This window comes from Corynebacterium sp. KPL1824, assembly GCF_000478095.1.
Taxonomy (GTDB): domain Bacteria; phylum Actinomycetota; class Actinomycetes; order Mycobacteriales; family Mycobacteriaceae; genus Corynebacterium; species Corynebacterium accolens.
Genome location: NZ_KI515750.1, coordinates 1,019,299 through 1,076,969 on the forward strand (window position 1 = coordinate 1,019,299; position 57,671 = coordinate 1,076,969).

The following is a 57,671-nucleotide window of genomic DNA, read 5'->3' on the forward strand; positions in this document are numbered from 1 at the left end:
GAAATCAGCTCAGCAGACAGGGTGTACTGCTTACCTGGAACCAAGCCCTCGTAAGTAACGGTATCGACCACAGTGGAGTTAGCAACAACCTCATGGGACCCCTCAGCGAAATCAGCATTCGTCGAGAGCTCCGGAGTCTTCTCAGACGGTTCAGAGCTCGGCGGAACTGGAGTCGGTGTAGCAGGTTCGTCAGGAACAGGGGTTTCCTCGTCCGTAGGCTTTTCTCTATTACCAGGCAGACCTGGTTGATCTACTGGCATGATAGTTTGCGCTTTGTTCCCTGAACCACCTGCAGCACGAACCACTGTGATGTAAGCATCTTCGGGCTGTTCAGAAATCTGCACCGATGAATCTTTCTTCAGGATGACTGGACCATCGTCTTTTACAATCTTGTACCCAGTAAGTTCCCTGAACTCTTCATGGCTCCCTGTAAATTTGGAGACCACTTGACTGGTGTCGTTAACCCCAAGAGAGTGCGCCCTTGAGCCAGTAATAGTGGAAGCAAATACCTTTTGCGACAAACCAAGTGATTGCTTCAAATCCTTGTCACCCAGCAGAGTCGCAAGATAAACGTAATAGTTTACAGCTTCCTTGGAGTTGTTCTGCATGGCAGCGTTTTGTAGCTTGCCAGCAACATTGATCGCTGCGTCGCGATATTCTGGCGAAACACTAAGTTGCTCTGCATTTGCATGATCGTACAACCGCTCTGTGTTGTAAGGGTTTAGCGCTTCTGGTTCGAGGCACCACGCCCATCCAACGTTATTTTCAGAGTTTGGTTTCGTTTTCCCTTGCGCAGGTTCTCCAGCCCAAACCAGGAACCCATAATTGGGGTCCGTTCCTGATTTTCCATTTTTCGTCTCGTTGTTACCCAACGTTAGATTTGGCTCAAAACTAGGAGCCGCCTCTCTAGCATTTGCTTTCATCCATGGAACGTTGATCATCGCTGCAATTACCGCAACTACAACAAACACCGTGGTTAAGATATGCCGTCTTTTTCGAGATAGACCTCTCGTTCCACTCATTTCATCCCCTTAAAAGGATCCATTCCTACAATGTCTTCCTCCACAGTCCTAGAAGTAGCTACATAGAACTTAAATGTGAAAGTTAAATACACAGTGAGCATTCGCTGTCTTTAAAACATATTGATTGCCCTCAATTGTGCGCTTGGAAGAGTACCAGTCGACCCCATTCCACAGAATAAACTCGCCATCACAATTATGATATATCAATATATTTCTTGCACTAGCTAATAAAAATTCTAGAAATATAGAAAAGGACTTATCTACATACATAAACACCTATGTTCGATAAATGATATTCACCTAACTTGCTGCGAACTGGCATATTTATACAGACTTAGTAAATATTTAACCCTCCTATTTGTGCTGCTCTTTACGAACTGATTCACTTTTCCACTCACCCTTGTCGGTACAGTTTAAAAACCGCGAACCATATTGACCAGCACTTTCGCAGCAACCTACACTCAAACAGCGCATTCAATCGCTAATTGAGCACACCTCCCCACATGCGACCATACATTCGATATGTCTTCACTTCGATTGGTTCGCAATTATGCCCACACTTCTCCCAGTCGCCTGTGCACCAGAGCAAACACATCTAAACCATCTTTACAAATGTTGCATAGATCACATTTTGGAACGGATTGCAAACCTCAAAAATTGCACTGGCTAAAAAATGCGTGCAGGCATTTTAAAAACTTTCTCCACCTAACTAGAAAGTCCTCAAGTACTCCGTGCCACCACTTCCGCTCGTTAGTGTCCACGAACAGGGTCAGAAGGAACCTTTCCGCTTGCGTCCCCACCCTTTAACTGGACCTGAGACAAAAGCAATCCTTGCAATCCATAGATCTATCTTTAAATAGCCAATGCCACATCTATCTACAGAAAACGCCAAGATACCCCTCTCTGAATAAGCTTTGCATTAATTTTACGTATCCCAAATAGCTATGAAAATTAATGGAACGAATAACAAGTTTAAAGTCGCACCGTTAACACACTGTTTAAGTGCTACTATTTCCTTCGGTTCAAGAGAATAGACTTTTAGAAAGGACCAAACATGTCAATTTCGTCATTTATTGCAACCGCCGTTGCTGCTCTTCTGCCGCTAGCAGGTAGCCTCGGCCCCGTCGATGCCCAGGATCAGCTTGCTGAACCCGAGGTAACCCAGACGGCCGAAACCGAGCAGTCCGCGCAGATCCTGGAGAGTGGAAAGCTGGCAGTGCAACGCGAACTTGCACTTGCCACGCAGGAAGTTGGACACGAGTTTGTGAACATCGACTTCAAAGATAGCCACAGCGCGCACCTGACTTTCCCGGAAACCTATAACCCGGGCACCGACCAGGCAGCGATGGATCGCGTGCTGAACGCCCTGAAGAGCAACGGCTACGACAACCTGACTGCCGCTTATTAAAGCTAAGCATACGGCTTCCGGTAGTATCCGAGGATCCAACAAAGGGGAGCGAGGCGCCTGACCACGGCACCTCGCTCCCCTTTTGCTTTTATCCGCTCACAGCTAGAGCCCACGAACCCGCGCGCTATGAGCTGCTACTTATGTAAAGCTTCCTCACCCGGTGCTTGTGTAAGCACAGGATTATGAGGATTAGCGTTACTGGTCCTCCATGACATCGTGGCGCACGATGGTCTGGTCGCGGCCTGGGCCGACGCCAATATAAGAGATGCGGCAGCCGGACAGTTCCTCAAGACGCAGCACGTAATCCTGTGCCTTCTGCGGCAACTCCTCAAAGGTGGTGCACTCGGAGATGTCTTCATCCCACGCGGGCATGGTCTCAAAGATGGGCTCGGCATGATGGAATTCGGACTGGGTAACCGGCATCTCGTCATAACGCTTGCCGTCGACGTCATAAGCCACGCAAATAGGGATTTCCCCAATGCCGGTCAGCACATCGAGCTTGGTCAAGAAGTAATCCGTAAACCCGTTTACGCGCGTGGCGTAGCGAGCAATCACGGAATCGTACCAACCACAGCGGCGCGTGCGGCCGGTGTTCACGCCGACCTCGCCGCCGGTGGTCTGCAGGTACTCGCCCCACTTATCAAAAAGCTCCGTGGGGAACGGGCCGGCACCCACGCGGGTGGTATAGGCCTTGATAATACCCAACGAGGTCTTAATCCGCGTCGGCCCAATGCCAGAGCCAACCGAAGCCCCACCCGCAGTCGGGTTCGAGGAAGTCACAAACGGATAAGTACCGTGGTCGACGTCCAACATGGTGGCCTGGCCGCCCTCCATGAGTACGTTCTGGCCATCGGCAAGCGCTTGGTTGAGCTCGAGCTCCGCGTCAATAACCATGGGGCGCAGGCGCTCACGGTAGCTCAGGAAGTACTCCACAATCTGCTCTGTCTCGATGGCCTTGCGGTTGTACATCTTCACCAGCATCTGGTTCTTAATCTCTAGCGCGGACTCGACCTTCTGGCGCAGGATGGACTCGTCGAAAACATCCTGCACGCGGATGCCAATGCGCGCGACCTTATCGGCGTAGGTCGGCCCAATGCCGCGGCCGGTGGTACCGATGGCGCGCTTGCCCAGGAAGCGCTCCTGCACGCGGTCGAGGGTCTGGTGGTACGGCGCCACGAGGTGCGCGTTCGCGGAAATCTTCAGCCGGGAGGCATTCGCCCCGCGCGCTTCCAGGCCATCAATCTCATCAAAGAGCGCCTCGAGGTTAATCACCACGCCATTGCCCAGCACGGGGGTGGCGTTTTCAGAAAGAATCCCGGCGGGCAGGAGCTTCAGCTCGTATTTTTCACCGCCGACCACGACGGTGTGCCCGGCGTTATTGCCGCCGTTCGGCTTGACTACGTAGTCAACTTTCCCGCCGAGGATATCGGTAGCCTTGCCCTTGCCTTCGTCGCCCCATTGGGCGCCGACAATGACGATCGCTGCCATCTTTTAAGTCACTTCCTCATTATTGAAGCCAAAATACGCATTTACCTTACACTTTTCTGGCCGCAATAGCCCACGTAGCATGTTGTGCATGCGTTTTTTGTTCCTCCGCTGCGGCACCCCCGGCGTTGATTTGCCCGCAGAGGCCTATGATCTTTCGGCCGTTCCTTCCCGCAAGGAGCTCGCGCTTATCGATGCCGCCGCCACCAACCTCCTCCCCCACGACCCCACGCCTTCGCTTGACGAGATCGCCGCGCAGCCCGATGTCCGCCACCTCGGCGCCCCTGCCGCCGCCCCGCAGGAGCCTTACTTAGAGGACCGCCTGCGCGTCGTCGTCGCGGGCTCGGATTCGGCGCTCAACGCCGTCATCACCCGGCTCATGCGCGCCGATAACCTGTGGGCCGAGGTAGCGTTCATCCCCACGGGCGAGTCGGCCGCCGCCGCCAATTGGGGCCTGCCCGCCGCGCCGCAGGAGGCCCTCGAGCTCGCCCGCACCGCCCCAGTTCGCCCGGTGCCGCTCATCCGCAACGATTCCGGCCAGGCCGTCGCCGGCTCAGCAACCATCTCAGATTGGTCCAATGGCCCGCTTACCGGTGAAATCATCATCGATGATGACACCCTCGCTGCCTCCGGCCGCCGCACTTTCGGCGCGCGGCTGGTCCCCATGACCGACGCCCCGGGCATCCTGGCGGCCCGCGCAACCTCTCCAGTCGAGCCCGAAGGTCGCCTGCGCTCCCTGCTGCGCAAGCCCGGCCGCCTCGACCCAGACTCCGTCCACACCGGCCGCGCCGTCCAGGCGGGCGGCCCCCAGCTGCGCGTGCTTGTCGATGCCATCCCCCACAAACGCCCCCTCACCCGCGTCACCTTCTACCGCCACCTGCGCGACCTCCAAGTCGTGCGCCCCTAGCCTCCTTCGCAGCTCACGCCGGTTCAGCCAGCTCACCCCGTCTCCGCTGACTCGGCCCTCGGTTGACTCAGCTCGCGCAACTCGGCAAGCGCCCCGCTCGGCGGATATGCGGGCGAGGTCCTGCTAATTCTGCCCCTTTTGCTTATCTTTACGCTCCCACACCTCTGGCGGGAACGCCGGGTGCGTAGAGGTAGGAACCAAGTGCGCGACGGCGGACTCGCGCGAAAGCCCGCAGACCATGAGCATGTCCACAACGATGGATCTCGTCTGCGCGAGGATCGTATATGCGGAAAGCGTCGCGTCCTCTTCGATAAGATCCATGCCCGCTTGGCCGCCCACGTATCGCAGCCGCTGTACGAGTTCGGGTATCTCTATCGCCTCGTCGTGATCCCGCTTTTGGCGGCCGTAGAGTTCTCCCACCGCGAGGATAATTTCTGATAGTTCTTCTAGGAGCTCTAGCTGCTTATCGGACACGGTATCGCCGTCTTCGGTAAGCACTAGCGCGCGGCGCGAAAGCACCCGCACCCCGCGCACCGCGTTATCTACCGGCAAGAGGATGCGCTCCAGGGACCGAATATTCCTGCGCGAGGTCCACAAAAGCGGCGATACTTCCGATGCCTCCCTGCCCGATTGCGCCGCGCTCAACAGCGTATTCACGTCATTTTGCGTGCCGCGCACCGCATCGCGGGCGTCGCGAATGATCTCGGGATTGGTATCGCGGATGCCATGCGTGACGTCGTTAAGAATGCTCGAGGCAATCCTCAGCACCTTCGACACCTCGCGCCGAGCCTCCTTCAACGGCGAATTAGGGATAAGCGCGATCGTGATAAGCCCAATGCCGGAACCAATCATCGCGTCGATGGCCCGGTGCAGGCCACCCGGCCCCTCGGTGGGCGGAAAAATCGTGGCAATAAGGATGGATCCAAAGACAATCTGGTTGGATACCAGCGGCGATTTCGTAATAAAGGACCCCACCACCAGGCCCGCTCCCACGATGAACAGGATCTGGAACGGGCCCTGCCCCACCACTTGGAAGAGCAGATCACCCAAGGCCACGCCGACAATGCCGCCCAGCGACATCTCCACCGCCCTTTTCATCCTGTCCCCGCCCGAAAGCCCCAGGATGATGACGGCCGAGATGGGCGCGAAGAACGGCTGCGGATGCCCAACGACGGAGCTTGCCACCCAATACGCCAATGCGGCACCCACGGTGGCCTGGATTATATAAACGAAGCGCGAACGGATGCGTTGCAGGCGCGATACTACTGAGCGGTCCACCACCCGCAGCATTTGCCTCGTTGAGACTCTTTGTTTCGCTTCCGACATGACCTCCAGCATAGAAGACCTCCCTCTACCACCGCCCCCGTGCGTCCGCATCCCGGCCCGCGCCAGGTTGTGGATAACGCGCTAATTGCGCGCCCCAGCGACCCCCGCAGCGCGAGAATTCCACAGATTTGCCGTTTCGCCTTGCACATCCATTGCTGTGTACCCGTGCCGCTTTTACGGTCAGGAGTCGTGAACACAGAATTTTTGCAACTTTGCCGTCGCGGTGTGGACCTCGTCGCCGAGTTTCAGGGATGCTCCGAACAAGAGCTCATCAAGGCCGGCGCCAGCCAGCTCCTCGCCGCGCAACTCGCCCGCCTGCAACACACCTATTTCGGCCGCACTTCCAATAGCCGCAAGCAGCGCCTTGCCTGCGAGGCCGCCCGTTCCCGCGGCCACGACCTCGCAGTGCTTGAAAGCATCGAGTCTTTCGCCCACCGCGTTAAAGACACCAACCGCAGTTGGGACCTCCGCCTGGAGCTCTGCCGCGCAGAAGCCCACCTGATTCCGGCGATCGCAAAGAAGCGCCTCAAACAGCTCAACCCCGCCAAGCGTCCCTCCCACGGCGTGCGCTATACCCGACGCCCCGATGGTCCCCACACCATCTCCATCACCGCAGATCCCACCGATATCGCAGATATCAAAGGCGTTCTCGCCTCCGTGGATAAGGAAAACCCGCTCGCCGCAGCCAAGCAGGTAATCCTCGAGGGCAATCCCGGCGCACTCCCCGCGGTGCACACCAACGTGATCATCACCCTTGACCAACTAGATCGCATCACTGCTAGCCAGGGTGATGACATCATGCTTCAGCTTTCCAACGGCGCGCGTATGTCCGGCGCCCAGCTAGTGGCCCGCACCCTCGCCCAGCGCGGTTACGTCAGCTTGGTCCACCCCGAGCACGGAGCGGTAAATCTGTATCGCACCGAGCGCATGGCCAGCTGGAAGCAGCGCATGCTAGCCCGCGCGGAGCATCCCATCTGCGCGTGGCCCGGCTGCTCCACGCCTGCCGATGACGCCCAAGTCCACCACCTCACCGCCTGGGCCGCCGGCGGTCCCACGAACCAAGAAAACCTCGTAACGCTCTGTGCCCATCACAATGCGGTAAATCAAGATGATGATTCCCGACCCACCGCCCGCGGCCGCATGGTCCGCATCGAGGGCCGCATCGCCTGGATCCCGCCGTGGAGCGGTAACCCGCGATTTATCCCCTCGCCTGCCCATTCACCACGCCCAACAAGGAGTTCCCCCTAGCCCTCACCCCACCCAGTCCGGCTGGTCCGCCTAGTCCACCGAGATCGCTGAGTCCGTCGTCTCCACGTGGCCTGGCCAGCCTCCCTTTCTGCCTACTCTTCCCAATCTGGCTTATCTGACTGATCTGGCTTACCTGACTGCCCTGGCTGGCATAGCTTGACTGGCTCATCTCCGGCAAAGGCCCCGCCACATGCTCGCGCCCCACAGTCAGACTAAGAGATAGGTCCAGGGATAGGCCCAGAAATAGGGAAAAGCCGCCTCCCACAGAGGGGAGAAGCGGCTACTTCGTCGTGCCTAGTTTAGGCTCATCCTACTTGGTCGTGGTCTTGCCCACGGAGTGGAGGTCTTGGCATGCTTCGATGACGCGCTCGGACATACCCTGCTCTGCCTTCTTCAGGTAGGAGCGTGGGTCGTAGACCTTCTTGTTGCCCACCTCGCCGTCAATCTTGAACACGCCGTCGTAGTTTTCCATCATGTGGCGGGCCACTGGGTTGGTAAACGCGTACTGGGTATCGGTGTCCACGTTCATCTTGATGACGCCGTAGCGCAGCGCCTCTTCAATCTTCTCCTTCTCGGAGCCGGAGCCGCCGTGGAAGACGAAGTCAAAGGCGTGCTCGCCCTCGCTCAGGCCGAGCTTCTTCTGCGCAACCTTCTGGCCCTCCAGCAGGACCTCGGGGCGCAGCTTCACGTTGCCCGGCTTGTAGACGCCGTGCACGTTACCGAAGGTAGCGGCCAACAAGTAGCGGCCCTTCTCGCCGGTGCCCAGGGCATCGATGGTCTTTTCAAAGTCTTCCGGAGTCGTGTACAGGTTATCGCCGGCCTTAGCCTCGACACCGTCTTCTTCACCGCCGACAACACCAATCTCTGCCTCGAGAATGATGTGTGCCTTCTTCGCCTTCTCCAGAAGCTCCTGGGCGATGACCAGGTTTTCATCGATCGGAATAGCAGAGCCGTCCCACATGTGGGACTGGAAAAGGGGATTCTCGCCGCGGTCAACGCGCTCCTGGGAGATGGCCAGCAGCGGACGAACGTAATCGTCCAGAACTTCCTTCTGGCAGTGGTCGGTGTGCAAGGCGATATTAACGCCGTAGTGCTTCGCAGCCTCGTGTGCGAAAGCGGCTAGCGCCAGAGCACCGTTAACCTTGTTCTTGACCGCGAGGCCAGAGCCGAACTCTGCGCCACCGGTGGAGAATTGGATGATGCCGTCAGACTCTGCCTCGGCAAAGCCCTTCAGTGCTGCGTTGATCGTTTCAGATGAGGTGCAGTTGATGGCCGGGAACGCGAAGCCGTTCTGCTTCGCGGTGTCCAGCATCTGGTTATACGCCTCGGGGGTTGCAATTGGCATGAAATTCCATCCTTAACTGGGATTGCGGTCAAACACGTTCCAACAGCCAATTATGCCCACATTTCCGGAATCCCGCCGTAAAATTTCTGTGACATTTCCTGTGTTTACAGTTTAACTCTCACAATGCCGCGCCCCGCACAACAAACCCCGCAGCGAAATGATCAACGGCGAGGTTAAGCGCGGCCCGACTTTTCGTGCAGGTCACGAGCCACCCGGGCGCACGCCTCCAACAGCATCCAGCCAGACAGCTGCACGGATAGGTCGCGCTCATCCACGCGAATAATGCCCATCTTTTCACTCACGGTCGTGTGCCCGAAGCCGTAGTTGTGGGGAAGCCGGGCATCGGCAGTCCAGTCAGAGCCAAAAATTGGCAGGCCATCAACCTCGAGCCGGTGCTCCCACACGGATTCGGCAGACGCCACGACCATCCGGGTCGCCAGCTTCTTGGTAGCCCGGTTGGCGGGCGAATCCCCGGGCAGGCGCACGGCGACATCGGCAAGATAGCGCATCAGGATACCCTTAAACAGGCCGCCGTCACCATCACCGGTCTCCCAATCCACGACGCCGGAGGGAGTCGCCATCCCGGAGGCAATAGCCTGCACCAGGCCACGAATCTTGATGATGTAGCTCATCATCTCGGAGGCCAGTTCGGCCTCGTAAACGCTGTCGATCTGCTCCAGCTTGCCGATGCTCGACTCCTCCCGCATCGCCAACACAATCTCCAGGCATGCCCCGAGCATCACGCCCTGGCAGTACGGGTGGACTTGTTTGACGATCTCGGGGCCATCCATGCGCATGCGCACGCCGTCCATGATGAAGCCGTCTTCGTTGACCAAATTGTCGTAGACCCAGTCAACGATGCGGCGGGCCGCGGTGATATCTCCCATCCGCGCGAGCATGATGGCTCCGGGCCCGTTAGCCGGCACGTTCATGAAGTTCTCGCCATCGCGCCACGGCAATATCCCCAGCGAATCATCGAGCCCCTCGGTGATATTGCGCTGCAAAGATGCCAATGCCTTGGGCGGTTTCATCTTCTTCACCTCGCCCACACGCCCGAAAGCAAGCGCGAGCCAGGCCTTGTCATCGAAGTACTTATTCTTGGTCAGCTGCGTCAGGTTCCGGACGCGAATCCCGCGCGTGGTGTCAAGGATGCGCTGGCGGAGGACCTTGGTGTTCTTCCGCTCCGCGGCATCGACGAGGCAGTCGAGGTAGTGCGCTTGCCACCAGTAGTGCCAGTGCACGAGGAGCTTTTCTTTCGTGGTGGGCGGCCAGCTGACGATGGCGAGGTTGGTTCGCGGCAGGCCCCATACGGAATGCGCATGGCGCTCATCGATGGCGGTTTCCGCGAGTTCGGCGCGGTGGGCCCACTTTTCTTCCACGTTTTCTTTATCACTCCAGTAGCAAGGTTTATTACAGTTAGTGTAACGATCTCTTACCAGGAATTGTTCAGATCGGCGTGCTGCCGGATCCAGGCATGCATGGCGATGCCCGCGGCCACGCCAGCGTTGATGGACCGCGTGGAGCCAAATTGCGCGATGGAGCAGGTCATCAGGGCGGCGTCTTGCGCGGCGGCGCTGACGCCGGGCCCTTCTTGCCCGAATAGCAGCAAGCTGCGTTCCGGCAGTTCGGCGGTTTCGAGGGGCACGCAACCGGGGGTGTTATCGATGGCCACGACCGTGAGGTCTTCCTCAGACGCCCAGGCAATAAGCTTATCGACGCTCTCATGATGCCGCAGATGCTGATACCTATCTGTCACCATGGCGCCGCGGCGGTTCCACCGGCGCCGCCCCACAATGTGGACGGTATCGACGGCAAAGGCGTTAGCGGTGCGCACGACGGTGCCGATATTGGCGTCATTTTCAAAGTTCTCGATGGCGATATGCAGGCTATGCCGCCGCTTATCGATGTCCCCCTTAATCGCCTCCCTCCGCCAATACCGATACGCGTCGACGACATTGCGCCGGTCGCCCTCGCGCAGCAGCTCCGGATCGTATTTGTCCGCCTCCGGGCCTTCCGGCCAGGGCCCTTCCCAGGGCCCCACGCCGTGCCGGCCCTCATTCCATTCGGTCGGCCCCTTCGCCTCCTCGGGCCGCTCTTGCTGCTCTTGCTGCTCTTGCTGCGCAGCACTCTCGCCCTGCCCAGTCTGCGCGTCCTGGTCCATCTCGTTACGCGAGTCCAAGGTCACCCAAGCCAAGCAGGGAACGGTACTCAAGGCCCTCGGCCGAGATGACATCCTCGGCGCCGGTAGCGCGGTCAACGACGGTAGCCACGCCGACCACCTCTGCTCCGGCCTCGCGCAATGCGGCGACTGCCGTGAGTGGCGAGTTGCCGGTCGTGGTGGTGTCCTCGACGACCAGCACCTTCTTTCCGGTCACATCCGTGCCCTCGATGCGGCGCTGCATGCCGTGCTTTTTGGCTTCTTTGCGCACGACGAAGGCGTCGATATCGCGGCCATCGGCATGCATGACGGAGGTCGCTACCGGATCCGCGCCAAGGGTGAGGCCTCCCACGGCCGCGAAATCCCAATCGGCGGTGAGCTCGCGGAGCAAGGATCCGATGAGGCGGGAGGCTTCGTGGTGCAAGGTCGCACGGCGCAAATCAACGTAGTAATCGGCCTCTTTGCCCGAGGACAAAGTCACCTTGCCGTGCACAACGGCAAGCTCCTTGACCAGTTCCGCGAGACGCTTCTTCTTGTCTTCTTGCAGGTGCACTTCAGTCATCGCATTGCTCCTTCTTTAGAGTTTTCTTCGGCATATGAGGAAAGTCCTGGCTATGTGGGCCAACGCAACATTCTAGGCTACTCCCCCTGCCGCGGCCCCGACTCGTCCTGGCGGTCTTTATCGCGTGCAGCGGCTGGGCCACTGGTGTTTCTGGAACGACCTCGAGAAGAATCTCTGGATGGGCCCGTGGACGAGCCTTCGGCTGAACCTTCGGCCGCGTCTTTGGCCGCGTTCTTGGCCGCGTCTTTGGTCATATCTTTCGCCGCGTCTTTGCCCGGGCCTGGGGAGGCATCGCCGAGGCCGCCGCTGAAAGAGCCGCCAAAAGCGCTGCCAAAAGTGTCACCGAAGATGGAAGCCTCCCCGAATTGCCGGCGCGGCAGGCGGGCGGCGCCTGAATCGGGGGTGGGGCGCTCATTGCCATCGGCAATGGCATCGACCTCGTCCGCCCCAATCGCCGTGTGCTCAACCGGGCCGCGGGTCTCGGAGTACGTGCGCGACGGCATATCCAATGGTTCCTCCGGCCTTTGGATCACCGGCCGGGAAAACTCCGGCTGTCCCACCGACGTTGTGCCTCCCACTGCTTCAACCACAGGCGCGGCGGGAATTTCCCTGGCTGGGTCTAGGTCCTCGAGGTGAATGGTGTGCACGGAGGAGGAGCGGGGTGGGAGGACGCGGGCGGCATCGGCAAGCAATGCCAAGGGCGGGAGCATTGCTTCCCAATCCGCGGTGCGCGAATGCTTGGTGGTTTGCGCCAAAACCCACTCGGTTTCCAGCCACAGCGCCGACACCACTTCCGGCATGCGCTGCAGCGCGATGCGCACGCGCTCGTCCACCATCCGCTCCGTCACGCCGCGATCGGAGGAATATACCTCAAACCCCTCGATGTTCATGGCCAAAAGCAGGTCCTCCGACATCTCGGGCTCTTGGCTGTCGAAGCGCTGGAAATCAATGACCACATCCGATGCCGCCCCCGTCCTCATCGCCATCACATTGACGCCGTCGATATCCATCAGCAGCATTTCGTGGCCGTACACGTTGCCGGCGACGATGTCTTTCGGCGCGGCGCCAGAGGAGGCGACTCCTCTCGTCCATTCATCGACAAGGTACTGGTCCGACTTCATGTACTCAAAGCCCCGGGTTTCCGCCCAGTTCTTGCGCTCCCGGCGAATGGTGCCAGGGATAAGCGGCCGCGGCCTTCCCACAGGTTTAGGCTTCGCGTGAGCTTCCGGTTGCTCTTCAGTTCCCTTCTGGCCCGCCTCGTCGGAGGAGGCATCCGCATCCGATTCCGTATCTTCAGCTGAGTCCGCAGCAGGGTGAATGCCAGAGCCTGCGCCAGTTTCCGCGGCCTTTTCAGTGTTGCCTGCGGTGTGAGCACTGTCGACGCTCTCGTTAGTGCCGTCAGTGTCGTTGCTGTCGTTGCTGTCGATACTGCCGTTGCTGCTGGCCCTGCCGGCACCGTCTGCGCCGGATGCAGGGCCTGCGGTTGTGGCGTCGGTTGTGTTGCCCTTTACGACATCATTTTCCGAAAGAGCTTCGGACTCGCTGGCACGGCGGGTGTCGCTGGCGCTGCGGTGCGCATCGTCTGCAGTGCGATGGTGACGCCCTGAAGAGGTAGCGGAGGAAGAATCGGATTCAATATCGGGGGACGGCGAGTACTTTGCCGCGAAACTGGAGGAGGATTCAGCAGCGGCTTCACCTTCAGGCTCTGCGACCACTTTGGCGTCCGGGGTGCCTACGGTTTCTGGGGCGCCTTCGGCATCCTCGTCACTGCCGTCAGCATGGTCAGTGTCGTCCGTGTGGTCAGTGTGGTCCGTGCGATCAGTGTCGGTAGCTGCGCGGAAGGGCGCGCCCTGGTCTTCCCGAGTGCCCAATTCTACCCAGGTGTCCTGGTCTCCTTGGGCGTCCTGGTCTTTCCCGTTGTGTTGGGGCTTCTCGCCTTGAGATTGTTCCGCCGCCGAATTATCGGAATCGCCTGCAGCGGTGTCCTGCCGCTGGGTATCCGTGTCGTGGTGGAAATCGGTGTCCTGCTGGGATGCGGTATCTCGCTGGGCATCGGTGGCGCGCTGCGTGCGGTCGTAGTACAGCAAAAAGCCACCGGCGATGCCGAGTACGAGCGCGAAAATCAGGAGTAAAGAAGCCATCATCTCCCGATAATAATAGGTACCGGCACCCCACGGTGCCGGTACCAGTCGGAGTCGGAGCGATTAATTGGGATTAATCGTTAACCGAAGTCCTATCCCCGCGTTCCACCGGGTTGGTCGGGTCTGCAGACCACTGCGACCAACCGCCGATGTAATGGCGCAGGCCGGTGAATCCGGCGTCCTCCATCGCTGCGAGTGCAAGCGCGGAGTGGTTGCCCGAGCCGGAATAGATGATTGCATCCTTGGTGTTTTCCTGGGTCAGCCCAGCCGCGGCCAGCACCTCACGGATTTCATCCGGGGACTTCAACGTGCGCACCCCATCGTTGTGGAAGAGGCGCTCGGGAATATTGACCGCACCGGGGATGTGGCCTGCCTTCAAATCTAGGTTTTCGCGGCGACCGGCAAAGCGGTTGCTGGAGCGCGTATCGATAAGCACGCCATCATGCTTGCGGACGTCATCGATCGTGGCGGTAGGTAGCTGGCCGGGAGTGACCTCGAACGTCGAGCCAACCGCAATATTGCCCGGGCCCGTGAGAGTCTGGTAACCGTGCGCGAGCCAGTTTTCCAAGCCGCCGTCGAGGATGCGCACATCCGTCAGGCCTGCCCAGCGCAGCGTCCACCACGCGCGGCCGGCGAACAGCCCGCGGCCCTCGTCATAGACCACCACGGGGCGGTCTTCCTGCAGGCCCCAAGAACGGATCCAGGCTTGCAGCTTGTCTTCGTCGGGAAGCGGGTTGCGGCCATTGCGCGAGCCGGGAAGGCCGACGAAGGCCGCGCCGGTATCGCCGAAAAGCGCGGTGGGGATGTGCTGGGATGCAAAGTCGATGAAGCTCTGGCCCGTCTTGGGCTGCCAGTGGGTGCCGAGGAGGGTGAAACGATCGCCGTGGTAGATGGATTCTTTGAGTTCCTGCGGGGAAACTAAAATGCTCATGCCTTCCAGTCTAAAGGCATGAGCATTATTTTTCGCCCGGTAATTTAGCGAGCGGAGATATCCAGCTCCGCACCGCCATCGGCGACGTCGACGTGGACGGTATCGCCATCGGCAATATCGCCAGCCAAAAGCTTCTTCGCCAGCTTGTCACCGATAGCCTGCTGGATGGTCCGGCGCAGCGGGCGGGCACCGTAGGCGGGGTCATAGCCGCGGTCGGCCAACCAGGACTTCGCGGAATCAGATACCTGCAGCGTCAGGCGACGAGCCGCCAGGCGCTCGGTGAGACCGCGCAGCTGGATGTCCACGATGCCGCGCAGCAGCTCCTCCGACAACGGCTCGAACATCACCACATCATCGAGGCGGTTGATGAATTCCGGCTTAAACGCCCTCTTCACGGCCTCCATCGTCTCGTCCTTCGTACCGCCGGCGCCCAGGTTGGACGTTAAGATGATGACGGTATTGCGGAAGTCGACGGTGCGCCCCTGGCCATCGGTAAGCCGCCCCTCATCCAGGACCTGGAGGAGGACGTCGAAGACGTCGGGGTGGGCCTTTTCCACTTCGTCGAAAAGCACGAGCGTATAAGGTCGACGCCGCACGGCCTCGGTGAGCTGGCCGCCGGCTTCGTGGCCGACGTATCCCGGAGGGGCACCGACGAGCCGGGAGACGGAGTGCTTCTCGCCGTACTCGGACATATCGATGCGCACCATGGCGGATTCATCGTCGAAGAGGAAGTCCGCCAGCGCCTTAGCCAGCTCCGTCTTACCCACGCCGGTAGGGCCGAGGAAGAGGAAGGAGCCGGTCGGGCGGTTGGGGTCAGCCACGCCCGCACGGGAGCGACGCACGGCATCGGACACAGCAGTTACGGCCTCGCGCTGGCCGACGACCCTCTCACTCAACACCGATTCCATGTTCAGCAGCTTCTCGGTCTCGCCCTGCAGCATCTTGCCGGCGGGAATACCGGTCCACGCGGAGACGACCTCCGCGATGGTATCCGGACTGACCTCCTCATCCAGCATGGTGTTGCGCTGGGCGGCGGCCTTTTCCTCGGCTGCTGCCAGGTCTTTTTCCAGCGGCGGGATCTTGCCGTAGTTGATCTCGGAGGCTAGGGCGAGGTCGCCGTCGCGCTCGGCAATTTCTGCTTGGCGGCGGAGATCATCGAGTTCCTCCTTAATATCCTGCACGTCATCGATGGCCTTCTTCTCGTTGGCCCAGCGCGCCTTGAGCTCGCCGAGTTTTTCGCGCTGGTCCGCGAGCTCGCCCTGCAGGGCGGCCAAGCGGTCCTTGGAAGCGGCGTCGGATTCCTTCTTCAGCGCGAGCTCCTCGATCTCCATGCGGCGAACGATGCGCTCGAGCTCATCGATTTCCTGCGGCGAGGAGTCGATTTCCATGCGCAGGCGGGAGCCGGCCTCATCGACTAGGTCGATGGCCTTGTCCGGCAGGAAGCGGTTGGTGATGTAGCGATTCGATAGCTCCGCTGCAGACACCAAGGCGGAGTCCATGATGCGCACGCCGTGGTGCACCTCGTAGCGCTCCTTGAGCCCGCGCAGGATACCGATGGTGTCTTCCACGGACGGCTCTGCGGCATAGACCTGTTGGAAACGGCGCTCGAGGGCGGCGTCCTTTTCGATGTACTTGCGGTACTCATCCAGCGTGGTTGCACCGACGAGGCGCAGCTCACCGCGGGCCAGCATGGGCTTAATCATGTTGCCGGCATCCATGGAACCTTCGCCGGTAGCGCCGGCGCCGACGATGGTGTGCAGCTCATCGATGAAGGTGATGATTTCGCCCTCAGATTGCTTAATCTCATCCAGAACCGCCTTGAGGCGCTCTTCGAACTCGCCGCGGAACTTGGCGCCGGCGACCATGGAGCCGAGGTCCAGGCTGATGAGCGTCTTGCCCTTCAGGGACTCGGGGACGTCGCCAGCCACGATGCGCCGGGCCAGGCCCTCGACGATCGCAGTCTTGCCGACGCCCGGTTCACCAATCAACACCGGATTATTCTTCGTCCGGCGCGAGAGCACCTGGACGACGCGCCGGATTTCCTGATCGCGCCCGATGACCGGGTCGATCTTGCCCTCGCGCGCCCGCGCGGTGAGGTCGGTGGCATACTTTTCCAGGGCCTGGAATTGGTCCTCCGGGTTCTCCGAGGTCACCTTGGCGGCCCCGCGCACGGAGGGGAAGGCGCCCTTGATGGCGTCGTAGGTTGCGCCGCGGCCGGTCAGCAACTCGGCGGCGTCGGTCTTCGAACCGGCGATAGCGGCGAGGAGGACTTCGGTGGACACGAACTCATCGCCAAGCTCGCCCGCCAATTCCTGCGACTTGGTCAGTACGTTTAAGCCATCCCGGTTGAATTGCGGGTTGGACATATTGGAGCCCTCGGCGCTGGGATAAGAGTTAACCAGCTCGCGCGCTTCCTTCAGCACTGTATCCGGGTCAACGCCGGTGGCCTTGAGTACCGGCGCGGCGATGCCGCCTTCCTGCCCAAGGATAGCCGCCAGCAGGTGCGCCGGGCGGATATCCGGGTTGCCATTCGCAGACGCAGTCTGCAGGGCTTCCTGCAGCGCCTCTTGTGTTTTAGTGGTGGGGTTAAAAGAACTCATGTGTACGTTTCTCCTTCTAAGATTTATTCGTCCATTTTAAGGATTCACTTGGTATAACGCACATAAAGTTGAGCCTATTCCACTCAACCCAAATTTTTTGAGTCCACCCGGCTCAACTTCCTGTTTTATGCCCCACAGCTTTCCCGCAACGCCATGGAATCCCTATCGGAGTTCTAACGGTGCAGGGAGTAAGAGCGCGGTGGAGTTTTAGCGGTGCTGGGGCCATGGCACGACAAAGCCGGACCACCACAAAAAAGTGTGGGAGCCCGGCTTATTCAGAGCGGCATTTTCAGAGCGGCTTGGCGAAGGCTAAGTTTCTTGTTTCTGGCCCACGTGGCCGATGCCCTCTTTGAAAATCGTGCCGCGCGGCGGAAGCAAACCCATGAATTTGAATGTCAGGTACACACCGATGGAAATGGCCAGCGAGACGGCACCGAACGCGCCGGTAAATCCGTACATCACAGCCATCGGCGCGATAATGGTCCACGAAATCTCGAACGGGCCGAAGCCGATATAGGCCATGCCGTATTCAGATAGCGTGCCGGATTTCAGCTTCGGGTCGACGATCTTGAGCACGGCGATGCCGGTAGCCACGGTGGCCGTCGCCCAGCCCCAGCCGAAGATGCCGCGCTCGATCCAACGCTCGCCAAAGAACTCGGCGGGGAACCACATCAGGAAGAAGCTACAGAAGATGGTGCCCAAAATAAACAGCACCAGCAGCGCCTGCCAGTAGGAAGCGATAGCAGCAGGAACGATGGCGGCCACACCGAAGGCAATGAGGTAGTCGGTAGCAGCACCGGAGATGGAGGATACGGAATCCTTATCCAGATAATCCTCGGCACCGACGAAGTTCATGATGGCGCGGAAGATGAGGCCGATAACCATGGACATCGCAAAGAGCGGAATGGAAACATTTTCCCAAATGCTGGAAATGCCCTTATTGACGCCGTACGCCGTCATGACCGTGAGGATGATGAAGCCGAAGTGCAGCGCTAGCGGCTCGATGGAAGAAGGGTTGGTGGTGGCGCGACCAAGGGAGGGGCGATCAGCCAGGTTCTTGATGTAGCCGCGGCGAATCTCTTCCGGCAGCTCCTTGGGCACGTAGGACACCTTGCCCTTACGGATACCCCAGTTACCAGCAATAACGCCGCCGATAATCGCGGCCAGCGTGCCGACGGTCGCAGAAGTAAAGCCCAACGACGACGCCGCCTCGGCACCGACGCCCTCCAGCGCGCCACCCACAGCGGCGGCCGTGCCGAAGCCACCGGTAAAGCCAACCGGCAGCATCATGCCGAACCAGTTGGGGGTATCAAAGACCGGGGCGAAGAAGAGCAGGCCGAGCACGATGAACAGGCCCCACTGGCCGGTGAACATCATGGTGGAAAAGCCCCACATATTGCGCGCGCCCTTGCCCATGTTGCCGCCGACTTCCATGGAATACGCCATCGAGGCAAAGACCACGGCAATGAGGATGGAGGTGTAATCGCCGAGGTTATCGGAGAAGTTGATCCAGCCCAGCACGTTGGGGCCGACGAGCAGGCCAATCAGGCCGGCGGTGATGGGGGCAGGCAGCAATAAGTCCTGGAAGATAAACTTCACTTGGTGGCGCAAAATATTGCCGATGACCATGAGTAAGGAAATCCAACCCACGTCCAGCATGAGGGTATAAGCGGAAAAATCTTCCATGGGAATCCTTTCTAGCTGTGCAGTTATGACAGGCCGCTCACTTGTAGAGAGCTCGCAGATAAAAAGTACATTACCTATCATGTAGTGAGCCACAACATACGGCGGATTTTCACCCCCGCTACAATGGCACGGTGGAGCACTACCTCAGCATCATCATCGGCGCGGGCCAGGCAGGCTTGGCGACGGCCCACCAGCTCACCTCCCGCGGGCTTATCCCCGCCCAAGACTTTTTGCTTATCGATGCCAACCCCGCCCCCGGCGGCGCCTGGCGTCACCGGTGGGATTCCCTGACGCTGGGCAAGGCCCACAACATCGCGGATCTGCCGGGCATGCCCGCCCCGCTTGCCGATGCCTCCTCCCCCGCCTCCCAAGTAGTCGCCTCCTACTACGGCGCTTACGAGGACAAGTTTCAGCTGCGGCCCTACCGCCCAGCGCGCGTCCGCAGCGTCCGCCCCCTGCCCGGCACGCACAGCGCGCGCAATCTCCACGGCGCGCTCGGCCCGCGCGATGAGCGCGCAACAGAGAACCCAGACGAGCCACGCGGTGCGCACGCCTCGCACGACGAGCCCGAGCCGCGCGGCGCGTTTCTCGTGACGTTGGAGTCCGGCGAGCAGTTTTCCGCGGACGCCATCGTTAACGCCACTGGCACGTGGGATAGGCCGTATATTCCTTATATTCCGGGCATCGGCAGTTTCGGCGGGCGCCAACTGCACACCAAGGACTATTCGGCGGCGGAGGATTTTGCAGGCCAGCACGTATTGGTCGTCGGCGGTGGGCTATCCGCGGTGCAGTTCTTATTGGAGCTTGAGGGCATCGCGCAAACCACTTGGGCCACGCGGCGGGCACCGGATTTTACGGACACGGAGTTCGATAAGCAGTGGGGTTTGGATGTGGAAAAGAAGGTCCGCGAGCGGGTCTTTAGCGGCAATCCACCGGCCTCGGTGGTCTCGACCACCGGGATTCCGCCCTGGCAGGAATACCTGGATGCAGTCGAGCGCGGCGTTTTGGTCTCGCGCGGCATGTTCAATGCCATTGATGCGACCGGCGTGCGGTTTGGCGAGGCTGCGACGAGCAGCAGGACTGCGGCGAGCGACGGGGCGGCCACGGGTGGCAGGACTGCGGCGAGCGATGAATCTACGGCGCACTGTGAGACGGTGGCGGACGGCGACGGTGCTGTGAGCGGTGGGTTTGTGGGGGCATCGGAAAGCGGGGCGGCATGGCAGCCGTACCCGGCGGGCACGCACCTGGCGGTGGACGTCATCTTTTGGAATACCGGTTTTCGTCCGGTACTCGACCACCTGGCGCCGTTGCGATTGCGCTCGCGCAAGGGCGGGATTGTCATGCGCAACGAGGTCTCGCCTGCCGCGAACCCGCGGGTTTTCCTCGCCGGATATGGATCGACTGCCTCGACGGTGGGAGCGACACGGGCTGGGCGCTTGGCTGCGCGCGAGGTTATGAAGGTGCTGGGACTGTAGCGCGGGGACGATAGAGCAGGCGCCGATGGAGCGGGCGCCGCTCCCCACCAAAAGGCAGGCGCGGGGTGAAAGTGCGAAATAGAGGCAAGCAAGCACACTAGAATGGGAAAACATGTGGGAATTGGGCGAGCACTTCCGAAAGTACGCAGACGACTACCGCGATGCGGTGCATGAGCAGTTTTTCCTCATGGTGCCGGAGGCGCGGCAGGTCTTTTCCCTTTCTATGCAGGACACCCACCGGTCCATGGTGCACGCATTGGCGTGGGTGATTGAACACGCGGAGCCCAGCAGCGCCGGCACGAAGGCGGGGTCCGGGGTTGGAGCTGCGTTGCCTGAGGCCGTCCGGGAGAAAATCGCGCAGCTCGGCCGCGATCACCGCAGGCACGGCTTCCCGGCAGAGGTGTATGCACGCTTCAAGGAGGCGCTCATCAAAGGCCTGCGGGTATTGGCGCTGACGCGGTACCAATACGACTTCGCCTGCGCCGTCATCCACGAGGTCTGCGCGGAGATGGCCACCGCGGCGCGCGAGGCGGACCTGGCTGGGGAGGCGCCGGCGTATTCGGGGCAGGTGGTTGCGGTGGAGCGGCCGACGCGCGAAACCGCGGTCATTCGCGTCGAGGCGGGAATGACCGCCGACTTCGAGCCGGGGCAGTATTTCCCCGTCACCACCCAGTACCTTCCCGGCCAGTGGCGCATGCTCACCCCAGCTCAGCCAAGCGATGCCACCGGCCAGCTGGTCTTCCACGTCGCCGCGGTGGGCGCGGCTTCGCGGTCGCTTGCGCATACCAAGCCGGGCGATTGGTGGACTTTGGGCCGGCCCACCGGGTCCATCTGGCAGGACCTGCGCGCGTTGCGCGGCGGCAGGTTGGTCATCGTAGCCTATGGCACGGGCTGGGCGGCGGCGCGGTGCTTGGCGCTGGCGGCCCGCCAGGCCGCGGATGCGGGCGAGGAGGGACTCGCGAAGAACCTGGACCTGCAGATTTTTGCCGTTGCGGATAGCCCCGGCGCGCACTATGACACGCACTTCCAGCAGAACCTTACGGCCCTCTACCCCGATCTCAGCCTGCGCCGCATCATCCGGCAAGAAAACGACCCGTGGTTGCTGGGGGCACAGCCGCTTGCCGATGCCGCCACCCACACCCTCTCCCCCGACCCGACCGATGTAGTAGTCAACGAGGCCGAGTTATCCACAGGCACGCCCACCTACTTTGCCCTCTTCGGCAGCGCCGAGGAGGTAGCGGAAGGAAGGAAGGGATTGGAGAAAAGGGGCATCGGCAAGCAGTGGATCTTAAGCCACAGCTGGGGCCGCGACCGGGAGTGGCTGCCGGAGGATTATGCGGCGCAGTCTTAGTCGTTGAGTTCTAGCACCGGCAGGGAGCGGCGCGTCTTCGCTACTTCGTGCGGGTCGATATCGGCGTAGAGGATCTCGTCTTCGTAGCCGGCTTCTGCCACGCGCACGCCGTTGGGATCGACGATGGTGGAGTGCCCGATGCCGGTCGGTCCCGAGGGGGAACCGGCCTCCGCGTTGCCGCCCGGGCGGGATTGGCCCGCGGCGAGGATATAGCTGGTGGAATCCAGCGCCCGCGCCGCCGTGAGCAGGCGCCACTGCTCCAGCTTGCCGGGGCCATCCGCCCAGCTGGTGGGCACGACGATGAGCTGCGCTCCCTCGCGCGCGAGATCCTTGAACTGCTCCGGGAAGCGGATATCGTAGCAAACCACGACGCCGACGGTAAGGTCATCGACGTCAAAGGTCACCAAGGACTCCCCAGGCTGCACCGTATCGGATTCGCGGTAGTCAAAGGCATCGTAGGTGTGGATTTTCTCGTAGCCGCCCAGCACGCCGGGGCCTGCGACGAGCGCGGTATTGGATACGCGGTTGATGGTCTTATCCTCGCGCTCGATGGTATCGGCTGGGCAGAACATGCCGACTACGACGGTGACCTCCAATTCCTCCGCCGCTTCCTGAATCGCGGTGGCGAACGAGCCTTCGAGGTTCTGCGCCTGCTCGTCCAGGCGGCCCGAGCGGAAGTTCTGCGAGGTGGCCTCGGGCAGCACGATAAGGCGCGCGCCCGCCGCCGCGGCCTCGCGGATTTTATCCAGGGCGAGTTCTTGGTTGTCCTCGATGCTGCCGGTAGAGGTCAATTGCACTGCTGCTACTTTCATAAATCCCAACTTAGTGCAGCGTCACCTAGTTATCCACAGGTTGGCGATTTTGCCCTCGCGGCCACAGCCCGCAGCGGCCACGCTTAAGGCCATGAGTTATGTAGATATTCCTGAACACCTTCCCGCACATGTACGCACGTTGAGGGCGCGGCCGGCGGCGGCGTTGCCGGGGGCGCACTTAAGCGTGGCCTCTCGGACGTCCGCTTCCCTCCAGCGCGCGGTGGCGCAATGGTCTGAGACGCAGCAGCTTAGCGATGCCACCGTTTCCCAACACCTGCGCAGCCTCCACGACTTTCTGGACCGCAGCGGCGCGCTCGATTCCTCGCTCGCCGCGAGCTTGGGGAGGGTGCGATGAATCTATCGACTGCCCTGCGCCACAGCGCCGCGCAGCTCGCCGCGGACAGCGCTGGCCTGCACACTCACTATGTGGATTCACACCACGATTGGCGCTCGCTATCGCTGGGTGGGCCCGCGGGCGTGGCGGCGCGATCCGGTTTGGCGGAGGCAACCGAGTGGCTGAGTAGCCCGCTTGGGCAGATGGAGCGGGTCATCGAGGTACTCGACCGGCATGCGGACCTGCAGGCCTGGCGCGAGGAGGTGGAGGCGCGGATCATTTCCTTTTTGGGCAAGATCGACGAGCTTTCTGGGCCCGCCGCGCTAGCCGGTGCCGTGCAACTGCGGGAGGTGCGCGCGCTTGGCGATGCCCTCGATTGGCTCTGTTCCCAAGAAATCGACGCCCTCTGCACGCCCGCCGGGGCGGAACCGCCTAAGCGGCTGGAGGATTTTGCCGATCTTCCCCTCGATACCATCCACGAGATTAACCTCGCCCAGGCCAGCGACCGCGTGGCGCAGCTGGCCGCGGATAATCCCGATATGCGCATTGTGGAGACAAGCCCCGGACGGCTGGTGGCACTGGTGGATCCTGAGGGCTTTCGCACGGAGCCTGCGTCCGTGACCACGTTTGTTGAAGGCGTGCATTCCTCCGACCCCACCACCTGGCAGCGCGCCGTGGACCGTGGCCGCAATATTGCTAAGGCGAGCGGTGGTCCTGCCGCCGTGTGGTTGGGTTACCAGGCGCCGTCGAGTTTGCCGCGCGCCGTGCACGCCGATCCCGCGCGGGCGGCGGGGCAGGAGCTGGTGCGGTTTCAGCGGGGCATCGGCAAGCGGTATCCAGGCGCAAAGCGAACGGTGGTGGGCTATTCCTATGGCTCCGTCGTGACCGGATACGCGGCGCGCGAGGAGGAAATCGCCTCCGATATCGTGCTCGTGGGAAGCCCCGGCACGAGTGCTCAGCACGCCGGCGAGCTGCACGGCACTGTGTGGGCGGCGACCAATGACAATGACCCCATCGCTATCGCGACGGGGCCACTGAGCGGGATCCACGGCCCGGATCCCACCACCCAGTCCTTTGGCGCCACTCCCCTCCCCGGCGCGGATGGCCTGCCTGGGGACCACGGGTCTTATTGGGAGGACCCGCAGTTCCTGCGCGGTTTGGGCACGGTGGCCGCCCCGGAACCCAGGCCGGATTAGCGTTGGGCTGGGCAGCGCGGGGGCGTGGGAGCGTGGGGCGGGTTTAGAAGAGTCCTGCGGGGGCGTCCGAGTACGAGACCAGCATGTTCTTGGTTTCCTGGTAGTGGCCGAGCATCATCAAGTGGTTCTCGCGGCCCAGGCCGGATTCCTTGTAGCCGCCGAAGGCGCTGTGTGCCGGGTAGTCGTGGTAGTGGTTGATCCACACGCGGCCGGCCTGAATATCGCGCCCGGCGCGGTAGCAGATGTTTTGTTGGCGCGACCATACGCCGGCGCCAAGGCCGAAGTTGGTGGTATTCGCGATCTCGATGGCCTCGTCGTAATCCTTGAAGGTCGCCACAGAGAGCACTGGCCCGAAGATCTCCTCCTGGAAGATGCGCATCTCGTTGCTGCCCTTAAAGACCGTGGGCTCGATGTAATAGCCGTTTTCGAGGCCTTCGACCTTGTTCACGTGGCCGCCGGTGAGCGTTTCCGCGCCTTCTTCTGGGCCGATCTTGAGGTATTCGGTGATCTTGTCCATCTGCTCCTGAGAGGCCTGGGCGCCCATCATGGTTTCGGTATCCAACGGGTGGCCAATCTTGATCTTCTTGACGCGCTCGATGGCGAGCTCCAAGAACTTATCAGCAATATCCTCATGGACCAGCGCGCGCGATGGGCAGGTGCAGACCTCGCCCTGGTTGAGGGCGAACATGACGAATCCCTCGACGCACTTTTCTAGGTAGGAGTCATCTTCATCCATGATGTCTTTGAAGAAGATGGACGGCGATTTACCGCCGAGTTCCAGGGTGACCGGAATGACCTTGTCCGCGGCGGCCTTATTGATGAGCTTGCCCACTGGGGTGGATCCGGTGAACGCGATCTTGGCGATGCGGTCCGAACCCGACAATGCCGCACCAGCTTCCTCGCCCACACCGTTGACGATATTGAGCACGCCGTCTGGGAGGAGGTCGCCGATGATATCCATGAGCAAGAGGATGGATGCTGGCGTTTGCTCCGCGGGTTTGAGAACGATGCAGTTACCGGCGGCCAGGGCCGGGGCGATCTTCCAAGAGGCCATGAGCAGCGGGAAGTTCCACGGGATGATTTGGCCGACCACGCCGAGCGGCTCGTGGTAGTGGTAGGCCACGGTGTCTTCGCTGATTTGGGACAGGCGGCCCTCCTGCGCGCGGATGGCGCCCGCGAAGTAGCGGAAGTGGTCAACGGCCAGTGGGATATCGGCGGCCAAGGTCTCGCGGACGGCCTTGCCGTTTTCCCAGGTTTCCGCGACGGCGATCTTTTCCAGGTTCTCTTCAATCCGGTCCGCGATACGGTGCAGCAAGAGCGCGCGCTCTGCTGGCGTGGTCTTGCCAAAGGTGGCGAAGGCCTTTTCCGCGGCATCGATAGCCGCATTAACATCGGCTTCCTTGCCGCGGGCCACCTGACAAAATACTTCACCGGTCACGGGGCTGATGTTGTCCATGTACTCGCCATCGACTGGCGGTACCCACTTACCGCCAATGTAATTGTCATAGCGGTCGCGGTAGTTGACGATGGCCCCTTCGGTTCCGGGTGCTGCGTACAAAGTCATGATGGTGGTGTCCTCTCGTGCAGAAATCTCGACTGTGGCTCTTGCCAGGTGTGGTCCTTGCCGGTTATGGCTCGGACCACTGCAGGCGCTCTACCGTGGCGTATCTCACCTGCTTTCCGGCCATAGTAATGCACTTTTTCGCATCTCGCACAAAATAGGGGTGAGAAATTAACATTTCTTCACAGGCCAAAGTCCGGTTGTGCGGGCGCGACATTTCCGGGGTGAAGGCGTAGCGACTGCGAGAGGACGCGGGAACGGGTAGGCGCCGATGGGCACCGAGAGGGCTCCCGCGAATGCGCCGAGAGAGAGCACCGAGGGAGGAACCGCGGAGGTGAAGGACTTTTGGACAGAGATAAACCCTCCATACCTGTGCGGGCGCTATGTCCTGGCAAAGGTATGGAGGGTTTTAAGTTGAGGTTTCTCGTCCGCAGGACGAATTAGGCGGTTTAGCCGGTTTAGCCGCCGTTGTTTCGGCGATTGCGTTTGCGATCGCGCGCGGTGCGCGGGCTCCACATCACCACGGAGGTAGACCGCGGGACGTGGACGAGCTCACCGCTGCGCTGGGAGTGCACCGGAGCCTGCGAGCCTTGCGGACCTTGTGCGCCGCGGGTGTGCTGCCCCTGCGCTTGGGGGTGCTGCGATCCCGAGCGCTGCCCGGCGGCGAGCTGGTCGCGGAGGGCACGGACTTCATCGGCAAGCGCATCGCGTTCGGCCTCGAGCTGGTCGCGCTCTTCAGTTAGCTCGATGATGGATTTGATGCCGGCGAGATTGACGCCATCGTCTTGCGACAGCGCCTGAATCTTGCGGAGCAATTCAATATCGCGATCCGAATAACGGCGACCGCCGCCCCGGGTGCGGGCCGGGGAGACCAAACCCATGCGGTCATAGGTGCGCAGGGTTTGGGCGTGCATCCCGGAAAGCTCGGCGGCCACGGAAATGACGTAAACCGCGGTGGCGGAGCCTTCTGCCTTTCCAGTACTCATTGTGCAATGCACCTCCTGCCTTAATTGCTCTCCGCGCCGGCCCAGCCTGCGCGGGGATTAAAGCCAGAGTCCTTTTCGGCTTGTGCATAGGTGCGCAAGGCGCTGGAGGCCGCGGCATCGAGCTTGGAAGGAACGGTGACCTGCACGCTCACCAACAGGTCGCCAGCCTTGCCGGCGCGCTTGGCAATGCCGCGCCCACGCACACGCAAGGTGCGGCCATCCGGGGTACCAGCCGGGATCTTCACGCGGACCGGGCTATCCAAGGTGGGGACCGTGATGGTGTCACCAAGGGCGAGCTCGGCAAACGAGACGGGGACGGTGATGTGGATATCGTCGCCGTCACGGGTGAAGACCTTGTCTGGCTTCACGGTGACCGCAACGAAGAGGTCACCGGCCGGGGTGCCATTCGGGCCAGCCTCGCCCTGGCCGGCGATGCGGACCTTTTGGCCGTCGATGACGCCGGCGGGAATGCGGACCGTGATATTCCGGGTGCGGTGCACCGTTCCGGTGCCGTTGCAGTCCGAACATGGATCTGGGATGCGGCGGCCCGTGCCATCGCAATCCTTGCACGGGGCGGAAAAGCCGAAGGCACCGCGGTTTTCCGAGGTGTACCCGGAGCCATTGCAGGTCCCGCACGTTGAGGTCTTGCCGGAGGAAGAACCCGAGCCGTGGCACGTGGTGCACGGCGCATTACCACTTAAGGCCAGCGGGATGGTGGTCCCCTTGGCGGCCTCGCGGAAATCTAGGGTTATTTCCGTTTCGACGTCGGCCCCCCGCGACGGTTTAGCTGAGTGGCCAGCACTACCGCTGCGGTTGAAAACGCTACCGAAGATATCCCCAAAACCGCCGCCTTGAGACGATCCTCCAGTGGCTCCTCCGAAGAGGTCCGAGAGGTCGAAGTCTTGCGCACCTTGTCCACCCATGTTCGTGGATCGAAACCCGCCGGGAAAGCCGGCGCCTCCGTTCCGTCCAAAGCCACCGCCATTGCGCAGCATGGCCTTGAACTGGTCGTATTCCTTACGCTCGGAGGCATCGGAAAGCACATCGTATGCTTCCGCAACCCGCTTGAACCGGTCCGCTGCCGCGGGGTCATCGGGGTGGGTATCCGGGTGGTTTTCGCGGGCAAGCTTGCGGTACGCGCGCTTGATCTCGCTTTGGTCTGCGGACGAGGAGACCCCCAGATCCGCATAATAATCTTTGTCTGCCCATTCGGGTTTAGCGCTCACTGGGCATCTCCTCCTTTCAAGAAGAATCGGTTGTAGTTAGTAAAAAGGGCGCCGGGGGAAGTTGAATCAGTCAGTTCCCAAGGCGCCCTTTTCCCGGATTAATCGGCTTGTTCGGTGCCTTCCGAACTGCCGGAGTCCTCACCGGGGTCCGCGATGATGACCAGCGCGTTGCGCACCAGCCTCTCGCCTACGCGGTAGCCCTGGCGCAGCACGGTGCCGAGCACCTGCTCATCGCCGGAGGATAAATCCTGCACGGCCTCGTGCATCTCTGGGTCGAAGGGTTCGCCTTCTTCACCAAAGGCGGTGAGGTTGTGCTGCTCTAGGCCCTTGCGGAGCTTATCCGCAACCGCCTTGAGCGGGCCCTCTAGGTCACCGTGCTGCTTGGCCAAATCGAGGTCATCGAGGACCGGCAGCAAGTCGCTAATGACCTTTGCCTTCGCGGTTTCGATAACGGATTGGCGGTCACGCTCGGTGCGGCGGCGGTAGTTGGTGTATTCCGCATTCAGACGCTGGAGGTCTTCCGTGCGTTCTGCCAACTGCGCCTCCACATCGTTGGTGGCAGCGCCGGTGGAGGTGGGTTCATCGCCCTCCGCCTCGGCTTCGACCTCATCGGCGTTGACATCAGCCAGCGCGTCTTCGAGGTCAGCATCAAGGGTGGGATCCAACTTGGCTTCTTCGGAGGCATCAGCCTGCGCGTCGTTGGCAGCCTGTGCTTCCTCGGCCTTTTCGGCGGCAGCCTCAGCGCGGTCAGCCGAGGTAGCCTCCGGATCCGTGTTTTCCGGGTCGCCTGGGTTTTGCGGCATTCCGCTGTCCTGAGTCATTACTTGTCGCCATCCTTGTTGTCGTCGGAGTTCTCGTCTTCGTCCACAACTTCAGCGTCGACCACGTTCGGGTCGCCCTGTGCGGCGCCGGCATCGCCAGCACCCTCAGCGCCGCCCTCTGCAGCCTGTGCCTCGTAGATCTGCTTGCCCATCTCCTGGGATTCGGTGGACAGCTTCTCTACTGCGGACTTGATGGCGTCGAGGTCATCGCCCTTCAGCGCCTCATCGACGGCGTCAGCAGCCTCGGTGACCTTGGTCTTGGTGTCCTCAGAGACCTTGTCCTCGTTATCCTCCAAGAACTTGCGGGTCTGGTAGGAGGTGGACTCTGCGTTATTGCGCAGCTCCTGCTCCTCGCGACGCTTCTTGTCTTCCTCAGCGTGCTGCTCGGCGTCCTTGACCATGCGGTCGATCTCTTCCTGGGAAAGGCCGGAGCCTTCCTGGATCTTGATGGTGTTTTCCTTGCCGGTGCCCTTGTCCTTGGCGGTCACGTGGACGATTCCGTTGGCGTCGATATCGAAGGTGACCTCAATCTGGGGCACACCGCGAGGCGCCGGTGCAATGCCGCCGAGCTCGAAGGAACCCAGCAGCTTGTTGGCGGTAGCCATCTCGCGCTCGCCCTGGAAGACCTGAATCTGCACGGAAGGCTGGTTGTCTTCTGCGGTGGTGAAGGTCTCGGACTTCTTGGTCGGGATGGTGGTGTTGCGCTCGATGAGCTTGGTCATCACGCCGCCCTTGGTTTCAATGCCGAGGGAGAGCGGGGTGACATCGAGAAGCAGCACGTCCTTAACCTCGCCGCGCAGCACGCCTGCCTGGAGGGCAGCACCCACTGCAACGACCTCGTCCGGGTTAACGCCCTTGTTCGGGTCCTTGCTGGTCAGCTCCTTGACCAAGTCAGAGACGGCCGGCATACGGGTGGAACCGCCGACCAGCACGACGTGGTCGATATCGCCGACGGAAAGGTCAGCATCCTTGATGACCTGGTTGAATGGAGCCTTGGTGCGGTCCAGCAGATCCTGGGTGATCTTCTGGAACTCGGTGCGGGTCAGGGTCTCGTCCAAGAACAGCGGGTTCTTATCAGAGTCAACGGTGATGTAAGGCAGGTTGATGTTGGCCTGCTGGGAGGAGGACAGCTCAATCTTGGCCTTCTCTGCAGCCTCGCGCAGACGCTGCACGGCGCGCTTGTCCTTGGTCAGGTCAACGCCCTGGGAGCTCTTGAAGCGGTCAACCAACCAGTCAACGATGCGCTGGTCCCAGTCATCGCCGCCCAAGGTGTTGTCACCTGCAGTAGCCATAACCTCAACGACGCCATCGCCGATTTCCAGCAAGGACACGTCGAAGGTGCCGCCGCCCAAGTCAAAGACCAGGATGGTCTGCTCTTGCTCGCCCTTTTCCAGGCCGTATGCAAGCGCAGCAGCGGTGGGCTCGTTGACAATGCGCAGGACATTCAGGCCGGCGATCTGGCCAGCTTCCTTGGTGGCCTGGCGCTGTGCGTCCTCGAAGTATGCAGGGACGGTAATAACGGCGTCCGTAACATCCTCACCCAAGTAGGACTCTGCATCGCGCTTCAGCTTCATCAGCGTGCGAGCGGAAATCTCCTGGGAGGTGTAGTCCTTGTCATCAATGTTGACCTTCCAGTCAGTACCAATGTGGCGCTTGACGGAGCGGATGGTGCGGTCCACGTTGGTCACGGCCTGGTTCTTGGCGGACTGGCCAACCAGGATTTCGCCGTTCTTAGCAAACGCTACAACGGAAGGCGTGGTGCGAGAACCTTCGGAGTTAGCGATAACGGTGGACTCGCCACCTTCCAGTACGGAAACGACGGAGTTCGTCGTACCAAGGTCAATACCTACTGCGCGTCCCATGATTCATTCTCCTTTTTATCGAGTACAGTTAATAAAGTTGATTGTCAGTGACTCAACTCTTCGTTGCGTCCTTGCGCTACTCTAACAGAACTTTAGCGCTCCTACACAAAACCTTGAGCCTGTGTCACTCAATCTTAACAACGGGCCACCCTGCAAAGTTATTCCCACGGACTCAACTTTCTTGAAACTTTTCATGTTTCCCCAGCTAGGCAGGCCGCAATGATGGCACGACGTCCCAGCTTCCCCGATAACACAGCACAGAAAAACTCTTTCCCAGAGAGTCCCGCAGATCCCAAAGTCACCCACACGGCACCCCAAAAGCGCCCCAAAAAGTGACCCAAAGGTGGCCAAAAGTTACCAAAGAATGGGGCACAAAGAGGATTGTCAGCCTTCACCCGCTCGCAGATACTGGACACCACGGCAGCCGCTCGGTTGCTCTCCAGAGAATGATTGTTGTGTAGATTCACTTCCCCCACCGACATGAAAGGAAATGTCAATGCTCGATACCCTTGTACACCTCAGCTCCGCCGTTGACTTCGATACTATCGTTAAGATCACCAAGGGCATTGTTGGGCTGATTTCTCAGTCCGACTCCAACTCCGAGGGCCTGTCCTCTGTAGTTGAGGGCTTGTCCTCCCAGGGCAGCGTAGAGTCCACCACTGAGACCACCGCTGCGGCTGAAGAGGCTGCCACCACCGCCACCGCCGCAAACGCTTAAAACTCCGAGCACTTAAAACGCTCGGTAGCGTTTCACACTCCTTCATGAAGACCAGCTAAACCTCCCCCACCCTCGTTGCCGCGCGGCATGCGCTGCGCAATTAAGCTGCACAAATAAGCAGCCAGAAGGTGCGGGAGGTTGAGCTGTTTTCACGCCCTACCTATTAGATATGCGTTTGTATTTACACTAGACGCGCACGTCTATTTAGCCCGCCGCGTCTAGAAAGCATCCTTCTCGCCGTGACCCACGCCCCTCGCCCGCCGCTGTATCACCGCCTCCGATCGGCGATGACCCTCCAGCGCACCGCAGCTTTGATCGCCGCGCTGTGCGTAGCACTTACCCTGCTCGCAGCGTTTCTCACCCCAACCGAGCACCAGCTTTCCGCGGCCATCATCGGGCTTATCCTCACGGTGATCACCGCCTCTGTGTACCGCTACCCCAAGACCATGACGGTGGCGTTCCTGGGCATCTGGGTCGCTGCCATCCTCACGGTGGGCATCCCCTACGCCAGCTGTGTCTTCCTCGCCCCGGTCTTCCTCGCCGTCTTCGCATTTCACGGCACTAGGTGGCAGACCTTCTTCCTGCTCTTGGCATTTTGGGGTGTCGGCCTTATCGATCCTGGCACGCACCGGCTGGTTTTCCTCCCGGCGCCCGCGCTGGTCTGGGGCATGCTTTTGACTGTCAGCGCCCTTATCGGCGGCACGCTGGCGCATTCCGCCAAGCGCTACAAGAAGGCGATGGTGGAATGGAATAACGACGTCAAGCGGCGCCAGACCGACTTGGCGGAGACCCTCCACAATTCCGTGGTCTCCAGCCTGACGGTCAATACCATGCAATTAGAGGCCTTGAGCTTGGAATATGCCCAAACACCGGAGCTTAGCCGTCGGCTGGCTGAGCTTAGCGATGCCATGCGTGCCTCCATGTCCGAGGTCCGCGCGCTCACCAAAGTACTGCGCACCAATATCGAGGGCACCACCGAGACCACCAGCCTGGGGACGATGGCCCCGCCCACCAGCTTTGCCCAGCTGCTTAGCCGCGAGGAAGAGCGGCTCTCCAAGCTCAACCGGCGCCCGGTCGTCAATATCAGCGGGCACGATTTCTGCCCCGAATTTCCTCCCACGGTGCTCGAATCCATCGCCGCTATTACCACCGAGGCGTGCCTGAACGCTGTGAAGTACTCGCCGCCCGGTGCCGAGATTGCCATTTCAGCGCGGCCTCATAGGGGCTGGACGCAGCTTAGGCTGAGCAATCCCATAGCCAAGCCCACGGCCACCTCGGCGGAGACATCGTCAGGCATCGGGCTTTCATCCATGCAGCGCATCGCAGCAACTATCGATGCCAGGCTGGATACGAGGGGCATCGACAAGCGCTGGGAGCTCACCCTATCCCTGCCACCTTCGGCGCATAAGGCGCGTTAATTATGCCACGCCGCATGGCAGGCCCGCGCCCCGTTCTATTAAGCTATGCCTTGCTTATTTTGACGTAGATTTTATGACAAGGAGATTGGTTATGCAGACCGCGCTCGCTAGCATCCTCACGCCCTTAATGATGTCCACCTCCCTTTTCGGTGCGGACCTCACCCCTGGCGATCTCCCCCACAACACCAAGTACGAATCCTCCGTAGAACTCGTCTTCGGCTGCCCGGCTCCATGGTGCTTCGAGTAAAGACAGCGCTGCTGCTTGTCGATGACGACCCCCTCGTCCTCCAGGCCCTAGGCCACTACTTTGCTACCGCCGAGGACATGGAGGTCCGCGCCACCGCGGAAAACGGCAAGGACGCCCTGGAGCAGCTAAAGGCCAACGATATCGATGCGGTTATCGCCGATATTCACATGCCAGAAATGGATGGCACAGTATTATTGCGCGAGATCAACAAGCTGGAGGATCCCCCAGTCTTCATCGCGATGACGGCGATGGATGACGATGACACCCTCAAAGAGGTCATGTCCCACAAGGCCGCAGCCTATATCCTCAAAAGCTCCAAGCCCGCCTATATCCAAGATACGGTGCGGGAGGCGGTGCGCGGTGGCACGGTCGTCGCCCCGCAATCTTTGACGCGCCTCTTCCAGCAGATGCCGGAGCTGCAGACCGATAGCGATGCCGCCGCCCCGGACCACAGCCCGGAAGCACCCACCATCTCCCCGGCACAAGAGCGCATCCTCGACCTAGTCTGCGAGGGCAAATCCAATGAGGAAATAGCCACCAGCACCCACTATGCCGCCGGCACCGTCAAGAAATACGTCTCCAGCCTGCTCAGCGAATTCCATGCTAAGTCCCGCCTCGAACTCGCCGTCAAAGCGCTGAAAGCCGGCTACGGGAAATAGGGGCTTTCCTTGAGAGGGCACCTGCACAGCACAATGCGCCCCCGCAACGTTTCGTATGCGTTGCAAGGGCGCTGCTTTGACCGCTTCTAAGTCAGCTTCTCAGAAGCCGGCAGTGCCAGGTAACTGCCACTAGCTTTCTTAAGCGTTGCGGTTCCTACGCACCAGGAAGAGACCGCCTGCAATAGCCATTATTCCGGCAATCACCAGGCCGATGACAGATGCACCGGTATTGGCAAGGCCAGTGGTTCGCTGCGAGTGGTCACCTTTGGCAGGGGCTGGCGCCGTCGTGCTGGTGGCGGCATGAGACTGCGACCCATTCTGCGGCTGGGTGGTCTCCTGCTGCTTGCTGGGCTCCTGCGGCTCAGTTCCCTTAGGCTCGCTCGACTTCGGCTTTTCCGGCGTCGTGCTCGGTTCCTTATCCTTGTTCTTTCCCAACGGCAGCAATGGCACAGGGAGCAGTGGCTGCGGCAGCGTCGGCGTCGTGGTAGACGAAGGCGTAGTCTCAGGGCTTCCCGAAGGCTCGCAGTCCGGATCCTCAGACTCAGGCTCCGTGGAAGGAACCGTGGTCTTGCCACTCTCGCTAGGCGTTGGCTCTGACGGTTCGGATGGCTCCGAAGGCTTAGGAGACTCAGACTCCGATGGCTTGCAGGTAGGCGTAGTCGTCTTGGTCGTCGTCTCCGTAGAGGTAGTAGACGAAGGAGAAGAAGGCTCAGGATCCTCTTCCGGATCAGGCTTCGGCTCAGACCCCTCCGGTTCAGGCTCAGGATCCTCGGTCTCTGGTTCCGTGGTCGTTACCGTGGTCTCGCCATCTTCATTGGGCGTAGTCTCCGAAGGCTCTGACGGTTCCGTTGGCTCCGTTGGCTCCGACGGTTCAGGAGAATCCGAAGTAGTCGTCGCCTCCGTAGACGGGGTAGAAGAGGTAGAAGACGGCTCCGACTCCTTTTCCGTATCTGGCTTTGGTTCAGTTTCGCTTGGAGTAGGCGCCTCTGGGTTTTCATCGACGGTCAGCGCGGCCTGAGCAGTATCTAGCTTAGCCAAAGGGGCATTACGGCTTTCAACCTTGACACCAAAGTTGTCCTGGCTGGGATTGAATGAGCACTCAGTAGACTCCACCCGTTGCTTTACACGGATGGTAGAGCCTTCGGGGATCCACACGTCACCAGCCAAATTCTCTTCATTGATCTTCCACTGGTAGCGGCTCAACCAACGATAACCATTGAAATCTGTAGCGTCAGAACCCGTATAAATCGTCGGCTTAGCAATTGGGTTCACGGTGCGCTGTGGATAGGCGTCACTTGGGAAGACCGTATTGGTCAGATCCTTTCCATCTGGACCCGTCACCTTAAATTCTGGTTTACCATTCAATTTGAAGTGGTCAACATCGGTTCCCAGCCACAGATCGGCCATCCAGGTTCCGTAATGACCTGGGTTTTCAAAGGTAAGCGTACCCTCAGCATCTCGGAAGCAGGCTTGTCCGATATCGCGCATTTCCCAGTCACCATATGTCCAGTCCAGTGTCGGACGGATAGTCATTTCGGTCTGGACTGTGACTCCGAGCTCTTCCCCGTCTTTGACGCTCTTATTGACTGTGGCAGGGAAATCCAGGCTAAAGGAAGGCTTCGGTCCAAGCGAGAGATCACGGGCCGAAAACTCCAGAAGCACTGCATTCTGATCTGGGTACGGGACTGTTCTGAACGGCGTTCGTTGCTTTCCATCGCCCCACTTAAAATTCAACTTATCCACCGACGGTACCGTCAATTTCGGATCTACCTGTAGGACGAAGATGACTGCGGTGACATCAGACTTGCCATATGTCCACGAGCCCGACTCTGGATATGGCGCCTCACCTTCAACTTCAACGTGGGCATTGACGGTATCGCCTGGTTTTACCTTGGTTTTATCCGTGTCCAAAGTAATGTTCGCCGTTTTGACTCCATGCCACCGCTTATCACCGTGGGATGTCGTTAATGACTTGTCAGGAATGAAGGCATTAGCGGATGTAGGGGTTACGACCGCAGCCCCCCCTACCGTCAGGAGCGAAGCAGTAAGCAACGCCATTACTTTCGTGGAAGCTTTTCTGGAAGTCCTCATGGAAACCTCTGGCAAGTAGATGGATAGGGGCTAGAGAATGCTTAAGATTCAGCCGTGAACATTAACATGAGCTGTGAAAAGCGTGTACCTCATGTACAAGGTTGGACACATATCGACTTCGCATGAGCGGCGATCTGGGTGAAATGCAGCCCATGCCCATTTACCCCACATCCCCGCACGGACCTGACCTCGCTAGACCGTCTTTAACACGGTTAATCTCGGGGAAACCACGCCTTCAATGCCAGACTGCAGCTACCCCCTAAACCTCTGTACGCAGCACGTTAGTCTTTCCGTTTTTACCCCCGAGTGTGATTTTGCAAACGAGACTAGCGTCACGTTCCTTCCACCCCTATAATCAGGTTAACAGCAAAGGGGTAAAAATCCTTGCGTACCAGCGGATTTATGCCGTTCCCGGTACTTATACCCCGTTCTGGAACATAAAGGGCATTGCACTTTTACTACATAGAGTGCTCACCCTTTTTTAATATCGTCACTTCGTAGAAAGCAGGTGAGTGTTGAACACCAACTTGGCACGCGTCCGCCGCCATAGCGACAGGCCCCCGGTCACCAATACCGATAGCACTATGGCTTGTTGATTCGCTTGGTGTAAACCACCGAGCAGCGGCGCGCGCATTCCGCGTGTTCCACTCATTGCCACGTGTGCGGCGTTAAAACGCCCCGCATGCTTTCTCATTTCCATAGACTTACCAGCCACTTTCTGCCACCGGCGCTAAAAGTCACAGCATAAAGGCCACACCGCGGTGTGGGTTGGCCACCAACCTGGAAGTACACGTTTCGAAAAAGAGGTTGAATTTCACATGACTTCTCCCGCATACACCCGCACGCCACTATCTGATGATGTTGAGGCCGTACTGCCCTCCGCCATTAAGCGCGCGCAGGGCTGGCTTGATTCCACCGCAGATGAAAAGGACAAGGCCACCGAGCAGCTCGCGGAGCTGCTGCGTGATGACAATGGTGTGCGGTTCACCATGGACTTCGTGGACCGCGTCATGCGCCCGGAGGATGACAAGGTCGCGGCCAAGGCGCTGAAGGACATTTCCTCCCAGTACGATCCTTCCTTCCTGGGCAGCATCAATGGCGCACTCGTTGGCGCCGGCGGCTTCTTCGGCCCCATCCTGCCTAACCTGGTCATGCCGGTAGCACGCATGTACATGCGCAAGATGGTTGGCCACCTGGTGCTGGACGCGGAATCGGATGCGCTCAATGACACCCTGGAAAAGGCCGCAGCCTCCGGCGAGCAGTTGAACCTCAACCTCCTGGGCGAGGCCGTGCTCGGTGAAGAAGAAGCAAAGTCCCGCGCACGCCGCACGCTGGAGCTCATCAAGAACCCGCGCGTGACCTACGTATCCGTCAAGGCGTCCTCGATGGTGGCGCAGCTGAATAACTGGGACATCGGCAGTTCCGTAGAGCGCTTGAAGGACCGCCTGCGCCCGCTCTACCAGGAAGCCGCACGCCGCAACCCGCAGGTCTTTATCAATATGGACATGGAGGAATACCACGACCTCCACCTGACGCTGCGCCTGTTCAAGAGCCTTTTGAGCGAGCCGGAGTTCAAGAACCTGGAATCCGGCATCGTGCTGCAGGCCTACCTACCCGATACCTTCGATGCCCTCCAGGACATCGCGGAATTTGCCAAGCAGCGCGTGGCAGAGGGCGGCGCCAAGGTCAAGGTGCGCATTGTAAAGGGCGCCAACCTGTCCATGGAGACTGCTGAAAGCGAAGTCCACGACTGGCCGCTGGCTACCTACACCAACAAGCTGGACGTTGACGCTAACTACTACCGCCTGCTGGATTACATCCTGCAGGAGGAATTCGCAGACTGCATCCGCATCGGCGTGGCCAGCCACAACCTGTACACCGCCGCCATGGCCTACGAGCTGGGCGTAAAGCGCGGCGTGCTGCACATGCTGGATTCTGAGATGCTGCAGGGCATGTCCCCGGCGCAGCAGGCAGCCGTGCGCAAGGTCTACGAAGGCCGCCAGATCCTCTACACCCCGGTGGTCCACGCGGACGACTTCGACGTCGCCGTCTCCTACCTCGTGCGCCGCTTGGAGGAGAACTCCGCGCCGCAGAACTTCCTCTACGCCCTCTTCGCCCCGGGCGAGGAGCCATTGGCAAGCCAGGAAGAGACCTTCCGCAAGGCCGTGGCCAAGCGCTGGGATACCTTCGCTGGATCGCGCCGCACCCAGAACCGCCTCGAGGATTCCGGGCGCCAGGCACCGGATTCCGGCCGCTTCAGGAACGAGCCCGATACGGACCCGGCAATTACCCCGAACCGCACCTGGGCCAAGCGCGCGCTTGCAAATGACCCTGGTGAGCACGGCGTCCAAGAGGTCACCGACCCCTCCGCCGTGGAAAGCTACGTCGCTCGCGCCAAGGAACTGGGCACCGAATGGGGCAAGCGCCCCGCCGCAGAGCGCGCCGCGGCTCTGGACGCCGTCGCGGATCAGCTGGCCGCCAAGCGCGGAGACTTCATCTCCGTGGCAGCCTATGAGGCGAATAAGACGGTCACCCAGACTGACCCGGAGGTCTCGGAAGCCATTGACTTCTGCACCTACTACGGCCAGTCCGCCCGCTTCTTGGAAGAGGCACACTCCGAGTTCCACCCGCACACCGTCACCGTGGTGACCCCGCCGTGGAACTTCCCCATCGCCATTCCTACTGGCGGCATTGCGGCTTCCTTGGCGGCGGGCTCGGCGGTCATCGTCAAGCCTGCTCCCCAGGTGGTCCACTGCGGCAAGATGGTGGTTGAGGCCTTCCGCACCGCACTCGAAGCAGAAGGTTTGGACCCGGATCTGGTGCAGCTGGTGCTGACTGATGAAGGCGACGCCGGCAAGGCCCTGCTCTCCCACGATGACGTGGATAACATCATCTTGACCGGTGCCTCCGATACCGGCGCGCTCTTCCGCTCCTGGAAGCCCAAGATGAACCTGATGGCAGAGACCTCCGGTAAGAACGCGCTGGTCATCACCCCAGCCGCCGACCCGGACCTGGCCATCCAGGACCTGTACAACTCCGCCTTCGGCCACTCCGGCCAGAAGTGTTCGGCCGCTTCGCTGGTGATTTTCGTTGGTGCTGCGGGCAAGTCCAAGCGCTTGCGCGAGCAGCTGCTGGATTCCGTCAAGACCCTGAAGCCTGGCCCGGGCTATGACATCACCACCACGATGAACGGACTGGCTGAAAAGCCGAGCGAGAAGCTGCTGCGCGGCCTGACCCAGCTGGAGCCGGGCGAGAAGTGGCTGCTGAAGCCGGAGAAGCTCAACGAAGAGGGCACCCTGTGGTCCCCAGGCATTCGCGATAATGTCCAGCCGGGCTCTTGGTACCACAAGAATGAGTGCTTCGGCCCCATCCTCGGCATCATGTACGCCGATACCTTGGAAGAGGCCATTGCTTGGCAAAACAGCACCGGCTATGGCCTGACCGGCGGCATCCACTCCCTGGATGACAATGAAATCGAGTACTGGATCGACAACGTTGAGGTGGGCAACGCCTACGTCAACCGCGGCATTACCGGCGCGATTGTTCAGCGCCAGTCCTTCGGTGGCTGGAAGAAGTCCGTCATGGGACCGGGTGCGAAGGCCGGCGGCCCGAACTACGTGGCCCAGATGGGTACCTGGACCGATGGCGAGCTCAAGCCGCGCGACGTGGACATTGCCCCGGCCAGCGTGAAGATTCTGGAGCGCCTGCGCGATGAGCTTTCTGATGAGCTCAGCAAGGACGATCTGGAATGGCTCTGGCGCTCCGCCGAGCTGGACCGGATTGCGTGGCTCGAGGAATTCGGCCGCACCCACGACCGCACCGCGCTGGTTTCTGAGGCCAACCGCTTCCGCTACCGCCCGCTGTTGACCAAGCTGCGCATCCGCGTGGGCGAGGACTACAAGCTGCGCGATGTCGCCCGCCAGGTGCTGGCCTCCGGCATTACCGGCACCGAGACGGAAATCTCCGCCGCCCCAGAGGTTGCCGCCCAGCTGCAGGAGCTCGGCTTCGACGTGAAGTCCATTTCTGATGGTTCCTTCGCCGCCGCCGTGGCCAATGACGAGTCCTCCCGCGTGCGTGCCCTGGGCACCGTGCCGGATTCCGTCTACGAGGCAGCGGTGCGCTCCAACTCCGTGGTGCTGGATCAGCCCGTGCTTGCCGATGGCCGCCGTGAGCTCATGCCTTACCTCCTCGAGCAGGCAGTCTCCGTGACCATGCACCGCTTCGGCATCATCCGCAACGTGGGCAACCTGCGCGACTAATACGCCAGTTGCCGTCCTCACGGTATACCGACTAAGCGCCCCGCCTTCTCCCCTTCCTGCTGGGAGTTGGGTGGGCGCTACCTTTTTCTCCGCTTTTCCGGCGCTATCTCTAGGTGGTTTCCTGTGGCATAGTAGATGAATGACTACGCCAGAAAACCATTCCCCTCACGGCGCGGGGCAGCACTCGGGCCAGGACGCGGCGCAGCGCGCGCAGTACCCCTCGGCGCTTGAGGACAACGCCGTCAACCGCAAGGCCGATGCGAAAAACCCCTACGCCGCGCCGCTGGTCTCCCCCGATGAATCCCAGCTGGGCGCTGAGGTAGCCACCGCCGATCCCGCCGATCGCGATAATAAATCCGCCGTGCTGGCGAAAGACTTCCGCAGCATGGCCAAGATTTCGGTGTGCTTTATCCTCATCGCGGCAGGACTTGGCCTGGCGGGCTTCCTGCTGCGCTTTATTTGGGTGGGCCTACTGCCGGTTATCCTGGCCATCCTGGTATCCACGGTGCTGTATCCGGTCACCGCCTGGCTGCGGTCCGTAGGCTTTCCCCGCACTCTGGCAGCGGTCACGACGCTTTTGGGCTTGGTGGTTATTTTCGGCGGCATCTTTGCCGCCATGGCGCCCATGGTCACCGCGCAGTCCAAGGTTCTTATTAATGAGGCCGAAGCAGGCATTATGCAGCTGACCAAGATGGTCAACGATTCCCCGCTGGATATTGAGGTGGACCAGCTGCAATCGGTCTTCCAAGACATCGTGACCTTTGCCAAGGGCCAGGCCTCCACGATTGCCACCGGCGTGCTTTCTGGTGTCTCCATGGCCAGCTCCATTGCGGTAGCCACCGTCATCATGCTCTTTATCACCTTCTTCATCATTAAAGATGGCGATAGGTTCTTGCCCTGGCTGCGCAAATACACCGGCAATTCCGCCGCATGGCACATCACGGAGCTCACCTCGCGCGTGTGGAAGACGCTGTCTGGCTTCATTCAGGCCCAGGCTATTGTTGCGCTTGTCGATGCCGTCTTTATCGGCCTCGGCCTCTGGGCCCTCCAAGTCCCACTGGCACTGGTCATCGCGGTCATTACCTTCTTCGCGGGCTTTATCCCCATCATCGGTGCGGTCACCGCCGGCGCCCTGGCCGTCATCATCGCCCTGGTATCCAATGGCCTCACCAATGCGCTGCTCGCGCTGGCGCTTATCATCATTGTCCAGCAGGTAGAAAGCAACGTCCTCCAGCCCATCCTGCAGTCCAGGGCCATGGGCCTGCACGCGGCCATCGTCTTGCTTTCCATCACCGTGGGCTCCACCCTGGCCGGCATCGTCGGTGCTTTCCTCGCCGTGCCGGTCGCCGCAACGATTGCCGTTGTCCTGCGCTACCACGCAGAGATAGCCGCCCTGCGCGCCGGAGAAGTCTCCCCCGATGACATCGAAGTCGTCACCGGTTCCAAGTACACCTCCAAGGACGATAAGGATGAGAACGCGGACAATACAACCCTCGAGACCGAGCGCACCGACGAAGGAAACGACAGCAGCAGCCCCCGCGAGGAATCTCCTCGCGATAAGGTAAAGCAGCTTTTCGCGGCCATGAGCCCGTTGCAGTAGCTTCTGGAAAACACAACATTCCGCTAGGTTCAATAAGCCGGTGAAGAAGTAGTTTTCTTCTCACCGGCTTTTCTTATGACCAAACTTGCATACGTTACACTCGCAAACATTGGGGTGCATATTTATTATCTTTCGGACGACTAATAAATTTTTTAGCTCCACTCTCCGGCAGATAAATTGCAGCCAGATCGCCCATCCTCAAATCTCCGACCTGCGCCCATAAGGCTATAACCAGCACATTTCCAGAAGACCCCTGACGTTAGATAAATCTAGTAGGCAGCTCATTTTAAGGTAACGATAATCACACTCCAATTAATTTGTACGAGAACATCTAATTTTTTATTTTATTTACAGGGGAAACCTTCTCATGGTTCCCACAATTCCCTCGCCAACACCTCATACAAGCCCCTCTACAGGTTAGGTGTTAAGCACAGAAAGGCTTTTCACGCATGAAGAAAACTGCATTTATCCGGTCCGCAAGCGCTGCGGCAATCTTCGGACTCACGCTGTCCCTGGGCGGAGTAACCGCCGTGGCTCAAGATGGCGCTCCAGCTGCTGCCCCCGCCGCTGTCATCGACGAAAATGCGCCGGTGACCCTGACTATTGATAAGCGCCTGAACCCCACCAGCATTGGCGCCCCTGGTTCCGGCACAACAGATCCAAGTGCAACCGGTAACCCACTGGCGGGCGCAACCTTCACTGGTATGCTCCTTGACACCAGCGGAGTAGACCCGAAGCAATTGGGCAATCTGACTGCAGACAACTATACGGAGCTTGGCGCTAAAAAGACGGGAACCACGGTCACCGGAGAAACTGATCAAAATGGTCAACTGAAGTTCGATTCGCAGAATTCCCCCCTCGAACAAGGCATCTGGCGATTCGAAGAAACCATCAATGGTGAGGTCACGGATGTCAAAACCGGCAAAACTTACCAATCCTCCGAGGTAGCCCCCTCCACCCCATTCATCGTCTCCCTGCCCTATACCAACGGTGAAGGCAATGGATGGAACTACAATGTGGTGGTTCAGCCGAAGAACACCACCGCAGGCGTTACCAAGGAAGTCAAAGACGAAGACAAGAACGTCAGTGACAACATCAACTACGTCGTCCACGGCAACGTTCCAGTGATCCCGAATAACGAAGAGCTCCAAGGCTTCCGTCTTGAGGATACGATCGATACCGATAACCTCGAGCTCGTTGATGCAAGCGTGAAACTATCGAATGACGACCCGATCGCTGAAGGTACTGACTACTCCCTGACAGTCAATAAGGACGCGAACAGCGAAAACTACGGCAAGGTCGAAGTTAGTTTCACTAAGGCCGGATTGACAAAGCTTTCAAGATTGGATGCTGGAACCACCGTCGATCTCACCATTACCGCCAAGGTGAAGGAACTGGCAGGCACCGATGGCATCGCGGTCAACAAGGCTCAGCAGTTCGTGCACTACCCCAACCAAGAGGAGGAAACTAAGACCGAATCCAATGAGGTCAAGTCCTACTGGGGCCAGGTCAAGGTAGTTAAGACTGAAGAGGGCTCTCAGACTCCTCTGAAGGGCGCTGAATTCGAGCTCTACCGCTGTGACGGAACTGAAACGCAAGCTAATCAGCTAAGTGACCAGAAAAAGATTTCGATCAACGGCACTTCTAAGTGGGAGACTGCTGACGACGGCACCGTACTGATCGATGGCGTCCACGTCACCAACGTCGAAGATAATTCAAACCAAATCAACAAATCCTACTGCCTCGTAGAGACCAAAGCCCCACGGGGATTTGTTGCCACCTCCGAGGTCCACTCCTTCCAGCTGGCCTCCAGCGAAGACAAGCTGAATACCGCTTCGCCAGTCCAATACGAAGCACAGATTAAAAACAAGCGTTCCGAGATGCCTCAGCTCCCGCTTACCGGTGGCATGGGTATTGGCATCCTAGGCGCACTGGCTGTACTGGTAGCAGGCGGTGCACTCTGGTTCGCTCGCCGCGCGAACAAAGAAAGCTAAACCGAATCATCGGTTGAGCACCCGGGAGTTAATTCAACTGCATACGGGCACCTAACTCCCACATACGTGAGCTGTCCCCTCGCTTCGGCGCGGGGACAGATTCCACGAGGTTTTACACCACCACAAAGGACATGCCGAGTCTGGCGAGTGAGGAAATTTTTATATGGTACTGCGCACTTCTGGTCCCGCGGTTAAAGCGAAGCACAGAGATACATCGAAGGCTCTGCCGCAAAAGGCAGTTCCCGTCATTGTCCTAGCGCTGCTTGCCATCGGCCTCTTACTTTATCCAGTGGTGGTGACACAACTCAATAACTGGGAACAGCTCCGTGCCGCTGATTCTTATAGCAGCGACATCGATAATACGGATAAGGAGTTGCTTGCCCAGCAATTCGCCGCAGCCCAAGAATATAACAAGACGCATTCGGCTGGTCCGATCCTCGATCCTTGGCTCACGCGTATTTCTGAGGACAACGCCGACTACCAAGCGTACTTATCCGAATTAGATGCCCATGACGTAATGGCTCGCCTCGTTGTACCTTCGGCTGACGTCGATCTTCCCGTTTATCACGGCACCAGTGAGGACGTCCTGCAAAAGGGTGTTGGGCACCTATACGGCTCTGACCTCCCTGTTGGCGGAGAAGGAACGCACTCAGTCCTAACTGCCCACACCGGACTGGTAAACGCCACGCTCTTTGACAATCTCAACAAAGTCAAAGAAGGAGACCCAATCTATGTTGGTGTCTCCGGTGAAAAAATGAAGTACCAGGTCAATGACATTCGGGTGGTGCTTCCGCACGAGACGGATTCTCTCCGGCCAGAAGCCGGAAAGGACCAAGTTACCCTCATTACCTGCACGCCGTATGGTGTCAATTCCCATCGCTTGTTGGTTACTGCTGAGCGCGTTCCTTTCGATGAGGAAGCAGAACAAGCCTTTACCCCTCGTGGCCTCCACTGGACGTGGTGGATGTGGGCTTTTATGGCTGGCGCATTGCTTATCGCCATTGCGGCCGCTTTCTGGCTGTACAAATTGAACAAAAAGCAAAAGCCAAAATTCGGTCAGTCAGTATCACTAGAGGAAGCATAATGTTTAAGCAACGTAGACTAGCTCGGGCAACAGCAGCCCTGTGCGCAGGATGTCTCGTGACAATGACTGCCCCTGCAACACCGGCTGATGCCAAAGTCATTTCAGGGTATGCCCCAGCATCCACCCAGGTTGACCCCAGTTCCATTGGTCAAGAGCTCAATTCCCTTACCATTTCTCTGCCCACCGGTAATCCATTTGATGAGGTTAAAGAGGGCGAGCTACCGCCAGGGGCATTAAGCGGTTATACCTTCGAATTGGCGCAGGTAGCGGGCCTTGATATTCGTACGCACCAGGGATATACGGATGCACTCAACCTCACTCCGCAAAAGGCACGCGATCTGGGATTTACTGAGGTCAAGAGGAAAGAAACCAGCGATAGTTCTGGCAAGGTTCGCTTCGACAACCTCCCTGCGGGTGCGTACCTAATCGAGATAACCCCTCCCCAACGCAGCGGGGAGAAGCATAAGGACATCCAGCCCATGATCGTTGTGCTTCCTGCCACCGACAAGGAGGGAAATTGGCTACACGATCTCAAGGTTGTAGCCAAAACCGACGACGGCGGTGGCGATGTCCCTCCACCAACGGATATCCCCGATCCACGACCGACCCCCACTCCGACTCCATCGGAACCTAATCCGACCCCACCACCTGAGGGCACCACGCCTCCGGTACCGGGATCGGATGGCTCCGAAACAACAGAAACTACGCCTACTGATACCCCACCAGAAGGTCCTGAGAAACCAAAGCCCAGCCAATTAGCACGAACAGGCGCTTCCGTACTCGGAATCCTTGTTCTGGCTGCTGGCCTCATCGCGGCCGGAATGCTGCTTATCCGTCGAAATAATAAAGGTGACCAATGATGAAAGGGACGACAACAATGCACAGCTTCTCCCGCAAAATGCGGACAAGCGCAGTAGCTGCCTTTACCCTCATGTTGACAGCTGGGGCTGTTCCAGCGGTCACCCCAACCCAATCGGAACACTCCGTCACACCGACTGCTCATGCTCAATCTGCAGTGCGAGCTCCGGTGACAATCAATAACGTTCGCACTGTATACAGCAACGTTTTTTCGGTTCACATGTCGGCCACCCAAGCGATGTCGATGAAAAAGCTCACTCTTAACACCACAGAGAGGTTCGGTACGAACCCAGCTGATACAGACAAGGTTCTCACTATCAATGGTGCCCCGTATCCTGTGTCTTGGATATCGCCTAGCGGGAGGCCCACGAATACGCTTACTGTAGATCTTCCGACTGCCATAGACGTACAGCCTGGGACTCCAATTGTTGTCCAATGGCGGGCAGGACAGAGAAATGTCCCTAGGTTGTCTAGTATGACGGCGACCATGGAAGGCACCGAGTTAGCACCACCAGAGCCCCCAGCAGTTGGAAATCCTACAGAGGCGAAAAACTACCGTAAGCTTCCAAACAAGAGAACGTGGGATGCTTGCACCTCAAACGATGGCCTTCTGTATGCAAAGACTTGGTGGGACAATTCAGAAAACACGCGGAAGCATGGCGGCAAAGATGTAAGCGTCGTCGAGGTGGCTCTTAATGGAGTCGGGGACCTCACTAATGCCATCAATACCGCAGATCCACGGCTGCAACTCCGCTTCGGCTCCGGGGCGGCCGGTTGGACAGAGCTGAAAAAAGACGTTGATTACACGCTGACGGTAAGTGGAAACCGAATCTTTTTTGAGCTCAATCAAAAGATGCAACGAGCTCCTTCAAACATCGACTCCTTCGATGTCGAAGCCCAGATCCCACTAAATGTGACACAATCCAATTGCCAGATGACGCTGTGGCACAAGGCTCCCGAGTGGTTCAACCGTGACGCAACAGATATCGATATCAACGCACCAGAAACACCACGTCACGAGTTAGACTGGCTGCCAGCATCTTCCCCAAACCCCGCCTTGCCGAAGCGCTGTGGGGGAAAGATTGCCCTAGTTTTCGATACCTCCGATTCCATCGCACGAAATAATGGTGCCGGTGTTGCTGCTAGCCGCGATGCCGGCTTGAGTGTTATTAACGCGTTACAGGGAACAGGAAGCCAGATGGCGATCTATAACTTTGCTTCGAGCGCAAAGTCCGTCCCCGGAATGTCAACAGATACGTTGAGCCTCAACGACAATGGTGATGTGCGAAAGCTGCGCAGCGCTGTTAATGCCATCGCAGAACCTTTTTACCGCGATGGTCGTGGTGGCACCAATTATGAGGCCGGCCTTAACCAGGTCCCCTCGGGAGAGTTCGACGTAGTCTACTTCATCTCCGATGGGCTTCCAACCACAAGCGGGCGAGACTATCCTTACGGCTTTGATATCGGTACCCTGATCAATCAAAGTGATCTATCCGCCGCAGTTCGCGCGGCTAACCGGATCAAAGAATCCGGCACACGCATCGAAACCGTTATGGTAGGCGTAGAACCATTTAACGAGCACATTCTGAAAGATGATTACTTCGGTTTGGGGGCAGTTAAAAATCAGAAGACGCCAAACGTACCCAATGTGACAGATGGTATATCAAAACCCTGGCCTCACCAGGACGGCTATGGATACCCGAGCTACTACGGACAAGCGGATTTCGTGCGGGATATTGTCGAGAATGGCAAGGTCTTGATGTGGGATACCACTGATGCGAGTACCGTCACGGAATACGATATTACGAACCAGCCAGAAGTTTGGCGTGCGGGCGTTCGTAATACTAAGTCCATCGGTGCAGATATCTCCAGCGAGGATGCTGTCACTACCGTAGATAACTTCAATAATTTGGTGAATAGACTCAATGACCTAGTCCTCAGTGACTGCTTTGGTTCCATTAACGTGACTAAGCTTGTCCATGGCAAAGACGGCTCAGTGTCACCTGGACAGGATTGGACCTTTGATACCTCTGTTAACGGTGGTCAAGAAGCTATCATCGACGGCGAGGATGGAACTGAGCGTAAAGCACAAGTCACTGATAAAACCGACGAGAACGGACGCTATGGACGGTCCTTGAATCAAGAAAACAGGAAGGGTCAATCCGTCACCGTAGTTGAGCACCAGCAGTCTGGATATAGGCTCCACAAGCAGAACGGCAAGAATGCCGTATGCACGACACGCGTGCGTGAGGGCAACTCGTGGAAGACTAAGGACTCCGAAGTACGCAATATTGACGATGCTCAAAAACCAGGATTCGGCGTGGATGTTCCATTCCGGGGCATCGTCAATTGCACGATTGAAAATGATACCGTTCCCGTAAAAATTGATCTTTCCGTGCAAAAAGTCAGTTTCGAAGACCAGCCACAACCTCTAGCGGGCTCCGAATTCACCCTCAATAAAATGGATGGAGACAATCGCGAACAAGTAGGGGTCCTGCGCGATGGTGCAACGCGGATTTTCGATCTCCAGCCGGGCAACCGCTATGAGCTGGTAGAAACACAAGCACCCTCTGGCTACCAGCTACTTAGTAGCCCGATTTACTTCAACATCGCCGTTGGAGAATCTGGAAAACCAGAGATTCAAATCGAAGGAGGAGCTGAACAGTATCCGGAAATTTCCATCCAAAAAGATGAGAAGGATGCGAACCACTCCGTCATGCAGGTAGCTGATATCCGTAAAGGCGACCTGCCCAATACCGGCGGTCGCGGCTTAGGAGGGCTCGCCCTCTTGGCCAGCGTCGTAGCGGCAGCAGCTGTATTTATTGGACGGCGTGCCTTGAACTAATCACGGGACTACTCCGTAGAGCTGTTCCTTAACCAAGAGGCCCGCTCATCGTCTTGCAAAATGACGTTGAGCGGGCCTCTCCTGATCTATATCCAGTTCGTTCGTCTCACGGTGGATGGATAACTGAAAAGCTTTTTACTGCAAGAAGCCTAAGTCAGCTGCGGCTGCGGCGAGCTGGCGGGCGCTGCGATCCAAGACACCGGCCCAGGTGCCCATCGATTCCTCATTCGCGGAATCGGACACCTGCTTCAGTAGGGTGCAGGGCACGCCAAAGCGCTGGCAGGTAGCGGCAATAGAATAGCCCTCCATATCGCATAGCTGGGACTTTTTCACCAGCTCATTGCGCAGCGCGGTAGTAGAGACAAACATGTCACCGGTGGCAAGCCCGCGTGCCGGAAGCTCGCCAGATGTTTCCAGCTCGATGAATTCTGGCAGGAGGTAACGGCTGATATCGGTCAGCACGTCCAGCTTGAAATCGTGCTTGGTTACTTTATTGATCTCAAAGACGCCATCCATGCCATCGACAAGCGCGCCTGCCGTACCAATATTGACCACGCGCTCGGGCAGAGCATCGTGTGCGCGGGCCTCAGCCAAGACCTCGGTCAGGGAAATCGCCGCTGGGACCGTGCCGATACCGGTAATAAGCAGCGCTTCGCTGTCCGGAAGGTGTGCAGCCTCGGCATCAACGGCTGCCACAAAGAGGGTTCGTCCAGATAAGTTTTCCATGTGTGCGACGATACCTGCAGCCGACTCGAGTGACGGAGTCGGCTGCAGCGTTTTATGACTCGAGTTCACCTGTTGCCACGGCTCCCTGACCAGGCGGCATAATACGAAGGACTGCCCTGCACAGAACGACCTGAAACGCCCTCTTGGAGGCTGAGGTTACCCTCGTTTGGTGGACACCCGATTAGTACGGATCTTGTGTCCGTAAGAGAGGATGTTCATTGTGAGTCAACAACGCTAGGGACCTGACCCCTTTTTGGTGGACACCTGATATCCAGCCCAGTCGGGCTGGGAAGAAAGGTAATCTACCACCATGTCCAGGTACTCCGAACAGTTCAAACGCGATGCTGTGGCCCTCTATAAGGAACAATGAGGACCTCTCGCTGAACGCAGCATCAGCAGAGCTCGGTATCAACCGTGCCTCGCTGCATTCTTGGGTCAAGAAGTACGGCACCGGAAAGCGTGCGCGCATTAAAGCTGTGCATGAGAAAGCCCAAACGGCGAATAATTCCGAACGGATCCGCCAGCTAGAAAAGGAAGTCTCTAAACTACGCGAAGAACGCGATATCCTGCGCAAGGCCGCGAAGTATTTTGCCGAAGAGACTCACTGGTGATCCGCTTCCAGTTTGTCTATGACCACCGAACCGAATACTCGGTTAAGCGGATGTGCCACGTTTTAAAGCTCAATCGCTCCTCGTTTTATAAATGGGTCCAAACCCGGTTACGTCCACTAGTGTGGTGTAACGCTTGCTGATGGTGGGCCCCGGAAAGTAGTGGGCGGTCACCGTCGGTAACCTTTCGACTCAACTACCACATCTCACCGAAAGGCCTATGACGATGACCGCTGCACCGCATTCTATCGACCCGACAACCTATCTGGATGATCTGCTCGCCCAAGCATCTCCGGATTTGATGCGCCAGATGCTGCAAGGGTTTATCAACCAAATCCTCTCCGCCCAGGCCGACACCGTCTGCGGCGCCGAATACGGCGTTGCCTCCACCGAACGCGTCAACCACCGCAACGGGTATCGCCACCGCGACCTTGACACCCGTGTCGGCACGATTGATGTGGCGGTGGCGAAACTGCGCCACGGTGCGTTCTTCCCAGACTGGCTGTTAGAGCGCCGTACGCGTACAGAACGGGCCTTATCGACTGTGATCGCCACGTGCTACCTCAAAGGGGTTTCCACCCACAGGATGAATGATCTGGTGGCGACACTTGGGATTTCCAGCATGTCGAAATCGCAAGTCTCACGCATGTCAGAAGAACTTGACGACATGGTCGGGCCCGACCCCCGACGTGTCCACTGTCCGGGGGTCAGGTCCCAGAAATACACGCCGGAGTACCGGCGTGAAGCCGCAAACCTAGTAATCGAGTCAGAACGCCCGATTGCTCATGTAGCGAAAGAAATTGGTTTCGCACCTGGCCTTTTAGGCCGATGGGTGAAAAATGAGCGTCAACGCCGAGGATCCTCCGATGGATTAAGCGAGGCTGATCTTCGTGCTGAGAACGCTCGTCTGCGTCGTGAGCTGGCAGAAGCCAAGATGGATAACGAGTTTTTGTCAAAAGCGACAGCCTTCTTCGCCGCAAGGCAACGCGAACAGAAAAGTTCGAATTGATGCAGCCAGAGAAGGCTAACTACAGCATCAAGCGCATGGCACGCTTGTTGAAGGTATCTCGGTCTGGATACTACAAATGGACCCATACACAGCAGCAACGACTATCCGGCGAAGATAATCGTGCAGCATTTTACAATGATGTTGACCGCAAGATTCACCAGATCTGGAAAGACTCCAACGAGGTCTACGGTGCCCCGCGAATCACCGCAGAACTCGCCGAGCGCTACCAGATTGTTCTTAACCGCAAGACTGTGGCTAAGCGGATGCGCCTGATGGGAATTGAAGGGATGTCACCGCGTGCCTTCGTCCCAGCGACAACGATTCAATCTAAACGTAAGTCGAGTCTTCCTGACCTGGTAAAGCGCATGTTTGATACCGGCGAGCTCAATCGAGTATGGATGTCAGACATTACCTACCAGCGCACTGGTGAAGGCTGGTTGTATTTGTGCGTGATCCGCGACGGCCATTCCCGCAGGGTGCTGGGATGGGCAATGGATAGCGTCCAAGACACAAGTTTGGCCGAACGGGCCCTGCGGATGGCGCATACACTGCGCGGTGACGTTCCTGACGGGCTGGTGTTTCACGCCGACCGGGGAACACAATTTACCAGCGAGCAGCTCTGGGACGTGTGCCGCAACCTAGGGGTTGCTCAGTCGGTAGGGCGCACTGGGGTGTGTTTCGATAACGCGATGGCCGAGTCGTTCTGGTCGACGCTTAAGACCGAGTTCTACGACCGGAAGCGCTGGCCAACCCGCGATGCTGCGCGTCAGGCCGTTGCCTACTGGATTGAAGCCGTCTACAACCGTCGGCGCCGGCACTCCGCACTCGGGATGGTCAGCCCCGTCGATTTCGAGAACCATATCACCCAAACCAGAAACGAAGAGAAAATAGCTGCCTAACCACTAGGTAGCTCTACTACGTGTCCACGATTTGCGGGCAACCCCAGTCTTGTGGCCGGTCCTGCTATGTTTAGCGTATGCTCCAGATTCTCGCCCAGTACGCGACCACGATGACAGAAACCGTTACTAGCATGCTCTCCACCGTCCGCGTAAAAATTGTGGAACAGTCACATTATATTCAGGATTACGCAGGAATAGTAATTAGCCTATTGGCCCTCATAGTTTCGGTGGTCGTGGGAGTGATAACGTATCGGTCTTGGCGTAGTGGGGGCGCTATAATAGGAATGGAAGCTCAAATTCGTCAGCCACCTCTAGGCATAAAAGTGCGAGTGACTATTTCAAATCATGGGAGGTTAGAAGCCTTTTATGGGCCGATTTATATCCATTACCTAGGACAGGTAACCCGGTTAAAAATGGAACCACTTTCAACTAATGTAGGCGAAAATAACGGGATACTAGAGCAAAAATCTCTAAAACCTGGTATCAGCATTTATGAAGAAATTGAGCTTAATGAACTTGCGATGCTAGCAATCCCCAAGGACACTTTAAGCGCTTTTAGCTTTAGGACTATAGCTAACAACAAAGTTAAAGAGTGCCAGATTTCCAGTGAAGAAATCCAAGAATACCACGACAAATTCATAAACTTGGTGCAGTTTAATGAAGAAAAAATAAGACGGAAGGAAATTCCTAGTTTTCTTAAGGATTTTTTAAGAGACGGACCGTTGGACAACTATTCGGACAACTAAATTTCGGGTAACAGAAGACGCCTTTAAGCTACTTTAAAGCGCCCCTTAGTTTTGTTCCTAGGCATTTGCCTTGATTTCTATTATTGCCTGTTGCGGGTTCTTCTTCCAAAATTCGGTTTCCATCTCGGCTGGGGTTCGATATCCCAGGCTTTGGTGGAGCCTTACCTCGTTCCACCATGACACCCACTCGAATGTCGCGATTTCTACCTCGACAACGTCATTCCACCTACGAGTATGGATGAGCTCATTCTTGTAAGAGCCGTTAACGTTTTCAGCTAGAGCATTGTCATAGGAGTCGCCAACTGTCCAGTAGAAGCAGTGATCCTGTGTTGGGCAAGTGGCTGGTTGTAGACAACGCTGACGTACTGCGAGCCGCGATCCGAATGGTCAATAGGACCTGTTGTTTCTTCAGTGCACACGATCGGGCCTGCCCCGGAAAATGGAGACATCGCGGGTCAGGCCCACATAACGCGATTTGAGGAGTAACTTCGAGCCGTCGTGTACGCGATCACGCTATAGTAAGTGCGCAAAGGGCTTCACTGCCATTCTCTTTATTCCTCCCTACACCACCTAAGGGCCCCTCTCTTGAGCAAAACTCAGCCTTCAGAATCTTCGGAACCGACCGGCTCCCCTAAAGGCCGCGGCAAGCGCATCGTTACCGTCGTGATCGCGATCCTCGCGGTCATCACTTTGGTAGCGGCCAGTACGTGGGCTTATACCGGAGCGGCAGAACCAAAAGATCAGGCGCACGAACCTGCGTTTGGGGATGTCCACTCTGCCAAGCCGTCCTCTCACGCTGCCGACAAGACGGCGGACTCGTCCGGGAAAGAAGACGCGGTCAAAGGTACTGGCAAAGACTCAGGTGCTGGAGCTAATTCTGATGCTCAGGCCAAGCTGGCCGAAAAGAAGAAGGACGCTACTGCGCAGAACGGGGATGCGAACTCTCAGGGGCAGAAGGACTCGCAGGCAAAAGCAGGAGGCAAGGAACCGAGTACGGGTGAAAAGTGCGGGTCCTATGCTGAGGCCCACATGGGTGGTTTTTATAGGCCCGTGCAAATCTACTGCGATGCCAACTGGCTCTTCGCCGGTGATGAAGGAACTTCCTTCCACACCTTGTACCAGTGGTCCGGGGATACCTGGGCGGCAATTGAAAAGGATGGCAGAAGCTACCCTTCCAACTACCGATGCTTTAGCGAGGATAAGCTCTCCAAGGCCGGTGTACCAAAGGAAATCGTGGAGGATCTGCTGACGTGTTAAGCCGCTAGCCCATGGTGGGTTGGCCGCAGATGTATAAAACAACCGCGTTTCGCTAAAAGCTGGGGTGTTTTTAGGAGAAACGCGGTTGTTTTGGACAGTGGCGCAGGCGATCAAGGCGCGCCACCGCGGGACGTGTGCGGCGCCGAGCAGAGCTCCGGGAGGCCCTCGCGCCGAGCGCGGGCTCGGGGTTAGCGCAGGCGGTGGCCCACAAAGCCGGCGGCCAAGGTATTGCCGGAAGATTGGTCAATGAGCAGGAAATTGCCCACCGCGCCACGGGCGGCGTAGTCCTCCACGGGCAGTTCGGCCTGGGTCTGGATGGTCAGGTGGGCGATATCGTTCATGGCCACGGTCTCGGGGTCTTCCACGTCGGCCACGCCATCGAGATCCAAAGTGCGAGCAATGGTGGCGATGCGGGCTTTGACCAAGGAGGAACCGTAGCGCAGCTTCACCATCTGACCGGGCTTGAGATCCTTTTCGGTCAGGCCGACGACTGTGGCGTCGAATTCCCGGGTGGCCTGGGGACGCTGGGAGCCGGCGAGGAGATCGCCGCGGGTGAGATCGATGTCATCGGCAAGCAGCAGCGTCACCGAATCGCCGGCGGCGGCCGAGGAGGCCGGGCCATCGGCGGTATCGATCTGGGTAACGGTGCTGGTGCGGCCCTCGGGCAGGTGTACTTCATCACCCACGGAGATGGACCCTGCCTTCACGCGGCCGGCGTAGCCGCGGTAGTCGGTGGCGTGCTCGCGGATGACGTACTGAATGGGAAAGCGAAAGTCCAGCTCATCGGCGCGGCCAGTGGCGACGGGGATAGTCTCGAGCACCTCGAGGACGGTGGGGCCGGTGTACCAGTCCATGGTGGTAGAGCGCTCGACCACGTTATCGCCCTTGAGCGCGGAAATGGGCACGACGGTGGTATCGGTAATGTTCAGGCGCTAGGCAATCTTATGGAATTCGGCCTCGATAGCGCGGAAGACGTGCTCGTCATAGTCCACGAGGTCGATCTTGTTGACCGCGAGGACGACGTGGCGCACGCCCAGGAGCGCGGCCACGTTGAGGTGGCGGCGGGTTTGTTCGACGACGCCGTGGCGGGCATCGATGAGCAGCACCACCACCTGCGAGGTGGACATGCCGGTAACCGTATTGCGGGTGTACTGCACGTGGCCGGGGGTATCGGCGAGGATGAAGGTACGCTTATCGGTAGCGAAGTAGCGGTAAGCCACGTCGATGGTAATGCCTTGCTCGCGCTCGGCGCGCAGGCCATCGACAAGCAGGGAAAGGTCCATGCCGTCGAAGCCGCGATCGGAAGAGGAACGCTCCATGGACTCGACCTGGTCCGCGAGTACGGACTTAGTGTCATATAGCAAGCGCCCCACGAAGGTAGATTTGCCGTCATCGACGGAGCCGGCGGTGCACAGGCGCAGGGTATCGCGCTGTTTGAGGGCGCCGACATTCGGCGCGAGGGTAGTCGTCATCAGAAGTAGCCTTCCTTCTTGCGGTCTTCCATGGCGGATTCAGAAAGTTTGTCATCGGCGCGGGTGGCGCCGCGCTCAGACAGGGTGGAAATGGAGATTTCCGCGAGCACCTCATCGGGGCTGGAGGCGGTGGAGTCGACGGCACCGGTGCAGGACATATCGCCGACGGTGCGGTAGCGCACGGTGCGGGTCTCTAGCTGCTCATCGTCTTGCGGTCCGCCCCATTCACCTGGCGAAAGCCACATGCCGCCGCGGTTGAAGACCTCGCGCTGGTGGGAATAATAAATGGGCGGCAGCTCAAGCTCGCGCGCGCCGATGTATTCCCAAATATCGGATTCGGTCCAGTTGGAGATGGGAAAAACGCGCACGTTTTCGCCGGCCATCTTACCGCCGTTGTACAGGTCCCACAGCTCGGGGCGCTGGCGGCGAGGGTCCCAGCCGCCGAAGGAATCGCGGATGGAAAAAATGCGTTCCTTGGCGCGGGCGCGTTCCTCATCGCGGCGGGCACCGCCGAGGACGGCGTCGTACTCGCGCTTGGCGATGCTCTCTACCAGCGGCACCGACTGCAGCGGGTTGCGCGTTCCATCGGGCCGTTCCTGCAGCTCGCCGCTATCGATCCAGTCTTGGACGTGGGCGACGTGGAGGCGGGCACCGGATTCCGCGACTAGGTCATCGCGGAATTTGATGACTTCGGGGAAGTTATGACCGGTATCCACGTGGAGCAATTCAAAAGGCACCGTGGCCGGGGCGAAGGCGCGGCGGGCCAGCTCGAAGACGACAACGGAGTCCTTGCCACCGGAAAAGAGGATGCCTACCTTATCGAATTGCCCGGCTACCTCGCGCAGGATGTGGATGGATTCATTTTCTAGGTCTTGTAGGTGTGGGGAAAGTGTGCTCATTATTCGTGTAACCCGCATTCTGTCTTGCCATCTGCAAATACTCGCCCGGAGCGGGCGTCCTCGCCCTCGCCGACTGGGAAGGTCAACGGCGCATCGCCGATGGACCGGTATCCCTGCAGGGTCAGCGGGTGGATGATGAGGTCGTTTTCTGCGATGTACTGATCGGTATCGTCCAAGTCCCAGGTAATGATCGGCGAAATCTTTAACCGCCCGGTGCGGTCCAGGCTGAGCGCTGGGGCATTGGCGCGGTGCTCGGAATCGGCCCGGCGCAGGCCGGTGACCCACCCTGCATAAGGATCCATGGCCATGTTCAGCGGCTCCACCTTGCGCATGCGGTTATAGGCGGCAGTATCGCGCGCGTACAGGCGCGGGCCGTACACCTCGTCTTGTTCTTCGGGGCTCAGCAGCGGCAGCACGCGGACTAGGGGGAGATCCGGGTAGTGCTTGTCCACCTCTTCGGCCACCTGGAGGGTCTCCGGGAAGTGCCAGCCGGTATCGATGAAGAGGAGATCCGCATCGAGCCCGGCGCGGTGGGAGAGCTCTGCCAGCACGGTGTTTTCCATGGACATCGTCACCGCTAGCCGGCCGGGGGCGTGCTCGGCGGCCCACTCGGTGATGCTTTCTGCGGATTCGTCGTAGAGCTTATCCGCCCACGTGTCCACTAGCTGTTCATTGCGCGCGGCCACCTCGGTGGAAAGCGGTGCGGTATCGCGCGTGCCTTCGGGCGAGATATGGGGATCGCGGAAGGAGTGTCCACCATCCAGCAGGTTCGTCGTTGGGTTCATGAGCTCACACACTAGGCAACCGCGGTAGCTCACGCAGCACGTTTTTCTGGAAAGGGCGCTGAGCTTGGCCGAAGGGAAGAATAAAATGTTTTATTTCTGAACCAAGCTGACTAGATTTATAGACAATGTAGTCTATTGCGGGCCGGCCGAACTCGCCCGAGGAGGAACTTTCATGCAGCGTGTCGCCATCATTGGGGAAGGTCCTGCCGCCTTATCCGCCGTGGAAAGACTCCTGAGCGCCGGCATGTGCGTAGACCTCATCTCAGAGAAAACTGCACCGTTCGGTCTACTTCGCCGCTTTGCGGGGCTTGTTGGCGTGCTTGATGAGGCCGTGCCGCACGAGTGTGCACCGGGCACTACCCCGCGGCTGCGCCTATTGGGAAACGTGCGCGTGGGAGTAGACGGCGATATCACCCACAACGAGGTCCACCAGCTGGCCGCCCACGGTGACCGCGAGCTCATCGTCATGGAATTAAAGGCTCGCGGCGTTCCCGTTACCACGTGGGAGGGGCTGTGCACGCCGATTACGGATTTCGAGGACTGGACCAGGGTCATCGCCAGGGCGCAATTGGCGCACGTTTTGGTCTAGGTTCGGCTACGAGGTCAGGTGCCTAAATATAAAAACCGTTCGCCCCATCTGCGCCCACCAGATATGCTTGCTGGTTAATCCCTATTCTCCCTCGAAAGAAGCGCAGGTTTATGGATCTAGTCCGAATCCTTTTTACCCGCTCGGCGCCCTATACGCCCTATGTCCTAGCGGTACTTATCCTGCAGGCGCTGTCCACCGCGGCTACCCTGTATCTGCCGTCCTTGAACGCCAAAATCATCGATGAGGGCGTGTCCAAGGGCGATATCGACTATATCTGGCACACCGGCGCGATCATGCTGATTGTGGCCTTTGTCCAGGTCATTACCGCCATCGGCGCGGTGTGGTGCGGCAGCCGCACCGCCATGGGCGTGGGCCGGGATCTGCGCAGCGAGGTCTTCCGCAAGGTCACCACGTTTTCTGCAGAAGATATGAGCGAGTTCGGCACGCCCACCCTTATTACCCGCG

General features: G+C 58.9%; 43 protein-coding genes and 4 pseudogenes (1 of these 47 running past the window's edge). 24 read left to right on the forward strand and 23 right to left on the reverse strand.

All coding sequences use genetic code 11. From position 1 onward, the window contains the following. Positions 1–971: VaFE repeat-containing surface-anchored protein (locus HMPREF1267_RS11020; protein ID WP_198012005.1), on the reverse strand; the 971-nt coding region annotated here is incomplete at its 3' end. A gap of 1,105 nt (positions 972–2,076) precedes the next feature. Between HMPREF1267_RS11020 and HMPREF1267_RS11025 the strand changes: the two genes are divergently transcribed. Further along, positions 2,077–2,430 (forward strand): hypothetical protein, encoded by a 354-nt coding sequence (locus tag HMPREF1267_RS11025; protein ID WP_023029288.1) that lies wholly within the window; start codon positions 2,077–2,079, stop codon positions 2,428–2,430. A gap of 195 nt (positions 2,431–2,625) precedes the next feature. Here HMPREF1267_RS11025 and HMPREF1267_RS11030 read toward each other — a convergent pair whose 3' ends face one another. Beyond that, positions 2,626–3,918, reverse strand: a complete 1,293-nt coding sequence (locus HMPREF1267_RS11030; protein ID WP_023029289.1) for an adenylosuccinate synthase — start codon at positions 3,916–3,918, stop codon at positions 2,626–2,628. A gap of 88 nt (positions 3,919–4,006) precedes the next feature. Between HMPREF1267_RS11030 and HMPREF1267_RS11035 the strand changes: the two genes are divergently transcribed. Beyond that, positions 4,007–4,822 (forward strand): hypothetical protein, encoded by an 816-nt coding sequence (locus HMPREF1267_RS11035; protein WP_034667260.1) that lies wholly within the window; start codon positions 4,007–4,009, stop codon positions 4,820–4,822. Between the two features lie 123 nt (positions 4,823–4,945). Here HMPREF1267_RS11035 and HMPREF1267_RS11040 read toward each other — a convergent pair whose 3' ends face one another. After that, complete coding sequence (locus HMPREF1267_RS11040) at positions 4,946–6,160, reverse strand: aromatic acid exporter family protein (RefSeq protein WP_005284997.1); 1,215 nt, start codon at positions 6,158–6,160, stop codon at positions 4,946–4,948. Positions 6,161–6,337: 177 nt separating this feature from the next. Here HMPREF1267_RS11040 and HMPREF1267_RS11045 point away from each other — a divergent pair, with 177 nt between their 5' ends. Then, on the forward strand, positions 6,338–7,396 hold the full coding sequence (locus HMPREF1267_RS11045) for an HNH endonuclease signature motif containing protein (protein WP_232215142.1): 1,059 nt from the start codon (positions 6,338–6,340) through the stop codon (positions 7,394–7,396). Between the two features lie 310 nt (positions 7,397–7,706). Here HMPREF1267_RS11045 and fbaA read toward each other — a convergent pair whose 3' ends face one another. The 8 genes from fbaA to HMPREF1267_RS11085 all read right to left on the reverse strand — a co-directional run bounded on the left by fbaA (position 7,707) and on the right by HMPREF1267_RS11085 (position 18,819). Further along, positions 7,707–8,741 (reverse strand): class II fructose-bisphosphate aldolase, encoded by a 1,035-nt coding sequence (gene fbaA, locus HMPREF1267_RS11050; RefSeq protein WP_023029292.1) that lies wholly within the window; start codon positions 8,739–8,741, stop codon positions 7,707–7,709. A gap of 173 nt (positions 8,742–8,914) precedes the next feature. Beyond that, entirely contained in the window at positions 8,915–10,120 is a 1,206-nt protein-coding gene (locus HMPREF1267_RS11055) for a glycoside hydrolase family 76 protein (RefSeq protein WP_023029293.1), read from the reverse strand. Positions 10,121–10,173: 53 nt separating this feature from the next. Further along, positions 10,174–10,902: a TrmH family RNA methyltransferase gene (locus HMPREF1267_RS11060; protein ID WP_023029294.1), complete on the reverse strand. Its 729-nt coding sequence runs from the start codon at positions 10,900–10,902 to the stop codon at positions 10,174–10,176. Positions 10,903–10,906: 4 nt separating this feature from the next. Beyond that, entirely contained in the window at positions 10,907–11,461 is a 555-nt protein-coding gene (gene pyrE / locus HMPREF1267_RS11065) for an orotate phosphoribosyltransferase (protein ID WP_023029295.1), read from the reverse strand. Between the two features lie 77 nt (positions 11,462–11,538). Further along, positions 11,539–13,605, reverse strand: a complete 2,067-nt coding sequence (locus HMPREF1267_RS11070; RefSeq protein ID WP_034667262.1) for a hypothetical protein — start codon at positions 13,603–13,605, stop codon at positions 11,539–11,541. Between the two features lie 70 nt (positions 13,606–13,675). Then, positions 13,676–14,533 (reverse strand): sulfurtransferase, encoded by an 858-nt coding sequence (locus HMPREF1267_RS11075; RefSeq protein ID WP_023029297.1) that lies wholly within the window; start codon positions 14,531–14,533, stop codon positions 13,676–13,678. A gap of 44 nt (positions 14,534–14,577) precedes the next feature. Beyond that, the gene (gene clpB, locus HMPREF1267_RS11080; RefSeq protein ID WP_023029298.1) at positions 14,578–17,133 is read right to left on the reverse strand and encodes an ATP-dependent chaperone ClpB; all 2,556 of its coding nucleotides are present in this window, start codon (positions 17,131–17,133) and stop codon (positions 14,578–14,580) included. A 309-nt stretch (positions 17,134–17,442) separates the two neighbouring features. Beyond that, positions 17,443–18,819 (reverse strand): sodium/glutamate symporter, encoded by a 1,377-nt coding sequence (locus HMPREF1267_RS11085; RefSeq protein WP_023029299.1) that lies wholly within the window; start codon positions 18,817–18,819, stop codon positions 17,443–17,445. A gap of 131 nt (positions 18,820–18,950) precedes the next feature. On the opposite strand from HMPREF1267_RS11085, the gene HMPREF1267_RS11090 reads away from it, so the two are divergent. Continuing rightward, positions 18,951–20,294 (forward strand): NAD(P)-binding domain-containing protein, encoded by a 1,344-nt coding sequence (locus tag HMPREF1267_RS11090; protein ID WP_023029300.1) that lies wholly within the window; start codon positions 18,951–18,953, stop codon positions 20,292–20,294. A gap of 112 nt (positions 20,295–20,406) precedes the next feature. Next, positions 20,407–21,645, forward strand: coding sequence for an FAD-binding oxidoreductase (locus tag HMPREF1267_RS11095; RefSeq protein ID WP_023029301.1), 1,239 nt, complete (start codon positions 20,407–20,409; stop codon positions 21,643–21,645). On the opposite strand, the gene HMPREF1267_RS11100 is transcribed toward HMPREF1267_RS11095, so the two are convergent. Continuing rightward, positions 21,642–22,457, reverse strand: a complete 816-nt coding sequence (locus tag HMPREF1267_RS11100; RefSeq protein ID WP_023029302.1) for a carbon-nitrogen hydrolase family protein — start codon at positions 22,455–22,457, stop codon at positions 21,642–21,644. The genes HMPREF1267_RS11095 and HMPREF1267_RS11100 overlap by 4 nt on opposite strands. 91 nt (positions 22,458–22,548) lie before the next feature. On the opposite strand from HMPREF1267_RS11100, the gene HMPREF1267_RS11105 reads away from it, so the two are divergent. Both HMPREF1267_RS11105 and HMPREF1267_RS11110 read left to right on the forward strand, forming a co-directional pair. Beyond that, positions 22,549–22,812 (forward strand): hypothetical protein, encoded by a 264-nt coding sequence (locus HMPREF1267_RS11105; protein ID WP_034667264.1) that lies wholly within the window; start codon positions 22,549–22,551, stop codon positions 22,810–22,812. Then, on the forward strand, positions 22,809–23,987 hold the full coding sequence (locus HMPREF1267_RS11110) for an alpha/beta hydrolase (RefSeq protein ID WP_023029303.1): 1,179 nt from the start codon (positions 22,809–22,811) through the stop codon (positions 23,985–23,987). The genes HMPREF1267_RS11105 and HMPREF1267_RS11110 overlap by 4 nt, the downstream gene beginning before the upstream one ends. A 43-nt stretch (positions 23,988–24,030) precedes the next feature. Here the strand turns inward: HMPREF1267_RS11110 and HMPREF1267_RS11115 are convergent, their stop codons facing one another. The 5 genes from HMPREF1267_RS11115 to dnaK form a co-directional block, all read right to left on the reverse strand. Continuing rightward, positions 24,031–25,551: an aldehyde dehydrogenase family protein gene (locus tag HMPREF1267_RS11115; RefSeq protein ID WP_023029304.1), complete on the reverse strand. Its 1,521-nt coding sequence runs from the start codon at positions 25,549–25,551 to the stop codon at positions 24,031–24,033. A gap of 455 nt (positions 25,552–26,006) precedes the next feature. Then, positions 26,007–26,534 carry a heat shock protein transcriptional repressor HspR gene (locus HMPREF1267_RS11120; protein ID WP_023029305.1) on the reverse strand — a complete coding sequence of 176 codons (528 nt, stop codon included), beginning with the start codon at positions 26,532–26,534 and terminating at the stop codon, positions 26,007–26,009. A 20-nt stretch (positions 26,535–26,554) separates the two neighbouring features. Continuing rightward, positions 26,555–27,760 (reverse strand): molecular chaperone DnaJ, encoded by a 1,206-nt coding sequence (gene dnaJ / locus HMPREF1267_RS11125; RefSeq protein WP_005279391.1) that lies wholly within the window; start codon positions 27,758–27,760, stop codon positions 26,555–26,557. 98 nt (positions 27,761–27,858) lie between these two features. Next, positions 27,859–28,581, reverse strand: a complete 723-nt coding sequence (gene grpE, locus HMPREF1267_RS11130; RefSeq protein WP_005279390.1) for a nucleotide exchange factor GrpE — start codon at positions 28,579–28,581, stop codon at positions 27,859–27,861. After that, positions 28,581–30,443 carry a molecular chaperone DnaK gene (dnaK, locus tag HMPREF1267_RS11135; protein WP_023029306.1) on the reverse strand — a complete coding sequence of 621 codons (1,863 nt, stop codon included), beginning with the start codon at positions 30,441–30,443 and terminating at the stop codon, positions 28,581–28,583. Before dnaK ends, grpE begins: the two co-directional genes overlap by 1 nt. Positions 30,444–30,939: 496 nt before the next feature. Here dnaK and HMPREF1267_RS11140 point away from each other — a divergent pair, with 496 nt between their 5' ends. The 4 genes from HMPREF1267_RS11140 (at position 30,940) to HMPREF1267_RS11150 (ending at position 33,485) form a co-directional block, all read left to right on the forward strand. Next, entirely contained in the window at positions 30,940–31,161 is a 222-nt protein-coding gene (locus tag HMPREF1267_RS11140) for a hypothetical protein (RefSeq protein WP_023029307.1), read from the forward strand. A 239-nt stretch (positions 31,162–31,400) separates the two neighbouring features. Then, on the forward strand, positions 31,401–32,579 hold the full coding sequence (locus tag HMPREF1267_RS11145; protein ID WP_232215143.1) for a histidine kinase: 1,179 nt from the start codon (positions 31,401–31,403) through the stop codon (positions 32,577–32,579). 91 nt (positions 32,580–32,670) lie between these two features. Continuing rightward, positions 32,671–32,826, forward strand: coding sequence for a hypothetical protein (locus tag HMPREF1267_RS13200; RefSeq protein ID WP_005285046.1), 156 nt, complete (start codon positions 32,671–32,673; stop codon positions 32,824–32,826). Then, positions 32,811–33,485, forward strand: a complete 675-nt coding sequence (locus tag HMPREF1267_RS11150; RefSeq protein ID WP_023029309.1) for a response regulator transcription factor — start codon at positions 32,811–32,813, stop codon at positions 33,483–33,485. Before HMPREF1267_RS13200 ends, HMPREF1267_RS11150 begins: the two co-directional genes overlap by 16 nt. Positions 33,486–33,623: 138 nt before the next feature. On the opposite strand, the gene HMPREF1267_RS11155 is transcribed toward HMPREF1267_RS11150, so the two are convergent. Then, a complete protein-coding gene (locus tag HMPREF1267_RS11155; RefSeq protein WP_232215144.1) occupies positions 33,624–35,396 on the reverse strand; it encodes an LPXTG cell wall anchor domain-containing protein in 1,773 nt (590 codons plus the stop codon). Positions 35,397–36,394: 998 nt separating this feature from the next. Here HMPREF1267_RS11155 and HMPREF1267_RS11160 point away from each other — a divergent pair. The 6 genes from HMPREF1267_RS11160 (at position 36,395) to HMPREF1267_RS11185 (ending at position 48,216) form a co-directional block, all read left to right on the forward strand. Beyond that, positions 36,395–39,835 (forward strand): bifunctional proline dehydrogenase/L-glutamate gamma-semialdehyde dehydrogenase, encoded by a 3,441-nt coding sequence (locus tag HMPREF1267_RS11160; protein ID WP_023029311.1) that lies wholly within the window; start codon positions 36,395–36,397, stop codon positions 39,833–39,835. A 139-nt stretch (positions 39,836–39,974) separates the two neighbouring features. Then, positions 39,975–41,435, forward strand: coding sequence for an AI-2E family transporter (locus HMPREF1267_RS11165; protein ID WP_023029312.1), 1,461 nt, complete (start codon positions 39,975–39,977; stop codon positions 41,433–41,435). Positions 41,436–41,884: 449 nt separating this feature from the next. Then, the gene (locus HMPREF1267_RS11170; RefSeq protein ID WP_023029313.1) at positions 41,885–43,429 is read left to right on the forward strand and encodes a SpaH/EbpB family LPXTG-anchored major pilin; all 1,545 of its coding nucleotides are present in this window, start codon (positions 41,885–41,887) and stop codon (positions 43,427–43,429) included. A 163-nt stretch (positions 43,430–43,592) separates the two neighbouring features. Beyond that, a complete protein-coding gene (locus HMPREF1267_RS11175; protein ID WP_023029314.1) occupies positions 43,593–44,513 on the forward strand; it encodes a class C sortase in 921 nt (306 codons plus the stop codon). A gap of 62 nt (positions 44,514–44,575) precedes the next feature. Next, positions 44,576–45,373, forward strand: coding sequence for a SpaA isopeptide-forming pilin-related protein (locus HMPREF1267_RS11180; protein WP_084539252.1), 798 nt, complete (start codon positions 44,576–44,578; stop codon positions 45,371–45,373). A gap of 473 nt (positions 45,374–45,846) precedes the next feature. After that, complete coding sequence (locus HMPREF1267_RS11185) at positions 45,847–48,216, forward strand: SpaA isopeptide-forming pilin-related protein (RefSeq protein ID WP_232215145.1); 2,370 nt, start codon at positions 45,847–45,849, stop codon at positions 48,214–48,216. A 135-nt stretch (positions 48,217–48,351) separates the two neighbouring features. Here the strand turns inward: HMPREF1267_RS11185 and HMPREF1267_RS11190 are convergent, their stop codons facing one another. Beyond that, on the reverse strand, positions 48,352–48,942 hold the full coding sequence (locus tag HMPREF1267_RS11190; protein ID WP_023029317.1) for a nucleosidase: 591 nt from the start codon (positions 48,940–48,942) through the stop codon (positions 48,352–48,354). 310 nt (positions 48,943–49,252) lie between these two features. On the opposite strand from HMPREF1267_RS11190, the pseudogene HMPREF1267_RS13425 reads away from it, so the two are divergent. The 4 genes and pseudogenes from HMPREF1267_RS13425 to HMPREF1267_RS11210 form a co-directional block, all read left to right on the forward strand. Next, a pseudogene (locus tag HMPREF1267_RS13425) lies at positions 49,253–49,648 on the forward strand (transposase); the annotation flags it as partial. 128 nt (positions 49,649–49,776) lie between these two features. Further along, positions 49,777–50,223: pseudogene (locus HMPREF1267_RS13205) on the forward strand (transposase); the annotation flags it as partial. Continuing rightward, positions 50,218–51,458 (forward strand): IS3 family transposase gene (locus tag HMPREF1267_RS11205; protein ID WP_156906134.1). Its coding sequence is split into 2 segments (ribosomal slippage): positions 50,218–50,503 and positions 50,503–51,458, totalling 1,242 coding nucleotides; the frame shifts between segments, so codons are not numbered across the junction. The pseudogene HMPREF1267_RS13205 and the gene HMPREF1267_RS11205, both read left to right, overlap by 6 nt. A gap of 77 nt (positions 51,459–51,535) precedes the next feature. Further along, entirely contained in the window at positions 51,536–52,204 is a 669-nt protein-coding gene (locus tag HMPREF1267_RS11210; RefSeq protein WP_034667271.1) for a hypothetical protein, read from the forward strand. Between the two features lie 57 nt (positions 52,205–52,261). On the opposite strand, the pseudogene HMPREF1267_RS13040 reads toward HMPREF1267_RS11210, so the two are convergent. Then, positions 52,262–52,504 (reverse strand): annotated as a pseudogene (locus tag HMPREF1267_RS13040) (integrase core domain-containing protein); the annotation flags it as partial. Between the two features lie 285 nt (positions 52,505–52,789). Between HMPREF1267_RS13040 and HMPREF1267_RS11215 the strand changes: the two are divergent. Continuing rightward, positions 52,790–53,461, forward strand: coding sequence for a hypothetical protein (locus HMPREF1267_RS11215; protein ID WP_023029322.1), 672 nt, complete (start codon positions 52,790–52,792; stop codon positions 53,459–53,461). Positions 53,462–53,649: 188 nt separating this feature from the next. On the opposite strand, the pseudogene HMPREF1267_RS11220 reads toward HMPREF1267_RS11215, so the two are convergent. The 3 genes and pseudogenes from HMPREF1267_RS11220 to HMPREF1267_RS11230 all read right to left on the reverse strand — a co-directional run bounded on the left by HMPREF1267_RS11220 (position 53,650) and on the right by HMPREF1267_RS11230 (position 56,617). After that, positions 53,650–54,933, reverse strand: a pseudogene (locus tag HMPREF1267_RS11220) (sulfate adenylyltransferase subunit 1). Further along, positions 54,933–55,832, reverse strand: a complete 900-nt coding sequence (gene cysD, locus HMPREF1267_RS11225) for a sulfate adenylyltransferase subunit CysD (protein WP_023018066.1) — start codon at positions 55,830–55,832, stop codon at positions 54,933–54,935. Before cysD ends, HMPREF1267_RS11220 begins: the two are co-directional and overlap by 1 nt. Next, positions 55,832–56,617: a phosphoadenylyl-sulfate reductase gene (locus HMPREF1267_RS11230; RefSeq protein WP_023029325.1), complete on the reverse strand. Its 786-nt coding sequence runs from the start codon at positions 56,615–56,617 to the stop codon at positions 55,832–55,834. Before HMPREF1267_RS11230 ends, cysD begins: the two co-directional genes overlap by 1 nt. A 172-nt stretch (positions 56,618–56,789) precedes the next feature. Between HMPREF1267_RS11230 and HMPREF1267_RS11235 the strand changes: the two genes are divergently transcribed. Beyond that, positions 56,790–57,206, forward strand: a complete 417-nt coding sequence (locus HMPREF1267_RS11235) for a hypothetical protein (RefSeq protein WP_023029326.1) — start codon at positions 56,790–56,792, stop codon at positions 57,204–57,206. A 110-nt stretch (positions 57,207–57,316) separates the two neighbouring features. Further along, positions 57,317–57,671 carry the beginning of an ABC transporter ATP-binding protein gene (locus HMPREF1267_RS11240; RefSeq protein ID WP_023029327.1) on the forward strand. Its footprint extends 1,388 nt past the window's final position, so the window shows 355 of its 1,743 coding nt (coding positions 1–355); its start codon is at positions 57,317–57,319; the stop codon falls past the right edge of the window.

Excerpts from the sequence above, each read along its gene's own strand:
- HMPREF1267_RS11025 (WP_023029288.1), top strand. The coding sequence starts at position 2,077 with ATGTCAATTTCGTCATTTATTGCAACCGCCGTTGCTGCTCTTCTGCCG.
- HMPREF1267_RS11030 (WP_023029289.1), bottom strand. The coding sequence starts at position 3,918 with ATGGCAGCGATCGTCATTGTCGGCGCCCAATGGGGCGACGAAGGCAAG.
- HMPREF1267_RS11035 (WP_034667260.1), top strand. The coding sequence starts at position 4,007 with ATGCGTTTTTTGTTCCTCCGCTGCGGCACCCCCGGCGTTGATTTGCCC.
- HMPREF1267_RS11040 (WP_005284997.1), bottom strand. The coding sequence starts at position 6,160 with ATGCTGGAGGTCATGTCGGAAGCGAAACAAAGAGTCTCAACGAGGCAA.
- fbaA (WP_023029292.1), bottom strand. The coding sequence starts at position 8,741 with ATGCCAATTGCAACCCCCGAGGCGTATAACCAGATGCTGGACACCGCG.
- HMPREF1267_RS11060 (WP_023029294.1), bottom strand. The coding sequence starts at position 10,902 with ATGGACCAGGACGCGCAGACTGGGCAGGGCGAGAGTGCTGCGCAGCAA.
- pyrE (WP_023029295.1), bottom strand. The coding sequence starts at position 11,461 with ATGACTGAAGTGCACCTGCAAGAAGACAAGAAGAAGCGTCTCGCGGAA.
- HMPREF1267_RS11070 (WP_034667262.1), bottom strand. The coding sequence starts at position 13,605 with ATGATGGCTTCTTTACTCCTGATTTTCGCGCTCGTACTCGGCATCGCC.
- HMPREF1267_RS11075 (WP_023029297.1), bottom strand. The coding sequence starts at position 14,533 with ATGAGCATTTTAGTTTCCCCGCAGGAACTCAAAGAATCCATCTACCAC.
- clpB (WP_023029298.1), bottom strand. The coding sequence starts at position 17,133 with ATGAGTTCTTTTAACCCCACCACTAAAACACAAGAGGCGCTGCAGGAA.
- HMPREF1267_RS11085 (WP_023029299.1), bottom strand. The coding sequence starts at position 18,819 with ATGGAAGATTTTTCCGCTTATACCCTCATGCTGGACGTGGGTTGGATT.
- HMPREF1267_RS11095 (WP_023029301.1), top strand. The coding sequence starts at position 20,407 with ATGTGGGAATTGGGCGAGCACTTCCGAAAGTACGCAGACGACTACCGC.
- HMPREF1267_RS11100 (WP_023029302.1), bottom strand. The coding sequence starts at position 22,457 with ATGAAAGTAGCAGCAGTGCAATTGACCTCTACCGGCAGCATCGAGGAC.
- HMPREF1267_RS11105 (WP_034667264.1), top strand. The coding sequence starts at position 22,549 with ATGAGTTATGTAGATATTCCTGAACACCTTCCCGCACATGTACGCACG.
- HMPREF1267_RS11110 (WP_023029303.1), top strand. The coding sequence starts at position 22,809 with ATGAATCTATCGACTGCCCTGCGCCACAGCGCCGCGCAGCTCGCCGCG.
- HMPREF1267_RS11115 (WP_023029304.1), bottom strand. The coding sequence starts at position 25,551 with ATGACTTTGTACGCAGCACCCGGAACCGAAGGGGCCATCGTCAACTAC.
- HMPREF1267_RS11120 (WP_023029305.1), bottom strand. The coding sequence starts at position 26,534 with ATGAGTACTGGAAAGGCAGAAGGCTCCGCCACCGCGGTTTACGTCATT.
- grpE (WP_005279390.1), bottom strand. The coding sequence starts at position 28,581 with ATGACTCAGGACAGCGGAATGCCGCAAAACCCAGGCGACCCGGAAAAC.
- dnaK (WP_023029306.1), bottom strand. The coding sequence starts at position 30,443 with ATGGGACGCGCAGTAGGTATTGACCTTGGTACGACGAACTCCGTCGTT.
- HMPREF1267_RS11140 (WP_023029307.1), top strand. The coding sequence starts at position 30,940 with ATGCTCGATACCCTTGTACACCTCAGCTCCGCCGTTGACTTCGATACT.
- HMPREF1267_RS13200 (WP_005285046.1), top strand. The coding sequence starts at position 32,671 with ATGCAGACCGCGCTCGCTAGCATCCTCACGCCCTTAATGATGTCCACC.
- HMPREF1267_RS11150 (WP_023029309.1), top strand. The coding sequence starts at position 32,811 with ATGGTGCTTCGAGTAAAGACAGCGCTGCTGCTTGTCGATGACGACCCC.
- HMPREF1267_RS11160 (WP_023029311.1), top strand. The coding sequence starts at position 36,395 with ATGACTTCTCCCGCATACACCCGCACGCCACTATCTGATGATGTTGAG.
- HMPREF1267_RS11165 (WP_023029312.1), top strand. The coding sequence starts at position 39,975 with ATGACTACGCCAGAAAACCATTCCCCTCACGGCGCGGGGCAGCACTCG.
- HMPREF1267_RS11170 (WP_023029313.1), top strand. The coding sequence starts at position 41,885 with ATGAAGAAAACTGCATTTATCCGGTCCGCAAGCGCTGCGGCAATCTTC.
- HMPREF1267_RS11175 (WP_023029314.1), top strand. The coding sequence starts at position 43,593 with ATGGTACTGCGCACTTCTGGTCCCGCGGTTAAAGCGAAGCACAGAGAT.
- HMPREF1267_RS11180 (WP_084539252.1), top strand. The coding sequence starts at position 44,576 with ATGACTGCCCCTGCAACACCGGCTGATGCCAAAGTCATTTCAGGGTAT.
- HMPREF1267_RS11185 (WP_232215145.1), top strand. The coding sequence starts at position 45,847 with ATGACGGCGACCATGGAAGGCACCGAGTTAGCACCACCAGAGCCCCCA.
- HMPREF1267_RS11190 (WP_023029317.1), bottom strand. The coding sequence starts at position 48,942 with ATGGAAAACTTATCTGGACGAACCCTCTTTGTGGCAGCCGTTGATGCC.
- HMPREF1267_RS11210 (WP_034667271.1), top strand. The coding sequence starts at position 51,536 with ATGCTCCAGATTCTCGCCCAGTACGCGACCACGATGACAGAAACCGTT.
- cysD (WP_023018066.1), bottom strand. The coding sequence starts at position 55,832 with ATGAGCACACTTTCCCCACACCTACAAGACCTAGAAAATGAATCCATC.
- HMPREF1267_RS11230 (WP_023029325.1), bottom strand. The coding sequence starts at position 56,617 with ATGAACCCAACGACGAACCTGCTGGATGGTGGACACTCCTTCCGCGAT.
- HMPREF1267_RS11235 (WP_023029326.1), top strand. The coding sequence starts at position 56,790 with ATGCAGCGTGTCGCCATCATTGGGGAAGGTCCTGCCGCCTTATCCGCC.